The following is a 56973-nucleotide window of genomic DNA, read 5'->3' as shown; positions in this document are numbered from 1 at the left end:
GATGGCCGCCATCGGGCCGGCGTTCGGCGGCGACGCGCAGAAGGTGATGGAGGCGGTCCAGGACGCGACCCGCGCGGCGGTCGAGGGCGGCGAGGTGACCGTCGACGGCGAGCCGGTCGACCTCGACGACGGGATGGTCGAGTACGTCGCGGAGCCGCCGGCGAACGTCTCCGGCGCCGACTTCGAGGGCGGGACCGTCTACGTCGACACTTCCCTCACCCCCGATATCGAGTCCGAGGGCTACGCCCGCGACGTGATCCGCCGGATCCAGGAGATGCGGAAGGAACTCGACCTGGACGTCGAAGCGCGGATCCGCGTCGGCGTCGCGGTCGACGACGACCGCGTCGCCGGCTTCGTCGACGACCACGCCGACCTGATCGCCGGCGAGGTGCGCGCCGACGCGTGGCTCGACGACCCGAGCGACGCGGCGGACGCGGACGGCGGTCTCGTCGAGGAGTGGGAGGTAGAGGGTATCGCGGTCGCGATCGGCATCGAACCGGTGGAGTAGCGCTTCCGACGGTTCCCGCGCTCGCCTCCGTGCTCCCGGCCGTGTTGGTCGGCCGCCGCCGGCAGCGAATCGCGCCGCCGCCGAAACCTATAGGTGCGTTCTTTACTCACGGTTGACCATGAAGCTCCGGGCGGCTCGTCCCGACGACGCGGAGACGCTGCGGACCGCGGTGTCGCGAGCCCGCGAGGAGACGGTGTTCGACGACATCGGCGCGCCCTTGCTCGACGTGTCGGCTGCCGGCGTCCGCGAGGCCGCTGCCGAGGCGGAGTGGTCCTTCCTGATGGACAGCGATGAGGGGCCCGTCGGCCTGGCGATCGCACACCCGGATCTGGACGGGACGGAGGCGGAGCTGCTGGCGCTGTGGGTCCACCCGAACCGCGCGGGGGAGGGGGTCGCGGACGAGCTCCTCGCCCGCGTCGGGAACGCGCTCGCCGACCGCGGGGTCGAGACGCTGCGCGCGACGGTCCCGCCGGACCGCCCCAGTGCGGAGGAGTTTTTCAGCGCGCACGGGTTCGCGCGGCGCGGGACCCGCCGGAGCCCGGCGGGCGACGAGTCGGTCGTCGTCGCGGACCCGCGAGCGCTCGCCTGACGCGGGCGCGACGGCGGAAACCGGAGCGGCGGCCTACTTCAGCCGCTCCTGGAGGAACGACGGGTGCGCCGCGGTGACGCCGTCGACGCCGAGCAGCTTCTCGGAGATGACGTCGCCGAGTTCGTCGCCGTCGCCGGCGCGGACCTCGGCCATCAGCATGTGGTCGCCCGAGGAGGTGTACAGCGCCTGGACCTCGTCGAGCGACTTCAGCGCTCGGGTGGCCTCCACGTACTGGCCCGAATCGACGTCCATTCCCACCATGGCGATCGACTGCGAGGAGAGCTTCTTCGGGTCGACCTCCGCGGAGTAGCCGACGATCACGCCCCGGTCTTCGAGGCGGTCGATGTACTTCCGAACCGTCGGTTTCGAGACGTCCGCCCGCTCGGCGATCTCTCCGCAGGACGCCTGCGCGTCCTCTTCTAACACGGAGAGGATCCGCTCTTCCGTCGATACCGTACTCATATCACTTCGTTTGTCACCAATGAAAAAATACCTTCCGAATCAAAAAACGAACTCGCAGCGCCGTGAACGGTCGCCGGCCTCGATCAGGCGTGTTTGTCGAGGAACATGTCGTGGGAGCGCTCCCACTCGTAGTCGTCGTCCCAGTAGCGCTCGGCGAGCGGTTCGTCGGGCATCTCGCCGATGGCCTGCTTCTCCTCGCCGTACGAGGGGCGGTCCTCGTCGACGTAGAAGCGGCCGGTGAGGACTTCGCCCTCGTACAGCGACTCCTCGGTCTCGCGCATCATCTCGGCGGCCTCGACGCGGTCCGTCTTGTCGAACTCGTAGTCGTCGGACTCGTTGATGTCGATGTACGGGACGTACTGGCGCGCGTCCTTGTTCCAGGTCGGACACTGGGTGAGGAAGTCGACGTGCGCGAACCCGTCGTGTTCGATCGCCTCGGTGATGATCTCCTTCGCCTGGTTCGGGTTCACCGCGGCCGTCCGGGCGACGTAGGAGGCGCCGGCGTTCAAAGACATCGAGAGCGGCTTGATCGGCTCCTTTGCGCTGCCCGAGGGCTGCGTTTTCGACTTGTGGCCCTTCGGACTGGTCGGGGAGGTCTGCCCCTTCGTGAGCCCGAAGATCTCGTTGTTGAACACGATGTACGTCATGTCGTGGTTCTCCCGGGCCGTGTGGACGAAGTGGTTCCCGCCGATCCCGTAGCCGTCGCCGTCGCCGCCGGCGGCGATCACTTCGAGGTCGGGGTTCGCGAGCTTCGCGGCGCGGGCCACGGGCAGCGAGCGCCCGTGGATCGTGTGGAACCCGTACGTGTCGAGGTAGCTGTTCAGCTTACCCGAACAGCCGATCCCGGTACACAGCAGGGTCTCCTCGGGCGTGCGCCCGACCTCCGGCAGCGCCTGCTTCAGCGCCTTCAGGACGCTGAAGTCACCGCAGCCCGGACACCAGGTCGGCTGCGGCTCGACGCTAGGGGTGTACTCGTCGCGGTCGATCTCTCGCTCGTCGCCGATCGCTGAAAACGTGCTCATTGGTTAGTCACCTGCGGCTGGGACGAAGGTGGTCTGGTGGCCGGACGCGTCGCCGTCCCCCTCGACGATCGCGGCCTCGAACCCGTCGACGACCTCCGCCGGCTCGAACGGGTTCCCGTTGTACTTCAGCAGGCTCGACAGCTTCTCGCCGTAGCGGCCGAGGTTCTTCTGGACGAGCCCGCGGAACTGCCCCGACGCCGTCATCTCGACGACGAGGACCTCGTCGACGCTCTCGACGAACGCCTCGACCTGCTCGGTCGGGAACGGCGCCATGTCGGAGACGCCGTACGACTTCACCGAGACCCCGGCGTCGTTGAGGCGGCCGACCGCCTCCTCGACGGTGCCCTGCTGGCTACCGAACGTGAGGATGCCGTACTCGGCGTCCCCGGGACCGGCGTACGAGCCGGTGTCGACGGTGTCGAGGTCGTCGCGGATCGCCTCCAGCTTCTGGGTCCGGCGATCGATCTGCGCGACCCGGTTGTCCGGGGACTCGCTGATGTGGCCGGTCGGGTCGTGCTCGTTGCCGGTCGCGAGGAAGCGACCGCCCTTCTGGCCGGGGATCGACCGCGGCGAGACGCCGTCGTCGACGTCGTGCTGGAAGCGGTGGAACTTCCCGTCCCCGCTGTGCGGCTCGTCGACCAGCGCGTCCTCCGAGAGCGTCTTCCCGAGGGCCGGGTTCGGCTCGCGGTCGAAGTGGCTCTTCGGGACGTTCGTCATCTCGCCGCCGAGCTTCTGGTCGTACAGGAGGATCGACGGGATCTGGTACTCGTAGGCGAGCCGGAAGGCGAGCCGCGACTGCTCGTACGCCTCCTCGACGGTTCCCGGGGCGAGGACGACCCGCTGGGAGTCGCCCTGCGAGGTGTAGAGGACGTGTTCGAGGTCGGACTGCTCCGGCTTCGTCGGCATCCCGGTCGAGGGACCGGCGCGCATGGCCTCGACGAGGACGACCGGCGTCTCCGTCATCTCCGCGAGCCCGAGCGGCTCGGACATCAGCGCGAAGCCGCCGCCGGAGGAGCCGGACATCGCCTTGACGCCGGCGTGGGAGGCGCCCACCGCGAGCGCGGCAGCGGCGATCTCGTCTTCCACCTGCTCGGAGATCCCGCCGAGCTTCGGCAGGTTCTGCGTCATGATGGTGAACACCTCGGTCCACGGCGTCATCGGGTAACCGGCGATAAAGCGGCACCCCTCGTCGATGGCGCCGTAGGCGATGGCGTCCGAGCCGGACATGAGCAGCTGGGTCTCGCCGTGTTCGCCGGCCGGGACCGACACGTCCGACGCGTCGACGTCGTGCTCCTCGCTGACTTGGTCGTAGGCGGTCTCGAGGATCTCGATGTTCGGCTCGAGGATCTTCTCCGGCATGGCGTCGCGCATCAGGTCCTCGACGTGGTCGAGTTCCATGCCGGTCAGCGCGCAGGTCGCGCCGACGCCGGCGGTGTTGCGCATGACCTCGCGACCCATGTCGCGGGCGAGCCCGCGGAGGTCGAGGGGGTACACGTGCCAGTCGTTCTCCTCGACGCGCTCGTCGAAGTCCGGGATATCGGAGGCGTCCAAGAGCCCCTCGTCGTAGACGATGACGCCGCCCTCGCGGAGTTCGTCCAGGTTCTCCGAGAGCGGTTTGATCTCCTCGTTGCCGTAGACGGCCTCCTCCTGCGGATTGCGGGCGAACGAGTCGCCGAGCGCGAGCAGGAAGTTGTAGCCGTCGCCCCGGGATTCGACGGGGTCCGCCGACGCGCGGACCTCGGTGTAGGTGTGACCGCCGCGGATCCGCGACGGGTAGTGCCGATGCGTGAAGACGTTGAGCCCCGATCGCATCAAGGCCTTCGCGAAGTTCTGGCTGGTCGAAGCGATCCCGTCACCGGATCCCCCCGATATCCGCCAGATGAGTTCGTCGTCAGTCATAGTGGTGTGTGAGCCCGAGTGGGCCTCGTGGCCGGAAGTTGTGTTGGTTCCCTCTTATGGCTTGCTATGGAATCCCAAGGGACAATCATGAAGGTCTATTAGGGTGTCAAACGTTTCCACGATATCGGACGGGGTTTCCGCGCCCTTTTAGCCGGCGCGCGCCGAGCGCGGACATGCTCACGTTCATCGGACTCGGCCTCTACGACGAGCGCTCCGTCACCGTCGAGGGGCGAGCGGCGCTCCGCGAGGCCGACCGGGTCTTCGCGGAGTTCTACACCAGCCGGCTGGTCGGCGCCGACGTCTCCGCCCTCGAGGCGCACCACGGGGTCGACATCGAGGTGCGCGACCGCGCCGGCGTCGAGCGGGATCCGGAGCCGATCTTCGAGGCGGCCGCGTCCGGCGACGCCGCCTTCCTCACCGCCGGCGACACGATGATCTCGACCACTCACACCGACCTCCGCCTCCGCGCCGAGGAGCGGGGGATCGACACGCGGGTGGTCCACGGCGTGACCGCCCAGTCGGCGGCGTCGAGCCTCACCGGCCTCCAGAACTACCGGTTCGGCAAAGCGACGACGCTCCCGTTCCCGTACGCGCACGGCGGCGACGGCGTCCCCGCGAGCGTGGTCGAGACCATCGAAGCGAACCGAGAGCGCGGGCTGCACACCGTCGTCTACCTCGACATCAAGGTCGGAACGGGACCGACGGGACCCGACCCCGACCACGAGGAGTACATGACCGCGGACGTCGCCGCCGGGTTGCTCGCCGAGGAGTGGGGAGACGCGCTCGGCGTCGTCGTCGCCCGCGCGGGATCGCCGGACGCGGTCGTCGCCGCCGACCGACTGAGCGCGCTCGCCGACCGCGAGTTCGGCGACCCGCTCCACCTGCTCGTGATCCCCGGTGACCTCCACCACGTCGAGGCCGACGCGCTCGTCGGCCTCGCCGGCGCCCCCGAATCGCTCGTCGGTGAGTGAGGTAGCGCTCGTCGGTGAGTGAGTTGCCGCCCGCCGGCCGGCCGGCCCGCCGGACCGACCGGATGATTAATTATCATGGTTCGCGTTATCGCAACTCATGAACGACGTTCCCGTCGATCGGCTCATGTCGACCGACCTCACGACGATCGAACGCGGGGCCGCCGCGGCCGACGCGGCGTCGCAGATGCGTGAGACCGGCGTTAGCTCGATCCTCGTCGTCGAGGCGGACGGAACGCTGGCGGGGCTCATCACCGCGACGGACTTCGTCACGCTCGTCCGTGACAACGATCCGAACGACCGGACGCCGGTCGAGGCGTTCATGACGACCGACGTCGTCACGGTGGGGCGCGACGACACCGTCGCGGAGCTGGCGGAGCCGACCGCCCACGGCTACACGCACCTCCCGGTGACCGACGGCGACGGCAGGCCGATCGGAATGGTCTCGACGACGGACCTCACGGCACACCTCTCTCGGGCGAAGTGAGAGAGTGCCGAGGGGGACGTCGACCGAGCTGGAGTCCGGGCGGAGCCTCTCCGCGTTGTGCGTTCCGGAAGAGTAATGAGATACGGTAACACACATCTGGGTATGGATCTCGACGACAGGACCCGCGTCGCGGACGTGATGTCGACGCCGCTGGAGACGGTCGGAGCGGACGCGCCGCTCCGGGAGGCCGCCCGACGGATGCGTGACGACGAAATCAGCGCGCTCGTCGTGACGACGGGCGGCGGGTGTATCGTCACGCAGAGCGATGTCGTCGGGGCGGTCGCCGACGGGCTCGACCCGGCGGCGACGACGGTCCGCGACGTGATGACCGAGGACGTCGAGACGGTGACGCCGGACCTCATGATGCAGGAGGTCGCCGCGATGATGACGATGTACGGCGTGAAACACCTCCCGGTGGTCGACGACGACTACGTGGGGATGGTCTCCACGACGGACGTCGCCGAACACCTCTCTTGAGCGGGTTCCGGCGACGGTGTCCGATGGGCCGGGCGTCCTCGCCCTCAGACCAGCAACAGCGGCAGCCCGGCGATCACGCCCGCGCCGATCAGCAGGAGGTTCCAGAGGAACACCGGCCTGACCAGGTCGCGCGCGATGCTCGCCGCGAAGGCGGTCTTGACGACGATGCTGGCGGCGGTGCCGGCGACAACGCCCGCGACGGCGGTGTCGACGCCGATCTGTCCGGTGCCCAGAAGCGACACCGCCGTGGTCGTCGAGGTCCCCGACGACACCAGCCCGGCGAGGAAGGCGGTGGCGACGAATCCCCCCGCCCCGAACGTCTCCTCGGCGACCGCGGAGACGAACAGCACGACGAGGAAGAGGGCGCCGAAGGTGAGGGCGTTCCCGAGGCTGAACGGGGAGGTGAGCTCCGCCTCCATCGCCGTCCGCCAGTCGCTCCGCCACACGGCGACGCCGATCCCCGCGACGGTGATCGTGCCGAGCGGCACCCCGACGACGAGCGCCGCCTCGGGGGCGAAGACGGCCACCACCGCGGCGTTCCGGAACGCCATGGCCGCGTTCGCGAGCAGGATCGACCCCACCGCGATCTCGCGGAGGTCCGTCCGGCCTTTCGCGCGCTTCGCCATCTCCGCGACGACGGCGGTCGAGTTCACGAGCCCGCCGAAAAAGCCCGTGACCGCGTAGCCGCGCCCCTGATACCGCTTCACTAACACGTAGTTGACGAAGCCGATGGCGCTGACCGCGACCACGAGCGACCAGACCAGCCGCGGCTGGACCGCGCCCCACGGATCGATCGTCTCCGCGGGCAACAGCGGAAAGACGACGAACGCGAGGATGGTGAACTCCACCGCGCTGCGGACCTCCTCGCGGGAGAGTCCCCACGCGAACTCGTGAAGCTCTCGTTTCAACACGAGCAGGAGCGACGATAACACCGCCACCGTCACCGACTCGATGAACAGTCCCTCGGCGACGAGGACTCCCACCCCGTAGGCGACGAGCATCGACGCCGACGTCGTCAGGGAGAGCCCGTCGACGTCGGCCTCGACGAAGCTCCGAACCGCCAGAAGCACCGCGCTGGCGACCACTAACACCCCGCCGACGACGAGCAGTCCCGGCTCGTCGAGCAGCGAGAACACCGCCGCCGCGAGGCTGACCAGCGCGAACGTCCGGATCCCGGCCGACTTCTGTGACCACTCGCGCTCTAACCCGAGAAACATGCCGAGCGCGGTCGCCAAGGCCAGCTTGGCGACGTTCGTCTCGAGGTACACGAACGGGTCGACCGCGCTCAGCACCGCCGATCACCTCGCCGCGACCGGGCCCTCGGAGCGGCGTCCGGGACGCCGCTTCGCGTTCTCGCGGTCATGGTCGCCCGTACCCGCCCGCCACGTCTATAGCTTGCTATATATCGCTATATATCTCGGAGATACTTCGGGGACTCGACGCCGTTCCTATCGGTTCGTCGGCTCGCGCGGGAGGTCGAGCGCCTCCGTCAGGTCGTGTTCCTCGCCGGTGAGGAGGTAGAGGACGTCCTCTAAGATGACCGCCAGCTCGGGCAGCTCCCGCACCGCGAGGAAGGTGATCGCGATGAGCGCCACGACCGCCAACACCTGGCTCATGATGCGGTCGGAGATGAGGAAGGAGACCCGGTACGGGTCGCTCGCGCCGAACATCGTCAACACCAGGTCCGGGTACCAGTGCATGTACTGGTTCCCCGACACCACCGAGATGAACGTCGTCCGGAGGATGTTCAGGACGTAGATGAGCGGAATCGACACCGCGAGCGCGCGGAGCTTCCGGGAGATGGGGGCCTCGACGGCGGCCACGAGGCCGCCGAAGATGGCCATGCTCCCGAGCCCCGTACACGCCAACACGATGTGGATGACGACGGTGTGGCCGTCCTCCAGCGTCCACGAGTACGCCGCATCGTACCCCTCCCTGCTCGTCACCGCCTCCGGCGCGTATCCGAGGAGGTCGATGAGGGCTCCCGTCTGGGCCGCCACGACCTCGATGAGGATCCGACGGGGCTCCGGGACCGCGAACCCGGCGACCGTGAACGCCGGGATCGTCTCGAACGGGAGGTAGATGAACAGCATGAGCGCGATGGCCCGGGTGAGGGTGAAAAGCGACGCGCGCCCGTCGTACAGCAGGTACCCCGCGTACACGCTGGCGGGGAAGCCGACGAGCGCGAGGATCGACTCGACGTAGCTCTGGTGTTCGAACGCGAAGTACGGCACCGTCGACAGCCAGAAGAGCCCGAACAGCGCCCACGTCGCGGCCGCGAGCGCCCGACCCGCGGCCAGCCCGCGACTGTCCAGCAGCCACGCCGTCGCGAAGAGGATCGCGACGATCCACGCGAACGTGAACGTGTCGGGGATCACGCTCAACACCGCCGGCGCGCCGTGGCCGAACATGTCCGTACGGTCCGTCGTCGTCGAATAAAGCCCTTGTCGTTGCGTGCGAACCCGGCGTCAACGCGCCGAGGGCCGCTACCCTACCGCTCCTCCGGCTACCCTAACCGCTCCTCCGGCTACCCTACCGCTCTTCGCTGTCGAGCACGCGGATCTGGTCGCCGCGGACCGTCACCGGAATCGGCACGGTCGCCTCGTACAGCTCGACGGTCACCTGGTCTTTCCCCTCGTCGATCCGCTGGACCCGCGCCTTCTCGCCCTTGAACGGGCCGGCGATCAGCTCGACGATGTCGCCTTCGGCGATCCCCTCGACGTCCGGGGTCGGTGAGAGGAAATGTTCGACCTCGGAGAAGGGGCTCTCGGCGGGACCGTCGCCGCCCTGAATGACGCCGCGGGCGTGCGGGATCTCGTCGAGGATTCGCCCGAACGCGGTCCCGTCGGTCGCCTCGACCATCACGTAGCTCGTGAGCTGATCCGGGGCGATGACGGCCTGGATCTCGGGGGTCTCCTTCTCGGCGAGCATGTCGGCGACGGTGCGCTCCTGGCTCGCCGTCGTCTTGACCGAGTAGATCGGCATTACGCGCCGACCCCCGGGAGCAGGCTCATGATGGCGAACATCAGGAACCCGATAAACCCGATCAGCAGGATCCCGGCGCCGGCGATCTTCGACACCTGGAGGAACTCGTCGGTGCTTGGCGTGCTCGCCAGCTTCAGCACCCGAATGTAGCTGTTGAGATCGTACGGAACGTCCATGTTGCCAGTTGATTCGAGTCGAGACGGTTTTTACCTTTTGATGCGCCCCCGGCCTAGGCGATCACTCCACGTAGTCGATGTCTTCCATCTCCGGGTTCGTCCCCTCCGGCGGCTCGCCGTTGTTGCCGTAGATCTGCGGCGACTCGACGCCGGTCACGACGATCATGGTGCGCATCTCCCCCTCGAGCTCGTCGTCGACCGAGGTTCCCCAGATGATCCGCGCGTCGGGGTCGATCCGGTCGTAGATCTCCTCGACGACGCCCTCCGCCTCCTCGATGGACATGTCCGTGCCGCCGGTGACGTTCACCAGCGCGGAGTTCGCGCCGGAGATGTCGACGTCGAGCAGGGGCGAGCGCAGCGCCGACTTCACCGAGTCCTGGGCCTTCGAGTCGGAGTCCGACTCGCCGAGGCCGATCATCGCGACCCCGCCCTTCTCCATGACGGTCCGGACGTCGGCGAAGTCGAGGTTCACCAGTCCGGGCATCGTGATGAGCTCCGTGATCCCCTTCACCGAGCGCATCAGCACCTCGTCGGACACCTTGAACGCCTGCCGGACCGGGAGCTTCCCGACCGCGTCGAGCAGGCGGTCGTTGGGGACGACGATGACCGTGTCCGAGACGTCGCGGAGCCGCTCTAAGCCGGCCTCGGCGTTCGTTCGGCGGACCTCGCCCTCGGCCGTGAACGGCGTCGTGACGATGGCGATGGTGAGGGCGCCCGACTCGCGGGCGGCCTTCGCGACGACCGGCGCGGAGCCGGTCCCCGTGCCGCCGCCGAGCCCGGCGGTGACGAACACCATGTCGGAGCCGTCGATGGCGTCCTGGATCTCTTCTTGGGACTCGATGGCGGCCTCCTCGCCCACCTGCGGCAGCGAGCCGGCGCCGCGGCCCTGCGTCTTCTGCTGGCCCATGAGGATCTTCGTGTCGGCCTCGATGTTGACGAGGTGTTGAACGTCGGTGTTGGCGGCGACGAGCTTCGCGCCGTGGATCCCCTCCTGTTTCATGCGGTTGACCGTGTTCCCGCCGGCGCCCCCGCAGCCGACGACCGTGATGTTCGTCTGGAGGTCCTGGAGGACGTCCTGTAGCTCGTCGTCAGTCATGGTCCCGCTCTGTGGCGGCGCGCTGGCGCTCCCTCCGGCGGCGCCCTCGCCGGCTCCCCCGGCGTCCTCTGCGGGGGCCTCTTCGGCTTCGTCGATGGCGTCCTCAACGATGGAGTCCATTATATGGTGTGGTTGCGACCCGGACGTATTTATTTTTGCCCGTTCGTCTGACGCGAGTCGGACGCCGAAATCACCGGCGTTCACGGCCGATCGCCCCGAGTAGAGGCACTCCGTTCGCAATCCGAAAAAGCGCCGCTATTTATAAATCGATCAGTCGAACGCGCCCCCGTCGATCGGGAAGCGTTCCGTCCGCGCCCGCGACACGGCTTCCGGCTCGACGGTCTCGCCGTCGACGTCGACGGACTCGCCGTCGGCCAGTCGACCGAACGCCGGCCCCTCCGGGACGCCGCGCTCGGCCGCCAGCGACGGGTCGAACGCGGTCTCTCGGGCGACGACCGCGCTCACCTCCGGCGCCACCTCGACCGCGTCGTAGGCCGTCTCCAGCACCGCCGCCAGCCCCTCGACGAGGTCGGCGTACCCCGGCGCTCCGGAGGTCGTCGCGAACGCGACGCGTCCGGCCGCGCGGGTTCCTCCCTGCTCCGTGTCGAAGGCGACCGCGACGGACTCGACGGCCTCCCGCGCCCCCTCGGCGTCGAGCCCCTGCGCCCGAGCGAGCAGATCGGCCGGGAGGTCACGGACCCGGACCGCGTCTCCGACGTCGTCGGAGGCGTCCTGGTCGTCGGAGGCGTCCCGGTCGTCGACTTCGGCGGTCTCGACCGCCGCGGCAGCCTCGTCGACGACCGCGCCGAACCGCAACCCCTCGTCGACGGGACCGACCGCCGCCTCCAGGCCCTCGACGAGCGGGAGCGGGGCGTCGCCCACCTCACGGACCCACGTCTCGCTCACGACCCGGTAGCCGAGGTCCTCGACGACCGCGGCGAGGTCGGGGCGATCGCCGTCGATCACGGCGCGTTCGGCCCGACTCCGCGCGAACGCGGCGTCGATCACGGCGCGGTTCGCGTCCGGCGCGCCCAGGTCGGCGAGCGTCCAGTCGGCGCCGACGTGACCCACCGCCCACTCGGTCTCGCGGACGATCCGGGTGAACCGCGGCGCGTAGTGGCCGCCGCCGAAGCCGACGACGTGGCGGGGACGACTCTCGGCATCATCGGCGAGGTCCGCGCCCGTCCCGCGAAGGTCGAGGACCGCCCGCGCGACCGCCCGGGCCGCCTCGGAATCCGCCCACTGCGGCTCGTCAGAGCCGAGTTCGACGAACAGCGACGGGACGGAGACGTCGGTCGGGCCGTGGTGCGTACACTCGATGCCGACCTCGTACCCGTCCGGCGCGTGTCGCGCCAGCGCCTCGACGACGCGCTTCTCGGCGCCGGGCGCGGCCAGCGCCAGCGACTCGGGGTCGCCGCCGTGCTCGGCGCCGCCGAAGTTCCCGGTGGCGTGCGCGGTCAGGAGTTTGCCGGTCTCGCCCGAGTGTCTGGAGACGAACGCGAGGAACGCGGGGTCGCAGTCGAACGCGGCGGTCGGGTCCGACAGGCGGATGTGGAGGTCGTCGAACTCGCGGAGCTCGAACCCGTCCGTCCGGTAGTAGGTCCCGCCCCCGTCGGCGTCGGGACGCGAGTCGTCCTCGCGCGCCTCCCAGTCCTCGACCTCCAGGAGCCGCTCACCGATGTGCGCCGAGGCGCTGTCGGCCCGACTGACGACGATCGCTATCACGTCACCGGCTCCGCGGCCCGCGACCGAATACCCGTCGGTTCGGATTCGCTCCGCGATCCCGTCGCCCGCCCCGCCGGCCGGGTCAGGGGAGCAACAGGTAGACGAAGACCCCGTAGCCGACGGTGAGCACCGCGCCGTCGACGCGGGTCACGCGGTCGCCGTACAGCATCATCCCGACGGCGACGGCGGTGAACACGAGCAGGGCGGGGAACTCGAACCCGCGGACGCTCCGGGCGACGCCGATGGGAGTCACCACCGCGACGATGCCGATGACCGCGAGGATGTTGTAGATGTTCGACCCGACGACGTTGCCGACGCTGAACTCCGCCTCGCCGCGCACCGCGGCGACGACGCTGGCGGCCAGTTCGGGCAGCGACGTGCCGAGCGCCAGCACAGTGAGCCCGATGAAGAGATCCGAGAAGCCGGCGGCCGAGAGCAGCGACTCGCCGCCGTCGATCAGCCACCGCGAGCCGAGGACGAGCGCGGCGATGCCGACGGCGACGACCGCGACGTCGCGCGCACTCGCGTCGGGCATCTCGTCCCGTTCCGTTTCGGAAATCGCCGACTGGTTCTGCTGGACGCGACGGAGGACGGCGGCGGTGAACGCGACCAGCGCGGCCAACAGTACGAGGCCGTCGAGGAGCCCGACCCGGCCGTCCCAACCGAGGCCGACGAGCAGCAGCGCGGCGAGCACCATGAACGGGACGTGCCGGCGCAGCACGGTGTCGGAGATGTCGAGCGGACGGATGATCGCGGAGATCCCCAACACCAGCCCGATGTTGGCGACGTTCGATCCGACGATCGCGCCGAGCCCGATGTCGGTCGACACCGTGACCGCGCCGAGCAGCGAGACGAAGAGCTCCGGGGCGGTCGTCGCGAACGCGACGACGGTGACGCCGACGGTCGACGCCTTCAGTCCCACGGCGAGCGCGAGGTCGCTCGCGCCCGCGACGAGCAGTTCGGCGCCGGCGTACAGGAGGGCGACGCCGCCGGCGATCAACAGCAGTTCGACGAGTGGCGACCCGGGAAGCACGAATCCGGGTTCGCGGGCGTATTTCAAAAGGACCGTGATTCCGGATCGGACGCGTCGGCGCCGTTCCACTGACCGAGACGAGGCGCGGTTCGGGGACCGAGACGAGGCGCGGTTCGGGGACCGAGACGAGGCGTGTAACCCGCGGAATCCGCCGTGTTTCACGCCGATCGCGAACGCGAGCGCCCCGAAGACGAGCATCGGCGGGGCGACATCGTCGGCGTCGTCCGGAGGGGTGTCATCCCCGCAGCGACGAGGCCGCCGGCGCCGACCGCGACGATCGGTACGGGCACTGCTGCCGCGCGTGGGAGGTCGAGCTCCAGAGAGACGGGACGGGAGCGATCCCGGGCGTTCGATCCGCGGCGCCGGCTTCCGGGACCAGGTCGACGGGCGCGATCGAGCGACGAACGGCGACCGAACCGACGGCGTTCACGCCTCGATGATCGCGTCGTCCTCGTCGTCGGGGATCCGGACCTCTCCGTCGAGCGCGACCGTCGCGAGCCCGCCGACGCGGACTCCGTCCGCCTCCACGCGCACACGAACGTGACCCGGCCGGTCGACGAAGTGACCCTGTTCGAACCGGAGCTCGTCCGGGTCGTCCCCGTCGAACGCGTCGACGTGACGGAGGTACCCGCCGACGGCCCCGCTCGCGGTGCCCGTGACCGGGTCCTCGGAGACGCCGAGCGAGGGGACGAACGCCCGGCCGTGCAGCGTGGACTCGCCGTCGAGCGCGTCGAAGGTGAACGCGTACACGCCGGCGACGTCGAACTCCTCCGAGAGGCGCTCGACCGCCTCGTCGTCCGGGTCGGCCTGCCCGAGCCGCTCCAAGAAGTTCACGGGGACGACGAGGAACGGCAGCCCGGTCGACGCGACCGCGACGGGGAGGTCCGCGCCCACGTCGCGCATCGCGGCGGGGTCGATCCCGAGCGCGTCTCCCGTCCGGCCGAGGTCGACGTCGACGACCTCGACGCTCGGCGCCTGCTGTCGCATCCAGACGGTGCCGTCGTCGTCGACCGCGACGGTGAGGTCGCCGACGTTCGTCCGGAGCGTTCGCTCGCCGCCGTCGATCGCCCCCTCGGCGAAGCGGGCGCCGTAGGTCGCTATCGTGGCGTGTCCGCAGAGGTCGACCTCCGTCGTCGGCGAGAAGTAACGGAGCCGGTCGTCGGCCGCGCCGTCGCCCGCGGTCAGGAACGCGGTCTCGGAGGCGCCGAGCTCGGCGGCGACCGCGGCCATCTGATCGTCGCTCAGCCCCTCGGCGTCCGGCACGACGCCGGCGGCGTTCCCGGCCAGCGGCTCCCCGGCGAACGCGTCGACGAGCAGCGCGCGTCTGTGTTCCATATCGGACCCTCCGCGGGTCACGGACAAAAAGCCTCACGAGGGAGGCGGCCCGGGCCTCGCGCGCTGCCGAGCCGGACGTCACGCGCCGCCGACCCCTCCACTCCTCGAGGCGTCGAACCGCCGTTTCGCGAAGCGCCCGATGTCAATCCTTTTGCCTTCGACCGCGGATGGGTGTGTATGGGCCTCTTCGACCGGCTGCGAGGGAGCGATACCCCCCGGGTGGCGTTCATCGGCATCGACGGCCTCTCGTATCGGCTCGTCGCCGACAACCCGGAGACGTTCCCGACGCTGTCGGCGATCGCGGACGACGGTGAGGGGGGGCGGATCGACAGCATCGTCCCGGCGGAGTCGAGCGCGTGCTGGCCGAGCCTCACCACGGGGAAGAACCCCGGCGAGACGGGTGTGTACGGGTTCCAGGACCGCGAGGTCGGCTCCTACGACACGTACGTACCGATGGGGCGCGACGTCCAGACACCGCGGGTCTGGGACCGCGCGACCGACGCGGGGCTCGACGCGACGGTGCTGAACGTCCCCGTCACGTTCCCGCCGCAGCGGACCGTCCAGCGGATGGTCTCCGGGTACCTCTCGCCCGACCTCGACGCGGCCGCCACTCCCGAGGAGCTTCGCGCGTACCTCACCGAGAGCGACTACCGGCTCTCCGTCAACGCGAAGCTCGGCCACAGGGCGGACAAGACCGCGTTCCTGGAACACGCCCGCGAGACCCTCGACGCCCGCGTAGCGGCGTTCGAGCGGTACGTCGAGCGGGACGACTGGGACCTCTTCGTCGGCGTCTTCACCGCGCCCGATCGCGTCAATCACTTCCTGTGGGGCGACTACGAGGACGGCGGGACGTACCGCGAGGAGCTGCTCGCCTTCCACGCCGCGCTCGACGAGCACGTCGGCTCGGTCCGCGAGGCGCTCCCGAGCGACGTCACGCTCGTGGTCGGCTCGACGCACGGGTTCACTCGGCTGCGACACGACGTCTACTGCAACGAGTGGCTCGAACGCGAGGGGTGGCTCTCCTACGAGGGCGACGACCACGACTCGCTGGCCGACATCGACGACGACACCCGTGCGTACTCGCTCGTTCCCGGCCGCTTCTACCTCAACGTGGAGGACCGCGAGCCGAACGGCGTCGTCCCGGAGTCCGAGTACGAGGCGACGCGCGCGGAGCTTCGCGACGCGCTGGAGTCGTGGACCGGCCCCGACGGAACCCCCGTCGCCGACCGCGTGGTCGACCGCGAGACGGTGTTCCGAGGCGACCACGCCGCCATCGCGCCCGACCTCGTCGTCGTGCCGAACGACGGGTTCGACCTCAAATCCGGATTCCGGTCACACGACGGCGTGTTCGACGCCGACGGACCGCGAACCGGGATGCACGCGTTCGACGACGCCGCGCTGTTCGTCGACCACCCGGACGCGACGGTAGAGGACGCCGACCTCCTCGACGTCGCGCCGACCATCCTCCGCCTGCTGGATGTCGACTACGGCCGAACGGACTTCGACGGCGCGAGCCTCGTCTGACCGGCCGCGACCCCAGAACCCCTCTCGGCGTCCCGCTTCCGGCGACCGAATTGAAGTGAGTCCGCCCCCACCGACCGGTATGGAGCGCACTCCCGACGGGACCCCCGTCGGCGTCGACGACCCGTACGCGGCCGCCGGCGTCTGTGACCACCTCACCGACGACGGCCGATGCCGCTTCGCGCTGACCCGGGCCGGAGACGATCCGGAGTTCGCGGCCGACCGACGCGCCGACGGCTACGACTGTCACGTCGGCGCCGACGGCGAGTGGCGCGCGTGTCCCCACTACCGGTCGACGACCGACGCGAAAGAGTGCGTCCGGTGCGGGGTGGCGGACGTGCGACTGGCTCACGACGACTCTCGCCCGCTCGTGGAGGAACACCACCTCTCGTACGGCGGCGACGACTCCCACGAGATCACGGTCGGCCTGTGCCGCTGGTGTCACGCGAAGGTCCACGAGTCGATCGCCCGGATCGGGGACGACGCGAGTCCGGATCCGGAAGCGATCGCGGAGCGCGAGCGACGGCGCGAAACGCAGCGCTCGGCGTCCGCGTTCGAACCCGCGGGCGAGAACTACGACCCCGGGGAGTGAGCCGGCGGCACCGCTCCGACCGTGAGCGCGCCCGAATCAGCGTCCGACGTCGGCCGGATCAGGCGTCCGATGTCGGCCGGATCAGGTTCGCTAGCGCGACGAGCAGTCCGAGGAACCACCCCAGCGGCACCGAGATACCGATCCACATCAGGACGTACCCCAGCCCTGGGAGCCCCCACTGCTCGCCGAACGTCTCCAGGTTGAACGCGCCGCGGAGCGTCTCGTTGACCCCACCCACCGAGAGGAACGTGTCGAGGATCCACCGCGCGAGGTCGTAGCTCGGCGGGAGGATCAACTCCTCGAGCGTCGGCGTGACGAGCGCGGCGACGACCGGGGGTAAAAACAGCGCCGTCATCGCGAACGGGTACGCGAGCAGGACGCTGACGAACCGCCCGCCGACCTTCGAGAAGCCGGCGGCGAGGGCGGCCGAGACGACCGCCACCACGCTGGCGGCGCCGACCGCGATCACGGCGTCGAAGGGGAGCTGGAGGTGCGTGATCACCGTGAGCGCTCCCCAGACGACGGCGGCGACGAGGACGGCGCCGGCGACGCCGATACGCGTGACCGCCGAGTCGAGCTTCGCGGCGTAGTAGCGCGTGGCGAACCCGACGAGCAACAGCGGGTACGCGACCGCGACGAGGGGCACGCCGAGTACCGCCCAGAGGTAGTAGCCCACCGACTGGACGGCCGTTTCCGGTCTCCACTTTCCCAGGACCGCGCTCGGGTCGAGCTGTCGCGGGAAGACGACCTCCATCCACGTCTCGTGGAGGCGAATCACGTCTACGAAGAGCGCTTCCACCAGCCCGGTTTGTCCTCGGCGTTCCATTTGCCTCACGTCGCGCGCGGCCCGACGTGAACTTTGTGCCTTCGGCTGCGGCGTTCTCGCGACCGATACCCGCGCCGACAGTATTAAAGAACCGCGAAGACCTACCTGTCCACATGAAACGACGTGGGCTTCTCGCGGCGCTCGCCGCCTCGACGACGGTCGCTGTCGCCGGGTGCGCCGGCGGGGACGGAAACTACGAGTTCGACGCCGAACCGGCACGGATACCGGAGAGCGCGTACGCGGACACCGAGTTCACCGGCCAGGAGCCGGAGTCGTTCACCATCGAACAGGAGTTCAACGCCGCGGGCGTGAACGCGCAGGTGTCGGCGACGACGTGGATCGCCCGGTACATCAATTCGACGACGCAATCGGCGCTGTTCGTGGCGAGCACCCCGAACGCGTCCGTCGCCGGACAGTCCGTTAACCCGCTCGTCAGAGCGGAGGGCGCAGATCTTATTCGGCGGCTCCTTAATCAGGTCAATCAGCAGGGGATCGGCGGTGGCAGCGCCGACATCCAAACGGACGACATTCAGGACCGCGGCGAGGAGACCCGAACGATCCTCGACGAGGAGGCCACCGTCTCGATCTACGAGACGACGGTCAGCGCGGACGTCAACGGCCCGAACAACCAGAGCGGCTCCGTCGAGGACGTTCCCGTCCTCCTCTATATCGCGACCGTCCAACACCAGGCGGACGACGCGGACAGCGAGGACGTGATCGCGCTGGTGGGTCTCCATCCGGTAGGGGTCGACCAGTCCGAACAGCTGCTCTCGATGATGGAAGCCGTCGAACACTGACCGACTTCGGCCGCCGCCGCGCCCACTTCCAGCCTCGTACCCATTCGGACTTTTCCCGCGATACGCTCAAAAATCGCACTCGTTAGTCCGTACAGACAACACCGCAGTCTTGCGATTATTTCTCCCAGCGGAAGCTTTCACGTCCGTAAGTCATTTATAAGTGATCGGCCCGAGTGACACACCCCGCGGTGTGACAAGAGGCGCTTTACGGGCGTCGGGTCGGCTTTCGACGCCGCACTGCCCCGGAAGCGACCGCTCTCGCATCCGTGGCCCATTCGCTATGACCCGGATGCGATCGTCCCAATGGCTGTCTGTCGGTATCGCCCTCTGTTTGGTGATCGGTGTTATTGTGTTATTATTTGGAGCGAGTCTAGCCTCCGCTCAAAATTCTGATGACGTTCCCACGTTAAACAAAACAGGTGACCCAAACACGGTTCTCGTGGGTCAATCTGAGCAAAACATCACTAATATAGAGATCACACCGAACAATCAGATAAACGCTACAGACAAAATATCATTATATATTAATTTATCGAATGTCGAATTAAGGGGTGTTGATGTATCTTCAGCTTCGCTATCTGTTGATAGTATTCAACATGGAAATATAACTAACACGTCACAAATAAGATCAGAGGATAATACTTTATTAAGAGCTACAATACGCCCAGACGGTACAGGCCGCGCAATACTCGTTAACACTGCTCGGATCTCTGGGATTGATACGAGTGATGCTAAAAAGTCAACAGGAGTAGAGTACGACATCGCTGTTTCTAGTGGATCCACTTCTGTTCCCACGAAATTTACAAAGGAATTGACAACAAATCCGTTCAAAATTATTGATGGCACAATTGAAATCCATGATCAGGCTACTGCTTCACCTCAACTTCATCGGGATACTCGTACGACAGCAGGAATAACGATTGACAACATCAGCGGAAATACAAATTCAACCCTATTTATCACCAGAAATAATGACAACGAAATTATCGGAATTCGATATCTCTCTGAATATGTGCTCAGAACAAATCAGGCCATCTCTGTTAATACTCCCTATCTTGGTGGTGATGTCAAAGGATTCCTTGTTGCTAACTCTACTCTTGGCTCTACTGATTACGATATAAGAGATCACTTACCCTCTAACGTAACACACTCTGCTCTGTCAACGAGTGAGGGTCGAATTGTTACGGCTAGTGTGGATCTAGCCAATCGCTCGTATGCGTCATCACAGACAAACAAGATCACAATTCCTAATGCTAAAGTGTCAGATACTATTGAAGATAAAACTCCATTCTTTGTTTCGTTACATCCAGTCAACTCAAGCGGATATATACTACAAAACGTAACTGTTGCTAATTCTAAGGTGCTAACTGGATGGAATGAGAATGTCGATCTCTATTTTAATACTACAAATCCGAACTCGGGTATTTTCCGCAGTAACCGCTATGCTGCGGCAATCCAACTTTCACGTGGCCTAGATGCTGGTAACCGAGTTTCTCCCAAAAACTATGAGTTACTTCGGAATTCGGACTTGAACAACCAGTTTGTTTCTGATGGTGTCGCGGACGCTGGTACAATTTTAATAGAGGATTCTGTCCACACAAATGAATCCAATTCCACTGTTGCTGTCCAGATCAAGCATAACCAATCACTAGATAAACCAGTATATGCCGGACAGTACCTTCACTATAATTCTTCTCTATCAGATATAAATAATACGGAACTACACAGGATAGATAATAAAAACAGATCCCGTGTTGTATCTTTGGGAACTAGATTAAATAATTCCTCACAAATCAAGTACAATACGTCAATGCTCACTTCTGGTACTTATTACATTCATTCGAAGAGAGGGAATTCAGAACGTTTCAGGATCATCGGAAAAGAAAAACAGAATATTGATCTACAAAATGGTCCGAATCAAACTTCTAACGGTAATCTCATTCGATTTTCGGTGTCTCATAGTGTGCCATCTATGGAGATTATCCTAGATAAGACCACCAATAACACCACAACCACACTCGAACTCACAACCTCTGAGACGGGCCCAACACCCGTCACAATCAACGCGTACGCGTCGCCGGCATCTCCGTCGGACTTCGTCACGACCGGTCCCGGTATCAGCGTCGATTCGGTCACGGGGGATACCGATCCGCTCTCGCCCGGGTCGTACGACCTCACGCTCCGGTCGGAGTACGGAGCCGCGGTCGCCAACGACTCCGCCGCGATCACGGTGAATCCTCGTTCGACGACCGACCTGACCGCGTACACCACGCGCGAAGCCGCCCCGGGCGACTTCGAGGACGCGACCGCCATCCGGAACGCGATCGCCAATGGAACGCTCACCGACGCGACGAACGCCACCGCCAACGACACGGTCGTGTACGCCGTGAACGCGACCGGGCTGACCGGCCTCCCGGCGGCCGCGAACGCCTCGCTGGAGCGCGGTGCGGACCTCGCTCGCCTCGACGGCCTCTCGTTCGGAGTGACGCCTACAGACGCGAACGACACCGACGCCTCCGCCACCGGCGACACGCTCGGACCGACGCCGAACGAGTCTGCGGTCCACCTCGACCGCGACGGACTCTTCCTCGTCGCGGACGGCGAGACCGCGTTCGGAACCGAGACGCCACCGGCCGCCGGCGAGACGTTCGAGGCCGCCTTCAGGGTCGACGACGAACGACTGCGTCGGGCCGCGAACGGCGACCACCGGGTGACGACGCGACTGACGTACGCTGCCGACCCGACCGACGAGGGCGGAGCGAACCTCTCGGACGACGGGTCTACCGCGACACCGTCACCGAGTACCGAGCCGACCGAGTCGACCGGATTGAACGAATCGACCGAATCGACCGGACTGAACGAATCGACCGAGTCGAGCGAATCGAGTGAACCGACCGGGGCGGCCGGGACGAGTGCCCCCGCTGAATCGGGAAGCGCGGACCGATCTGATCCGCCGGCCGGTTCCGGCGGTTCCGCCGGTCCAGCTGATGTCGGTGGCTCTTCTAGCGCCACCGATCAGACCGATCCCCGCTCCGCTCGCGCCGGCAACGCCACCGAAGCGGCCGGTCCGGGCCGGTCCGGGGAACCGAACGGTTCCGACGTGGACCGCCCGACGCCTCGTCCCGGAGTCGGAACGACGGTCCCGCCCGGTGCGTCCGGGATTCCGCCCGCTACGGACCCGGCGAAACGCTTCGGTACCGGATCGACGGGACGTACCGCGGACGACGCCTCGGAGCGGGGATCCCGTCCGGGTGACGGGCGATCGGGCGGTGACGCCGGGAGCGAGGGATCCGCGGCGTCGGAGTCCGCCGACTCGTCCGAACCGGCCGGACCGGCCGACTCGAACGAGTCGAAGTCCGACGAGGCCGCCGCGAGGGACCTCGGATACGACGACGCGCCGATCCGATCGACCGTGTACGATCTCCCCGGATTCGGCTCCGTCGCGTCCCTCGCGGCGCTGACGATCGCGTCGCTGCTCGCCCGCCGTCGTGCGCCCGACCCGTGAGAGGAGCGGCGGCCGTCCGTCTCACACCGTCGAGTCGGGGTCACATCGTCGGCGCCTCGCCGCCGGTATCCTTTTGCTCGACGGCGCCGTTCGTCCGCGTATGAGCGTAACCATCACGCCGCCGAAAGAGCGCACGTGCGAACTGTGCGGGCGCGAGGAGCGATGGGACGACGAGGCCGACGGGTGGCGGATCGCGGACGAACCCGGAAACGTCTACTGTATCCACGACTGGGACATCAACGGCTCGTTCGTCCCCCTCAAGGAGTAGTAGACGACTGGACGTTCTGCCACTCTGACCGGAGTGTGTGAAACGGTCTGGTGGCTTTCGCAGAAACTTCGTCAATTTACTGCCCGTTACGGTACGACTACTGATCGATCCGACGGTGTGGTATCTGTTCACCTCCCGTGATGAATAATTACCTTATATTCCCTAATGTGTGTACGATGGATCCTACCCCTATCAGGGTCATACCTTTAAGTGTTCATTCGTGAAAACGCGTATGACCAAGTCACGTAGTACCACCCGGGGCGTACGCGACTCGGATTCCTCGGGTCAGGAAGGGGGGCTCGCGGCGCCGACGGACGACCGATCGAACTGCGGCATCGGCGGCGTCGTCGACCTCGACGGCGAGCCGACTCACGAGACCGTCGCGGACGCGGTCGAACTGCTCGAGAACCTCGAACACCGCGGGACGACCGGCGCGGAAGAGAACACCGGCGACGGCGCGGGGATCATGGTAGCCCGCCCCGACGGGTTCTTCCGCGAGGTCGTCGACGCCGACCTCCCGGACGAGTACGCGGTCGGCTCCGTCTTCATGCCGCCGGAACCGGGCGTTCAAGCGGAGATCCACGACGTCATTGCCGAGGTGTGTGCCGTCTACGGGCTGGAAGTGCTCGCGTGGCGCTCCGTCCCCACCGACAACGCCGACCTCGGCGCGACGGCGCTCGAGTCCGAACCGGAGGTGTCGCAGGTGTTCGTCGCCCCCGTCGAGGGCGCGGGCCTCGCCCAGCGGTTCACGAGCGAGGGGACTCGGCCGGACGACGCCGACCCCGACCTGCTCGGCTTCGACCGCGCGCTGTACGCCGCTCGCCGCGAGATCGAGAACGCGGTGTCCGACGTCGACGGCGCCGGCCGTTTCTACGTCTGCTCGCTCGACCGCCAGCGCGTCGTCTACAAGGGCCTGCTGAAGGGGTCGCAGCTCGTGGGCTACTACCCGGACCTGGTCGACGAGCGGTTCGCCAGCCACGTCGCCTTAGTCCACGCGCGGTTCTCGACGAACACGCTCGGCGCGTGGCACCTCGCACACCCGTACCGCAACATCGTCCACAACGGCGAGTTCAACACGATCCGCGGGAACGTCAACTGGATGCGGGCCCGCGAGAACGACCTCGAACACCCGGCGTTCGGCGCCGAGCTCGACACGATCAAGCCGGTGATCGACGACCCCAACCAGTCGGACACCGCCAGCGTCGACAACGCGCTCGAACTCCTCCTCCAGACCGACCGCGACCTCCCGCACGCGCTCCGGATGCTGATCCCGGAGGCGTTCCGCGGCGACGACCTGATGGGTGACGACCGCGCGGACTTCTACGACTACCACGCCTCGCTCGTCGAGCCGTGGGACGGGCCCGCCCTCGTCATCGGCTTCGACGGCGAGCGCGTCGCCGGCGTCCTCGACCGCAACGGGCTCCGCCCGTGCCGCTACGAGGTGACGACGGACGACCGCCTCGTCGTCGGCAGCGAGGTGGGGGCGCTCCCCACCGAGCCCGCCGACGTGCGCCGCCGCGGTCGGCTCCAGCCCGGGGAGATCTTCGTCGCGGACCCCGAGGCCGGTCGGATCGTCCCCGACGACGAGGTGTTCGAGGAGCTCACCGACGAGAAGTACGGCGAGTGGGTCGACCGCGGGCAGGTCGATCTCGACGCGCTCACCGACGAGGACGACGCGCTCACCGACGGGGACGGCGTCGCGGCCGGGATCGACGACGACTCGAACGAACGAGGAGGCGGGGCGGCCGGGGCTGACGAGGCGGACGAAACGGACGAGACGGAACCGACCGTCCGCGCCCACCAGGCCGCGTTCGGCTACACCACCGACTCGCTGAACCACCTCGTCGAGCCGATGGCGAGAGAGGGGAAAGATCCCGTCGGGTCGATGGGTGACGACACGCCGCTCTCGGTCCTCGCCGACGTCGACCGCCCGCTTTTCACCTACTTCAAGCAGCTGTTCGCGCAGGTGTCGAACCCGCCGATCGACTACATCCGCGAGGAGCTCGTCACCTCGCTGGAGACCCGGATCGGGAACCAGCGAAACCTGCTCGCGGAGACGCCGGAACACGCCGAGCAGATAGTCGCCGACACGCCGGTCCTGACGGACGCTGAGACGACCGCGCTTCGCGATCTCCCCGGACCCGGCGAGCGGACTCCCGGTGACCGCGGCGGAGCGGCGGCCGACGGTCCCGAGTTCGCCTCCGTCACCGTCGACGTCACCTACGACCGCGACGGCTCGCTCGTCGACGCCGTGAGTCGGGTCCGCGAGGACGCCGCGACGGCGATCGAAGACGGGGCCGACGCCGTCGTCCTCTCCGACCGCGCCGTCGGTCCGGACCGCCTCGCGGTGCCGAGCCTGCTCGCGACCGGCGCGGTCCACCACCACCTCGTCCGCGAGGGGCTGCGCAACCGCGCGGGCGTCGTCGTCGAGTCCGGTGAACCGCACGAGGTCCACCACCTCGCGACGCTGGTCGGCTACGGCGCGGACGCGGTCGACCCGTACCTCGCGTACGCCTCCATCGCCGACGTGGTCGCCGGCCCGGACGGCGCCGACGAGGACGAGGCGCTCGCCGCGTACCGTCACGCGCTGGAGGACGGCCTCCTGAAGACGATGGCGAAGATGGGCATCTCGACGATGGAGTCGTACCAGGGCGCCCAGATATTCGAGGCGGTCGGGCTCGACTCCGACTTCGTCGCCGAGTACTTCGAGGGCACCGAGATCCGGACCGAGGGGATCGGGATCGAACAGATCGAAGACGACCTCCGCACGCGCCACGCGATGGCGTTCGGCGCCGACCCCGAACTGGAGACCGTCGGCGAGTACGAACACCGCTCGTCGGGCGTGAAACACGGCTGGAACCCCCAGACGGTCGGCACGCTCCAGCAGGCGGTCCGCGGCGGCGACTACGAGCAGTACCGCGAGTTCGCGGAGCTGGTGAACGACCAGACGGAAGAGCTCCAGTCGCTCCGCGGCCTCCTGGAGTTCGACTCCGACCGCGACCCGGTGCCGGTCGAGGAGGTCGAGCCCGTCGAGTCGATCGTCGAGCGGTTCTCGACGGCCGCGATGAGCCTCGGGAGCATCTCGCCGGAGGCCCACGAGAACAACGCCATCGCGATGAACCGGCTGGGCGCGAAGTCGAACACCGGCGAGGGCGGCGAACCGCCCGAGCGGTTCGACACCGAGAAGGAGTGTACCGTCAAGCAGGTCGCCTCCGGCCGCTTCGGCGTCACCTCGGAGTACCTCGCGAACGCCGAGGAGCTCCAGATCAAGATGGCGCAGGGGTCGAAGCCCGGCGAGGGCGGGCACCTCCCCGGCAAGAAGGTCAACGAGATGATCGCGCACGTCCGGTGTTCCACGCCCGGCGTCGGGCTCATCTCGCCGCCGCCCCAGCACGACATCTACTCGATCGAGGACCTGAAGCAGCTCATCTTCGACCTGAAGGCCGCCAGCCCCGAGGCAGACGTCAACGTGAAGCTGGTCTCGGAGGCCGGGATCGGCACCATCGCGGCCGGCGTCGCGAAGGCGAACGCCGACGTCGTCCACATATCCGGTCACGACGGTGGCACCGGCGCCTCGCCGAAGACCTCGATCAAGAACGCCGGCCTGCCGTGGGAGCTCGGGCTCGCGGAGGCGAACCAGATGCTTCGCGCCACCGGCCTGCGCGACCGGATTCGCGTCTCTGCGGACGGTGGCCTGCGGACCGGCCGCGACGTGGCGGTCGCGGCCGCGCTCGGGGCCGAGGAGTACATCTTCGGGACCGCGTCGCTCGTCACGTCGGGCTGCGTGATGGCCCGGCAGTGCCACGAGAACACCTGTCCGGTCGGCGTCGCCACCCAGCGCGAGGACCTCCGCCAGCGGTTCCCGGGCCAGCCCGACCACGTCATCAACTACATGACGTTCATCGCGCAGGAGCTCCGGGAGATCATGGCCGAGCAGGGGTACACCGAGCTGGAGGCGTTCGTCGGCCGCCCCGAGCTGCTCACCCAGCGCGAGACGGACCACGAGAAGGCGAAGCACCTCGACCTGTCCGCGGTGATCGCCGAGCCCGCGGGCGAGTCCCGCACCAAGGTCCGCGAGCAGGCCCACGACGGCATCGACGACCTGCTCGACTGGGACCTCATCGACGAGGCGGCGCCCGCAATCGAGGACGGCGCGCCGGTCGCGCTCACCCGCGACGTGCGCAACGTCGACCGCGCGGTCGGCGCCACGCTCTCGAACCGCGTCGTCTCCGAACACGGCGGCGAGGGGCTCCCGGACGACACGATCTCCTGCCGGTTCGACGGCGAGGCGGGACAGAGCTTCGGCGCGTTCCTCGCGCCGGGGATCACGATGGAGCTCTCCGGCGCCGCCAACGACTACGTCGGCAAGGGGCTCTCCGGCGGGCGCCTCGTGATCGACACGCCGGCGGAGGCGGGGTACGACCCGACCGAGAACGTCGTCGCGGGCAACGTCTGCCTGTACGGCGCCACCTCGGGCGAGATGTACGTCAACGGCGTCGCCGGCGAGCGGTTCGGCGTCCGTAACTCCGGCGTGAAGGCCGTCGTCGAGGGCGTCGGCGACCACGGCTGCGAGTACATGACCGGCGGCGTCGTCGCCGTCCTCGGCGACACCGGGCGCAACTTCGCGGCCGGGATGTCCGGCGGCGTCGCGTACGTGTACGACCCCGACGACCGCCTCGACGACCGCGTCAACCGCGGGATGGTGTCGGTCTCCGAGACGCTCGAGGAGTCCGACGAGCGGATGCTCCGCCGCCTCGTCGAGAACCACCGCGCGTACACCGACAGCGAGCGCGCGGCGGACCTGCTCGACGACTGGGGGACCGCGCTCGACGACTTCGTCCGGGTCTTCCCCGACGCGTACGCCGATGTCATCGCGGAGGGCAAGGGCGCCGACGTGCGCGAGGACCCGCCCGCGCCCGCGGCCGCGGTTCCGGGTGCAGACGCCGACGCGGCCGGGCAGGTCTCCGGCGACGACTGAGGCTTCGAAAAGGGGCTCCTACTCCAGCGTCTCCGAGTCCACTTCGCTTTCCGTCGCCCGCTCGACCGCGCGGTCGACGTGGCGCTCGCGGGCGCGCTCGACGAACTCCTCCGGCAGTTCGTCTATCTCGCCGGCCTGAACGCCCCAGAGCTTCGCGTAGAGCCCGTCCGCCGCGAGCAGCTCGTCGTGGGTGCCGCGCTCGACGACCTCGCCGTCCTCCAACACGAGCGCGGTGTCGGCGTCGGTCACCGTCGAGAGGCGGTGCGCGATGACGAAGGTCGTCCGGTCGGCCGCGAGGCGGTCGAGCGAGCGCTGGATCAGCATCTCCGTCTCCGTGTCGACGGCCGAGGTCGCCTCGTCGAGGATGAGTATCGCGGGGTCCTGAAGCACGACTCGGGCGATGGCGAGCCGCTGGCGCTGGCCGCCGGAGAGCTTCACGCCGCGCTCGCCGATCCGCGTCTCGTAGCCGTTCGGCAGCGACGAGACGAACTCGTGGGCCTCCGCGGCCTTCGCGGCCTCGACCACGCGCTCCCGGACCGCCTCCTCGTCGAGGCCGTCGGCGCCCGCCTCCTCGATCCGCGTGAACCGCCCGTACCGGATGTTCTCGGCGATGGTGCCGTCGAACAGCGTCGTGTCCTGCGCGACGTAGCCGATCGACGAGCGGAGGCTCTCGACGGTGACGTCGCGGACGTCGTGCCCGTCGACGCGGACGGCGCCGTCGGTGACGTCGTACAGCCGGAGAAGCAGCTTGAGCAGCGTCGACTTGCCCGCGCCGGTCGGGCCGACGAGGGCGACCGTGTCGCCCGGGTCGGCGGTGAAGGAGACGCCGCTGAGGACTTCCTCGTCGGCGTCCTCGGGGTCGACGAGGGCGTTCTCGGGGTACGCGAAGGAGACGTCGTCGTACTCGACGGCGCCCGCGACGCCGCCGTGATCGGGGTCGTCGGCCGGCGTCACGCCGCCGTCGTTTCGGGCCCCGCCGTCGCCCTGCGCACCGCCGCCGAGTTCGATCGCGTCGTCGTCGTCCTCGATGCGGACCGGGATGTCCCGCAGGCCGAACACGCGCTCGCAGGAGGCCTTCGCGTTCTCGTACTGGTCGATGATGTTCGACACCTCGGCGAGCGGGGCGACGAACTGCTGGGTGAGGAGGACGAAGGTGACGAACGTGCCGACGGTCAGCTCGGTGGAGAACGGGCCCGGCGGGCCGTTCGCGAGCCAGAAGCCGCCGACCGCGAAGGTGGCGGCGAAGGCGAGCCCGGCGAGCAGCTCCATGCCGGGTCGGTAGACGTAGTTGAGCCGGAGGATCGACATCGTGCGCCGGAAGTACGAGTAGGATGCGTCCTCGACGCGCTCGCTCTCGTGGGCTTCGGTGTTGGAGGTCTTCACCAACTCGACGCCGGAGAGCGCGTTCTCGAGGGCGGTGTTGAGGTCGCCGACGACCGATCGCTGGGCGGTGTACCGCGGCTCCACGGCGCGCATGAACCAGAGCGTGAAGAGGAACATCAGCGGGATCGCGGCGAGCGTGACGATCGCGAGCTCGTAGTTGTAGTAGGCGAGGACGCCCGCGATCCCCACGAGCATCACGCCGAGGCGCGCGGAGTTCTGGAGGGCGTTGTCTAAGAAGACCTCCAGGTTCGAGGCGTCGTTGTTGAGGACGGACATGACCTCCCCGGTCTGCTTGTCGTCGAAGAAGGTCATGTCGAGCCGCTGCATCTGGTCGAAGGAGTCGGTCCGGACCGAGTGCATCACCCGGTGCGCGAAGTTGTTCGCGGCGATACCGTAGACGTAGGTGAACACGCCCGTCACGATGAACGACGCGAAGATGAGGATCACCGAGAGCCGGAACTGCGCGGGCTCGGCGGTCGGGAGCCACGCGTCCGGAACCAGCGGGAGCGTGTACGGACCGGTGCCGGTGAAGACGGCGTCGATGGCGACGCCGAGGACGACCGGCGGGACCAGTCCCGCGACGCGGGCGACGACGTTGGCGACCATCCCGATCACGAGCCAGTGGGCCTCGGCGGCGCCGTACTCGCGGAACAGCCGACCCAGGGGTCGATCCACCCGGTCGCGGTACACTTCGAATGCGTTGCGCTCGTCTGCGGCCATGGACGTACGAACGCGGCGACCCGCATGTATCCGGCGGCTTCGGCGGCTCGTTCCGGGTTCCGGCAACTGGCGATTACCTGACCGACTAGCAATAAATAGCTGATCGAGTGCGGCGGCGCGTGCCGACGAGCGGCCGACAGGCTGCGAGTCGCACGCGCGAGGGACGCCGTGAGTGACGGGCGACCGGAGGGAGCCCGGAGCGAACGGCGAGGCTGGGGAGGCGTGAGGCTGCGGTGCGGGGCGGTCGGGGTGGGACTCAAAAGGGCAGCCGCGAGGGCGGCGCAGGCGATGTAAGGACCACAGGGAGCGAGCGAAGCGAGCGACCGAGGACCGCAGCGAGCGTGCGCCGCCCTCGCGGCTGGGGCTTTGGAGGTGTTCGCAGTCGATCGCTCGTCGACTATTTATAAACGAAGATCTGGAGTTCTGACAGCGACCACGACAGAACCACTAAGCGAGTACCGTCGCCGGACGGTTTAATAAGCGCCGCTCGAACCCACGCACGTGGACGAACTCGTCGTGCGGACGGAGGTGTACGCCGACCCCGAGGAGGTGTACGCGTTCCTGCTCGATTTCCCGCGGTACGCGAACTACTCCGAGTACCTGCGGGAGGTCCGGACCGTCACCGGCGACGGCGGCCCCGGGACCCGGTACGCGCTCACGTTCGCGTGGTGGAAGATATCCTACACCGCCCGCTCGGAGGTGACCGGCGTCGAGCCGCCCGAGCGGATCGACTGGGAGATCACGAAGGACATCGACGCCGGCGGCTGCTGGCGGGTGACCCCGCCCGGGGGCGACGAGTCCGACGGGAACGGCGCCGACGGAACGGGCGACGGCGACGCGGACGCGACCGGCGACGACCCCTGTGAGGTCGCGCTCGAAGTCCAGTTCGACCCTGGGTCGGCCAGTCCCGACGCGCTCGACCTGCCGCGGCTCGTCTCGTTCGACTGGGTGTTGAAGAAGGCGATCCCGCTGATCAGAGACGAGGCCGAGCGCGTCGTCGAGCGCGCCGTCCAGGACTTAGAGGGGTCGACCCGGGACGTCGACCTCGACGTGTACGTGGACTCCGACCGGATCTGAGCGCGCGGCCCCGGGTCCGCGATTCGAAGCCCTTAAGATATTCACCGGGAAACCAACGAGTGCGTTCGCGGGCTCGTAGATCAGTGGTAGATCATCCCCCTGGCACGGGGAAGGCCCGGGGTTCAAATCCCCGCGAGTCCACTCGACTCACTTCGTTCGTCTCGTTCCCTCGCGTGGTCCCCCGCGAGCCCATTCGGCTCCCTCCGGTTGCCTCATCTCCTCGCTTTCTTACGGCGCTGAGATCGACACGGTCGCCGAGATAGGCAGTGAGCGACTAGAAGGGGTCGCGTGTGGCCGCGTCGGCGATGCTCGTCGATCCAGCGGCACCACGCGTCGAAGTCCTCCGCGCCGCACTGGTCCGCGATCGACTGGAGCGTCCCGATCTTCACCCGGTCGTGTAGCGGGACAGTGACGGTTCGGACCTCGCCGGTGTCGGGGTTCGTGTACTTCAGAATCGCGTGGCTTCCGCGCTGTCGGTCTTTGCGGTAATCGAAGGAAGTGAGCACGCTGACGATCTCTCGGCCGGAGATGTTTCGCGGCGGACCGCTCATTCCTCGAACCAGGGAGCGTCCGGCTCGGGTGCGTCCGTGTCCGCCTCACGGGCTTCCTTCGTCAGTTCGACCGCCTCGTCGAGGTTCGAAAGCGCCTCCTCGCGCGTCTCGCCTTGGCTGGCGACGTTCAGCTCCTGGTCGATCGCCGACCAACCGCCCTCGTCCTCCTCGATTAGGCGGATCTCTCGGCCAGTGCTCATGGGAGTCAGTAGTCATCAACGCGGAATAAGCGTTCTGTCGCTTCGAACACCGCTTTCGAACGCCCGGGCCGCGGACGGTTCGATCCTCGGGGCACAGAAATGGGCTCGGGGATCGAGATTCCCTCCCGGCGAGACGAGGCCACTCCGTTCGCCTCCCCGCACGAACGCTGGAGTGAAGCCGCGAGAGACGAACAGCCGACCGTGTTGACCGACGCCGAGGAACGGCTCGTCGAGGGGGTCTTGGAGGTGGGCGAGGTCATCGAGCGGGACACGTTCGAGTTCATGATCGAGGAGGGCCTGCCCGCGGAGGAGCTCCGAGTCCTCGGGGGCGACGGAACGGCCGAGGCGGCCATCGAGGGCCTCGAATCGAGGGGGCTCGTCACCACCGAGCGGATCGAGGAGACGGTGCGCGACAGCAGTTCCATAGACGATTCGCTCGCCATCCCCGGAACGGGGTTCGAACGCGTCGAACGCCGGTACGTCCGCTTCACCGAGGAACTCGAAGCGGAGTTCCGCGAATAGGGGATCGGTCGCGTCCGACCGACCCCGTCGCTCAGTACGGACGAATCAATTAGCGTCAGTTATCTCGGTGGCGCGCCGGTGAGCGGTCGCCGCAGGCGACCACGAACCGCCCGCGAGGGAGTCGGCCGACCGCAGGGAGGCCGACGAGGCAGGGACTCCGACCGTCCGCCGGATTCCCGACCGCAACGCGTCGCCCGACTCGTTCGCGAGGTATCACGTATGGAACGGGCGAACACCGGCGGCCGTATAGACTTTCCTTCGACGACCGCCCCCGAATCTCGGCGTTCCCGGACCACCGATCCTCCGAGCGCCCGACCCGCGCGATCGGCCGATCTCACCCGACGCCCGCCTCACTCCGGCCACGCCTCCCGCTCCCGCCGGTCCGCCTCGCCCGTGAGCTCCGGCGGCACCTCCTCCAACAGCACCGGCGCGAACGAGGCGCCGACGTGCCACGCGACGACCTCGTCGTCTAACGCCTCCAGCCGCACGTCCTGCTGGCCGTAGAATTCCCCCTCGACCGTACAGGAGCCGCCGCCGTCCGCGAAGCAGACGTCGCCGCGCTCGTCGAAGGTGACCTGGACGTGCGCGTCGCGCGCGTCCTCGACGAACTCCCAGGTGAACCGCTCGTTCCCGACGATGTCCTCGCGCGCCGCGAAGTAGTCGAGCGCCGCGGCCACCTCGCGTTCGACCCGGGTCGGCACGTCCCCGCTCTCGGCGCGCAGGTGGACCTTCACCGGCCGGTGGGTCGCGAGCGTGCTCGTCGCGTTCATCAGCCCCGCCGGCTCCTCGCCGTGTTCGAGCCCTTGGACGTGGCCGAGCTCGTGGATGACCGTCGCGTTCATGTCCGCGTCGGAGATCCGGGGGTCGACGGTCGCGGTCATCGGCGTGCGCGGCTCGTCGACGAGGAGGTCCGCGCAGCCGAAGTACCGCGCGTCGCCGTCCTCCACGCCGCACCGCTCCACGCGGTCGAACCGGAGGACGACGTCCGCCCGTTCCTCGTCCGCCACCCGCTCGTAGGCGACCGGGTAGCCGAGGTAGCGCCCGTCGTTCCGCTCCCAGTAGCCCGTCGCGGCCGCGACGACCGCGGAGACGTTCCGGTCGACCGCGCCGTCGTCGACGTAGAGACCGAGCGTCGTCTCCCCGTACGGACTCGGGTGGACCAGCGACACGGTCCGCTCCCGCGTTTGGTTCGCGGTCGTCACGACGACCGGGTGCTCGCCGCCGGCCAGTCGCACGTTCGCGAACGCGACCGACACCCGCTCCGCCGCGCCCCCGTCGAGCGCGACCGTCCGGTTCGCGCTCGCGCCGGCCCCGTACCGGATCCGGACGGTCTGGTTGCCCGCCAGATCGCCGGCGTTGGTCACGGTCGCCGTGACCGTGAGGTTCTCTCCGTACCCCACGCTGTCCGGCGCCTCGATCGCGGAGACCGCGAACGTCGCCGCGCGAGCCTCCTCGACGACCAGCGCTCGGGTCGCGGTCGCCTCACCGACGGACACCGTCAGCTCGTGTTCGCCCGGGGCGAGCGCCGCGGCGTCGACCTCGGCCGTCACCGTCAGCGTCCCGTTCGCCGGGACGGACCGGTTCTCCGAGCGCAGCGTTCGGTCACCGACCCGGACCGTCACCCGGACGGAATCGAGCGTCGCGTCCGAACCGCTCTCGCCCGCCGACCCGCCCGCGTCGCTCGCGAGGCCCTCCCACCGAGCGGTCGCCTCGATCGTCGCCCGTTCGTCGTGTTCGAGCGATTCGGGCGCGGAGACGGACTCGATCGACGGCGACGGGTCGGCCGGCCCGACGGCGTCGCCGCCGAGGCCGCCGCAGCCGGCGAGCGCGACGAGCAGTGCGAGGGCGACGGCGGCGCTTGCGGTACGCATCTCGTCTTCCCCTCGGGACCGGACACGGATAACGTTCGTTTCAACCAGGGGTCAGGTGCGGGGATGTCGGGCTCGCTCTCGCCTCGGCTCGGACCGACGCCGGACGCCAGGTTCGCGTCACCGAACGACACTGGCTTGTCGCCCACCCCCCAACCGGGAACGTGACGCTTCGACGCGACGTTCTCGCGGCGATCGACGCTGACCGCGGCTCGTTTCGGACCCGCCTCTCGGCGCTCGCCGACGAACGCGGGCTTGACCCGGACCTGGTTCCGGCCCGGTCCGGCGATCCCGACGACCGCGCGGAGCGCGAGGCGATGCTGGTCGACCGCGTCCGCGCGTTCGACGACGTCCCGCTCGGCCTCACCCTCACCGGACCGGCGTACCGCGATACGCCGATCGTTTACGTCAACCGGTGGTTCCGCGACTGGACCGGCTACGCGCTCGACGACCTCCGGGGCCGGAACCCCCGCCTGTTCCAGGCGGCGGACCCGGACGCCGATGTCCGCGCCGAGTTCCGCGACGCCCGCGCCGACTTCCGCGAGGCCCTCTCGACGTGGTCGCGGGTCACGGTCGAGGTCCGAAACCGCCGCCGGGACGGGACGCCGTTCGTCGCCCACGTCTCGCTGCGGCCGCTCTTCGGCGACGCGGGCACGGTCACGCACTGGGTCGCCGCGCAGGAGCCGGAGCCGATCGAGGGGTCGGAAGCGCGGTTCGAGTAAGGAAGCGACCGCCGCCGCCGATCGAACGGATCCGGCCGCTCACCACAGCGTCGACGTCGGGACGACCGACGGGAGCACGCCGCCGCCGGTCGCGTCCTCGACGACCGCCTCGGCGACGTGCTCGCCGCTGAGCAGGCACATCGGCATCCCGATGCCGGGGTTGGTGTACGCGCCGACGTAGTAGAGGCCGTCGACGCCGGGCGCGCGGTACGCGGGACGGAGCGGCCCGGTCTGTCCGAGCGTGTGCGACAGCGCCAGCGCGGTCCCTCGAGGCGCGTTGAACCGCTTTCGGAAGTCGGAGACGCAGGCGGTCTCCTCGAAGACGATCCGGTCGCGGAAGTCGACCCCGGCGTGTTCGGCCAGGTCGTCGAACACCCGCTCGCGGAACCGCTCGCGGGTCTCCGAGTCGTCGTCCAGCCCGGCGGCCAGCGGCACGAGCAGGAAGACGGCCTCGTGGCCGTCGGGCGCCGCCTCGGGGTCCGTCTTCGAGGGGACGTGGACGTAGTACGCGGGGTCCTCGGGCCATCCCGGCTCGTCGAAGATGGCGTCGAAGTGAGGCCGCCAGTCGGTCGGGAACACGAGCGTGTGGTGGTCCAGGTCGACCTCGCCCTCGACCCCGAGGTACGCGAGATACGCCGATGGCGCGTACGTCCGCGACTCCCAGTACGACTCGCGGTCGACGGTCCCGGCGGGGAGGAGGTCGCGCTCGACGTGCGGCGGGGCCGCGTTCGCCACGACGCGGTCGAAGCGGGCGCTCGACGGCGTCGCCGCGGCGTCGCCGCGCTCCGCACGACCCTCCGTCTCGACGGTGAACTTCGGGACCGACGCCGCGATCGACGGTTCGATCGCGGTCACCGGCTCGCTCGTCCGGATCGAGACGCCGAGTTCGCGCGCGAGGTCGGCCATCGCGTCGACGACGCTCGCGATCCCCCCGACCGGGTGATAGACGCCGAGGTTCATGTCGACGTGGCTCATCAGCGTGTAGATCGCGGGCGTGTTGTACGGGGAGCCGCCGAGGAAGACGAGCTTGTACTCCGCGATCTGGCGGAGCTTCTCGTGGTCGAAGTAGTCGCCGACGTAGTCGTCCATCTCGCGGAGCTTCGGGAGCGCGCGCCCCGACCGCAACACGTCGGCGTCGACCATGTCCCGCAGCCGCGACCGGCTCGGGTAGACGAACCGGTCCATACCGAGGTCGTACGCCTCGGCGGCGTCCGCGAGGTAGTCGTCGAGGACGTCGCCCGCGCCCGGCTCGTACGACTCGAACAGCGCCTTCTGTCCCGCGCGGTCGGCCGGCATCGACGCGCGGTCGCCGTCCTTCCAGATCACCTCGTACAGGGGGTCGAGCTCGATCAGGTCGTAGTAGTCGTCCGTCGAGCGCCCGAAGAACTCGAAGAAGCGGTCGAACACCTCCGGCATGAGGTACCACGAGGGGCCGGTGTCGATCCGGAACCCGTCGCGCTCGATCCGCCCGGCGTACCCGCCGGGGTGTTCGTTCCGCTCGAAGGCGGTCACGTCCGCCCCCGCGTCCGCGAGGTAACAGGCCGCGGAGAGCCCGCCGAAGCCGGCGCCGACGACCGCGATCGACTCCCCGGCCAGCGGCTCGGCCGCGTCCGACAGGTCCGCGTCCGGTTGGGTGGGCATCGCGTCACCCTACGCGTCCGGGAGCGTTTACCCTGCGGTCATACCATGTTAGGGGCGTCGCCGTCGCTCGATTCCCTCGCCCCCGTCAGCCGTCGTCTCCGACGCCGTCGCCCTGAAGCCGCCGGGCGCCGAGCGCGAACAGCCCCAGCCCGATCAGGTAGAGCCGCCAGCCCGCGTTCGCGACCGGGAACCGGCGGTCGACCGGCTCCTCGACGTCGAGATCGGGGTCGCGCGGCTGGACCGGGTTATTGACGTGGACCGACTCGCTGGTGCCGCCGGCGCCCGCGTCGATCGTCCGGCTCCCCGTCTCCGGGTCGATCCGCACGTCGACGAACGTCTGGACGAACCCGTCGGCAGTCGAGTACAGTATCTCCCCGTCGAGGCTGAAAAAGCGGTCGCGGAGCGGCCAGAACGCGTTCACCCCGTCGAGGTGGGTCCAGTCGAGCGCGACGTGCGCGAAGCCGTGGACGAAGAGGGCGACCCACGCGACCGCGACCCACCGCGGTGAGAGCCGCTCGCGGACCCACGACCGCTCCCGGACGCGGGTGTCGTAGTACAGCGCCAGGGCGGCGACCGCGGGGAACACGAAGTTGTGGCCGACGGTGCGGTGTGCGCCCTCCATGACCACCCCGAGGAAGCTGTCCGCCTCCGGGAGGACGAGGACGACCAGCAGGACGGCGAGCGCGCGCCGGTCGTAGTACGCCCCGAGCAGCCCGGCCGCGAGCAGCAGCGCGAACCCGGCGTGAACGACCGTCGAGGGCATCTAGCGGGCCACCTCCGAGCCGTCCGCCGCGTCCCCGCCGCGGCTGCCGAACCGGACCGCGAGCGTCGCGGCCGCGGCGGCGACGACGACCAGCTGCCACCCGCCGTCGACGAACCGGAACTCACGGTCGGCGCCCGGATCGAGGCCGGGACGGCCGTCGGGGTTCACCCACGAGGCGACCGGGTCGGCGACCGCGCCGCCGGCGGTCCGGAGCGGCAGGACTCCCGACCCGTCGCCGCCGAGCGCGAGGAACGTCTGGACGATTCCCTCCTGCGTCGAGAACACGAGCCGCCCGCGGACGACGTAGCGCGCGTCCTCCAGCGGGTACAAAAGCGCCGCGCCCTCGCCGGCGAACAGCGCCGCGCCGATCCCGGCGACGACGAACGACGCGAGCGCGACCCACGCGATCCTGACCGCGCGCCGGCCGCCTCGATCGCGGAGGGTCGACTCCGCGCGCAGCGCCGTGTCCCAGTGTAGCAGTCCGCCGACGAGAAGGGGTGGCCAGACGGCGTGGAGGAGGGCGTTCGTCGCGCCCGGCACGACGAGGCTCGCGGCCGCGTCGAGGGAGGGGAGGACCGCGGCCGAGACGACGACCGCCACCGCGCGCCGGTCGAACGCGTCCCCCAGCAGCGCGGCCGCGAGCAGCGCCCCCACGGCCGCGCTCACGGGCGTCGGCGCCATACCCCCACTGACGCTCGGAGCCGAATAAGCGCTCCGGGGAGCTTAGTTGCGGTCCTCCGGGTCCGCCTCGGGATCGCGGGGACTCGCGTCGGGGTCGGCGGGGTCCGCGTCGAACTCGAAGCTGTCGGCGGTCGAGTCGGGAGTCTCTCCGGACTCGTCGTCGCGGTCGCCGTCGGTGTTGCTGTTGTCGTTGCCGTCGCGGTCGCCGTCGCCGTCGGTGTTGCCGTCGCGGTCGCGGTCGACGGTTACGCGCTCACGGTCGGGTTCGCTTTCGCCCGCCCGGCCGCTCGCGTCGCTGTCACCGTCTCCTTTTCCGCCGCCGAGCAGCGAGACGGCCATCAGCCGAGCGCCGCCCGCGATCAGGTTCGCCAGGTGGAGCCCGACGAGCAGGCCGACGACCCCGAGCCCCGTCGCGAGGGCGGCCTCGGGCGCGGCGTCGACCGTCCACACCACCGGTTCGCCGTTCAGTTCACCGAACTCCGGGGAGTAGGGGTACCGGACCGGCGCGGCGACGAGGGACAGCGCGCTCGCGAGGACGGCGAGCGGCGCGAACGCCAGCAGCGTGACCCAGAACTTCAGCGAGAGGAACCCGAGCCCGCGCCACGTCGACGGCGCGGCGAGGTACGCGCGAACGGTCGCGATCGCGCCGGTCGAACCGTCGTTCGCGGCCGCGGGGATGTCGTCCGCCGCGACGAGGTCGGTGCCGAGCAGGCGGTTCGCCAACCACCGTTCGAGGCCCGCGACCGGCCGCGAGCCGACGACGGCGGCGGCCAGGACCCCGATCCCCACGAGGACGACCGAAAAGACGAGCCCGAACGCGAGCGCGAACGAGGCGACCCCCGAGTAGACGACCCACAGCGGGACCGCGACCAGGAGGTACAGGAGGCGGCGATACGTGCGGCCGTCGGCGACGACGCCGACGACGGGGAGGTTCGCGAGCGGTCGGCGGGAGACCATACCGCGACTGGTTCGCCGTCCGACAAAAATCGGTCGCTCCCCCGGCGACTCAGGCGAGGAAGAAGTCGATCGCGTTGCCGGACGACTGCCCCTTGTACAGCTCGGAGTAGCCGCACTCGGCGCAGGAGACCACCACGAACTTCCGGTTCTGGACGTCGAACATCTTCGTGAGCCCGGTGCCGCTGGTGGCGATCTCGTCGGTCTCCGTCTCGGTGCCGCCACACTTCGGGCAGCCGTCGTCGCCGTCGCCGCCGAGCGAGGCGGGACGGTCGTCGGCTCCGGCGTCGGGGTCGCCGTCTTCGACCGAGCCGTCGCCCGCGCCGTCCCGCTCGTCGCTCGATTCGTCGTCGAAGACCGAGTACTCGGTCTCGTCGTTCTCGGAGGGCATCGGCCGCGAGTCGTCGGTTGAGGGATAAACCTCTTGTGCCGTCGCCGGCCGCCCGTCGCCTACGCCGCCCACGCCGCCGCTCCCGCGCCGGCGCTACTCGTCGATCTCGTCGACGAGTTCGTCGGCGAAGCCGGTGTAGCCGGTCGGGCTCAGCGCCTTCAGCTCCGCGCGCACCGCGTCGTCGACGTCGAGGTCGTCGAACAGCTCCCGGAAGTCGTCGAGCGTCACCGACCGGCCGCGAGAGAGCGCCTTCACGCGCTCGTAGGCCTCCGTATCGCCCTCGCGGCGCAGGATCGTCTGGACCGCCTCGCCGATGACTTCGGGGGTCGCGTCCAGCTCCTCCCGCATGACGGTCTCGTTCGGGACGACCTTCCCGAGCCCGTCCGCGGCCTTCGAGTAGCCGATCAGGCAGTGCGCGAGGGCGGCGCCGACGTTGCGCTTGACGGTGGAGTCCGAGAGGTCGCGCTGGAGCCGGGAGGTCGTCACGTAGTCGGCGAGGAAGGTGAGATCGGAGTTCGCCTTCGAGAGGTTCCCCTCGCTGTTCTCGAAGTCGATCGGATTGACCTTATGCGGCATCGTCGACGAGCCGGTCTCGCCCTCGACGGCCTCCTGCCCGAGGTAACGGTCGGAGACGTACAGCCACGCGTCGAGGTCTAAATCGAGGAGGACGTCGTTGACCCCCCGCAGGGCGTCGAACAGCGCCGCGAGGTCGTCGCAGGGGTTGACCTGCGTCGCGAGCGCGGTGTGTTCTAAGCCGAGGCCGCGCACGAACGACGCGGAGAACCCCCGCCAGTCGACGTCGGGGTAGGCCGCGCGGTGGGCGGCGAAGGTGCCCGAGGCGCCCGCGAGCTTCCCCGAGAGGTCCTCGTTCGCGACGACGACCCGCCCCAGCGCGCGGCCGAGCCGCGCGGCGTAGACGGCCATCTCCTTCCCGAAGGTCGTCGGCGTCGCGGGCTGGCCGTGCGTGCGCGCCAGCATCGGCGCGTCGCGGTACTCGTGCGCCAGTTCGACGAGCGCGTCGCGTACCTCGCGGACCGCGGGGACGATCACCTCGCTCACCGCGCGCTTGACGAGGAGCCGGTGCGCGAGGTTGTTCACGTCCTCGCTGGTGAGCCCGAAGTGGATCCACGGGAACAGCGACTCGGCGTCGTCGAGCGGGGCGTCGCGCTCCCCGTCCGCTCCGTCCTCGGCGAACTCCGCCAGCCGGACGCGGAGGAAGTACTCGACCGCCTTCACGTCGTGGTTGGTCGCGTCGTACCCCGCGGCGCCCTCGGTCTCCAGCGCCTTGATCAGGCGCGCGTCCTCGGCGTCGAACGCCTCGTAAACCCCGCGGAGCGCCGCTTCGGTCGCCTCGTCGAACGCGATCGGCGTCACGTCGAGCGCTCCCAGCGCGAGCAGGTACTCGACCTCCACGCGGGTCCGCGCGCGCATCAGCGCGGCCTCGCTCGCGTACGGGGACAGCGGCGCCGTCCGACCGGCGTACCGGCCGTCGAGCGGCGAGACGGCCGCGAGCGGGTCCGACCGAGAGAGCCCCGGGATGGCGTCGTCCGCCGTCGGTTCGAAGTCGTCGGTCATGTCCGCGACTGCCCCCGGAGCCAGCAAAAGCGTGTCGATGGATCGACGCACGGACGTGGATCCGTGGCGTCCTCGCGCCGCGACGATACCCCGTTCCGATCCGTGAACGTGGACAGGAATGCGGCGCGGACCGCAATCGATATACCCGATCGGTCGGAGGGTTCGGACATGAAGATCGCGGGACTCGCGAGCAACCGGGGACGGAACCTCAGACACATCGCCGACGCCGCGCCGGGCGGCGCGGCGCTGTCGGTCGTCCTGACGAACCGCGAGCAGGCGCCCGTGTTGGGGGCCGCGACCGAGCGCCGGATCCCGACCGAGGTCGTCGAGCGCGACGAGGGCGAGTCGCGCGAGTCGCACGAGCGCCGGATCGTCGAGCGCCTGTCGGACTACGATGTCGACCTGGTCTGTCTGGACGGCTACATGCGGGTGCTGACCGACGAGTTCCTCGACGCCGTCCCGACGACGCTGAACGTCCACCCCTCGCTGCTCCCGTCGTTCCCCGGCACGGACGCCCACGAGCAGGTGCTCGACGCGGGCGTCCGGACGACCGGCTGTACGGTCCACGTCGTCACCGAGGAGGTCGACGCGGGGCCGGTCGTCACCCAGGAGCCGATCCCGGTGTACGAGGACGACGACGCCGACTCGCTGAAGGCGCGCGTCCTCCGCGAGGCGGAGTTCACGGCGTACCCGCGAGCGGTCCGCTGGTTCGCCGAGGACCGCGTGACGGTCGAGCGGAACGCCGACGGCGAGCCCGTCGACGTCGCGGTCGAGGGCGACGTGGGCGGCGACTTCCCCGAGCGGCGCTTCGTCTCGGAGGAGCGGACCGCCTCGCTGCGCTACGGCGAGAACCCGCATCAGGACGCCGCGCTGTACGTCGACGACGGCTGCGAGGAGGCGAGCGTCGTCGAGGCCGACCAGCGCAACCCCGGCGCGAAGGGGATGGGGTACAACAACTACAACGACGCCGACGCCGCCCTCGACCTCGTCAAGGAGTTCGACGACCCCGCGGCCGCGGTGATCAAGCACACGAACCCCGCGGGCTGCGCGGTCGGCTCGGACCTGGCGGACGCGTACGACCGCGCGCTGCGGACCGACGCGAAGTCGGCGTTTGGCGGCATCGTCGCCCTGAACCGGGAGTGCGACGCCGACACCGCCACCGCGGTCGCGGACTCGTTCAAAGAGGTCGTCGTCGCGCCCGGCTACACCGACAGCGCGCTCGACGTGCTCCGCGAGAAGAAGAACCTCCGCGTGCTCGACGTCGGGCCGCTCGGTGAGGGCCAGGACCGCTTCTCCGAGCGGTTCACCGAGAAACCCATCGTCGGCGGCCGCCTCGTCCAGGAGCGCGACCGGCAGTCACCGACCGCCGACGACCTCGAGTTCGTCACCGAGCGCGAGCCGACCGACGGGCAGGTCGAGACGATGCTGTTCGCGTGGCAGACGCTCAAACACGTGAAGTCGAACGGTATCCTCTTCGCGACCGGCACCGAGACGGTCGGCGTCGGGATGGGACAGGTGTCCCGCGTCGACGCCGTGACGCTCGCGGCGATGAAAGCCGAGAAGGACGCCGAGGGCAAGTCCGCCGAGGGCGCCGTGATGGCCTCGGACGCCTTCTTCCCCTTCCCGGACGCGATCGAGGAGGCGGCCGACGCCGGCATCGAGGCCGTGATCCAGCCCGGCGGCTCCGTCAACGACGAGGAGGTGATCGCCGCGGCCGACGAGCGCGACATGGCGATGGCGTTCACCGGGTCGCGCTGCTTCCGGCACGACTGATCTCGGCGGGCGGAAGCCCGCCGACCGTTCGGTGCGTCGTCGCGCTCGCGCCGCTACTCCCGCCAGTCGCTCGGCACGTACTGGTCGAACTCGGGGTCGGCCGAGCGGGCGAGCGGCCGGAACGCCCGCTCCCCGTCGACCCGGAACTCCTCGATCTCCGACTGTCCCGGGCCGGTGAGGTACCCGACGTAGGACATCGCGAGCGGGTACGAAACGTCGTGTCGGGCGGGGTTGACCGGAATGACCGCGTACTCGTTTCGGAGCAGCGGCGGCGGGTCGTCGATCCCGAAGTCGACGTGCCGCGTCAGGCCGCCGTCGCCGCCGACGGCGAGGAACGTGCCGCGGTCGACGAGGGTGTAGGCGTTCGACTGCCGGGCCGCGACGAGCGTATCACCCATCCCCTGGCCGGTTTCGAGGTACCACTCGCCGCCGGGACTGACGCCCGCCGCCTCCCATATCCGGAGCTCTCGAACGTGCGTCCCCGACCGGTCGCCCCGCGACAGGAACGTCGCTTCCGCCTCCGAAATCGCTCGAAACGCCGACACGGGGCCCCTTCCGGCGACGTCGGCCGGATCGTCGGGCGGACCGACGACGAGGAGGTCGTTGACCATCACGCTGCGCCGATTGATCCCGTACCCCTCCCTGAGGAACTCGTCTTCCAGCGGGCGGGCGTGGACGAGGACGACGTCGCAGTCGCCGTCCCGGGCGGTACGGAGCGACGCGCCCGTTCCGCGCGCCACCGCGTCGACCCCCGACCCGAACCGGCCGGTGTACGCTCGGTTGAGGACGGCTAGTACACCGCTGTCGTACGCGGTCGTGGCGGTGGCGAGCGTCAACGAGCCGAGGCGTGGTCGGGTCTCCTCGGTCCGATTCGCACAGCCGGCCACCGAGACGGCGCCACCGAGGCCGAGTGCCCGCAGATACTGTCGCCGACGCGTACCCACGATAGCCGAATATGGTTACATCTCGTGAAAAAAGTACGCATTTTTCGTTATCTCAGCCGGGGTTCGCGCGATACGCGTCGGATCCGCGCGGCGGATCGTCTCTTCGACCGCGACGCGAGTCTTCCCCGCGAGTTCTCGCCGCCGATCGGAGTCAGCAGCGGCGTCTCCGCCGTCGGTGGCTCACGCGGACAGTCCGACCCGAATATCGACCGCCTGAAACGATAACCCCACGCGGACCGCCGGATCGACGGCGCTTTTTTCTCGGGCCGTCGTTGCCCCGATCGGAGACGACCGTGGCCCAGTTCGGCAACTCGGTACGGCTGCTCGGGGACCGGGAGTTCGCGGCGCTCGCCGGGACCGCGTTCGCGCGCAGTCAGGCGTACTCGACGATCCTCATCGCCCTCGCGCTGTACGCGGACCTCTTCGGCACCACGGGGTTCATCGAGGGGCTGTTCGGCACCGCGTTCGCGGTCGTTCAACTGGTCATCGTCCTCCCGCTGGGGCGGAAGGTCGACACCGGCAACGCGAAGCGGTGGCTGCTCGGCGGCTTCCTGATCAACGTCGCCGTCTTCGTCGGCTTCGCCTTGGTCGACAGCTCGGTCCACGTCATCCTCGTGCGGATGGTTCAGGGGCTCGGCGCGAGCGTCCTCTGGATCACGGGCGCGACCGTGATCGGCGAGATCAGCCCGGACGACGAACAGGGGCGGTGGCTGGGCTCGTACAACCAGTTCGCCTCCGTCTCGTCGCTCGCGGGCGACCTCGTCGGCGGCTACCTCCTGTACGCCTACGGGTTCGCGGAGACGTACCTCGTCTTGACGCTCGTCACGCTCGCCGCGTTCGTCCTGGTGTTCGCGTTCCTCCGCGACAACCCCGGCGGCCGGAAGGACCCCGATGACGCGGGCGGCCTGGAGACGTTCCGGTCGCTGCTCGGGCTCCCGATGCTGCGCGCGCTGGTCTTCTTCCGGTTCACGTTCAGCGTCGGGAAGATGGCGGTGATCATCTTCCTCCCCATCTACGCGCGGACGTCGTTCGACATCTCCGCGTTCGCCATCGGCTGGATCATGGCCGGCGGGAAGGCGACGAAGGCGCTCACGCAGGGGTTCGTCGGCGACCTCACCGACCGCTACGAACGCACGTACCCGTTCGTCGCGGTCGGTGCGCTCCTCTACGGCGTCGGGACCGCGATCATCCCCCTCGCGGCGTACTTCGAGGGCACGCTCTCGCCGGTCACCGTCTCGTACCTCGGGGGCTTCCAGACGCTCGGCGGGGCCTTCTTCGCGCTGTTCGCCGCCTACTCGCTGCTCGGGATCGCCGACTCGATCCGGCTGCCGGCGAGCATGTCGCTGTTCGTCAGCGAGGGCGAGGCGTACGACTCCGTCGCCAGCGCGATGAGCCTGCGCTCCGTCTCGTGGAAGGTCGGCCAGGTCGTCGGTCCCGTGCTGGTCGGGACCACGATGGACGTGACGACCACCGAGACGGGGTTCCTGCTGGCGGCCGGGTTCATCGCGTTCGCGACCACCGGCTTCGCGTGGCAGGCGCGGCGGGCCCACCGCGCCGGCCGGGATCCGGGACCGACCGTCCCCGGCGACGACTGACACCGATCAGCGGGAAATCTCGTTCAGAGCGTGTAGTCGTGTTCGCCCGTTTCGGACTCCAAGAAGGCCGTCAGCAGGTCGATCGTCGCTTCGACGTCGCCGCCGTCGGCGGTCTCGGTGACGGTGTGGAGGTATCGCGTCGGGATCGAGATGGCCCCGACGGGCTTGGCGCCCGCCCCGGTCTGGAACCCCGCGGTGTCGGTGCCGCCCGCCGGCAACACCTCGTGTTGGTGGTCGATCCCCTCCTCCTCGGCCACCTCGGTGAGCCGACCGTGGACCTTCGGGCTGGTGATCACCGAGGAGTCCTTCAGCTTCACCGCGGTCCCCTCGCCCAGTTCGGTGACGGCGTCGGCCGGGCTGCCGATCTGCGGCACGTCGTTGGCGACGGTCACGTCCAAGGCGACGGCCAGGTCGGGGTCGACGTCGACGCCGAGCGCCCGCGCCCCCCGCAGGCCGACCTCCTCCTGGACCGTCGCCGCGAAGTGGACCGTCACGTCCGGATCCTCAATCCGGCGGGCGGCCTCCAGCATCGCGAACAGGCAGATCCGGTCGTCGAGCGCCTTCCCCGTGACGCGGTCGCCCATGCGCGTCGTGGTCTGGTCGAGGGTGACGAGGTCGCCGACGCTCACCAGGTCCGCGACCGTCTCCGCGTCGCGCCCGAGGTCGATGAAGACGTCTTTCACCTCGTCGGCTTTCTCCTGCTGTTCCTCCGTGAGCGTGTGCGGCGGGACCGAACCGATGACCCCGGTCAGGTCCTCGTCGCCGTGGACGGTGACGCGCTGCGCGCGAAGCACCCGGGCGTCGAAGCCGCCGAGGGGGTCGACCTGAACGAACCCCTCGTCGGTGACGTGGCGGACCATGAAGCCGATCTCGTCCATGTGGGCCGCGACGGCGACGGAGTAGTCGGAGTCGCCCTCGATCGTCCCGACGACGTTGCCCATCGCGTCGCTCCGGACGCGGTCGACGCGGTCTGCGAACTCGTGGCGGACGATCTCGCGGACGTCGTCCTCGTAGCCGGGGACACCGCGGGCCTCGGTCAGCTCTCGGAGCAGGTCGAACTCGAAGTCGAACTCGCGTGGCATACCACGTGGTGACCGCGCCACCGACTAAATTCCGCAGGATCCGGTACGCCGCTCGGATCGGGAGTTCGCGGGACGACTTTCGAGGACGCCGTCCGGCTACGGACGTTCCGTCGTCAGGCGATCCCGGGGACGAGGCGGAAGAACCCGTAGGCCAGAATCGTCGAGACGGACGGGCCGATGATCCACATCGAGACGTACTTCATTATCGCCCGGGGGTTGAACAGGTCTCCCGCTTCGAGCACCTCGTCGGGCTCATTTTCCCCGATCGGTGCGGCGGGTTTCCCCGCCATCTCTTCGGCGGTGATCGCGCCGGGAACGATCTCGGATTCCCCCGTGTCCCGAGTGACGGCCTCGCGGACGGTGACGGGACGGGTCGCGCGGCCCCAGCCGATCCCGACGATCGTCATGACCGTCGCCATCACGAGGCTGATCGGGATGCCGATCGCGGAAAGCGCCGTCGTGATCGTCGACGCGGTGAGCATAACGAACAGGGCCGCAAGCAGCGGAATGTCGCTCAGTTCCCCGCCGACCGATTCCATCGTCCGGCGAGCGATCGTGAAGCCGCCGACGCCGATAGCGAGCGTGGCGATGATAATCGCGGTGTCGTCGGGGAGTCCGCCGACGCCGCTGACCAGCGGTGCGGCGGCGTTCGGGACGTTGCTCGCCCCGGCGCTGAACGACATGTAACAGCCGATAAGGATCACGACCACCGTGCTGAGGAGCTCCGACCACGTCGTGTTCGGACCGAACTCCGGTTTCGGAACTCCTCCGCTCCGGTCGAAGACCAGTAGCGGACCGTCCGACTTGTCGATCTCCACCCGTCGGTTCACCTCGGGGTACAGGTAGCGTCCGACGACGCCGCCAACCCAGAATCCGATGATCGGCGTCACGATCCACCACGAAATGATGCCGGACATGGTCTCGTAGTTGAGCGTCTCAGTCGCCAGTCCGAGCCCGGCTATCGCGCCGACGGTCGTCATCGAGGTCGGCACGGGGACGCCGAAGATGTTGGCGACGAGGATACCCAGTCCGATGAAAAAGAGGATGGCGACGCCCGCCGAGAGCCCGAGTTCCGTGGTGATGATGCCCTCGCTCAGCGTGTCCATGACGTTCCGTCCCACCGTCCACCCGCCGAGGAACACGAAGAACGTCATGAGCCCCGCGGCGGTCGTCTTCCTGATGATGTCGGCCCCCACGGGCGGCCCCCACGCGATTCCCGTCGACGAGCCGCCGATATTGAATCCGACGAAGATAGCCGCGATAACGCCGACTACGAGAACGGTCTCGACCATTATCGATCGGTACACGCACCCCCGTAAAATAAGTAGCGTCATAGCCGAAGACGCGTCGTCGGAGCGGCGACGCGTCGGCGGGTTCCACCGAACCGGTCTCCGAACGCCGTATTCGTGTCATCGAGATCGGTGGTCCCGCGGCTCCGTTCAACGCTAAACGAGTTCAGCGTTGTTCCGGAACCCTTTTGCGGTCGCTCTCGGGATGAAACGTGTATGAGCGACGTGAGAGCGGAACTCCGCGAACAGTTCTTGGACGCGTTCGGCGGCGCAGATTTCCCCGTCGAGAACCAGATGGACCTCGTTCCGGCGCTGCCCGACGGTCCGGCGACGAAGTTCGAGGCCGGCGACGTGAGCCTCACCGCCATGGAGCTGGCGGCGAAGCTCGGCAGCGAACAGGAGTTCCCCTACGACTCCGCCGAGGCCCTCGTCGACGACATCCTCGACGGGCTCGAGGCGAAGGAGATGATCTGAGTCGCTCGGGACGAGCGGGACTGTCCCGCCGACGATCCGCAGCGCCCGGTGCCCCGTAGCCCACACGCCGGCGGGAGGTTGATTACCGCGGAGCCGTTACCGCGGGTGTGCCCGCCGACCTGATCGGACTGTTGCCGCCGTGGGTCCTTTGGGGGATCGCCCTCGGGACCGCCGCCACCGGGGTGGTCGCGCTCGCCTTTTACCTCGGGGACCGGTTCGCGCCGCCCCGCGCCGCGGAGACCGGCCGCCGCGGCGCCGCCGGCGACGAGCGTCGCCGTCGCGAGATCCGGTCGTACCTGAACGCCGCGGGCGAGCGCTTCGACGAGGACCACGCGTTCGACGACGTCGCCGTCCCGTTCTACCTCCCCGACCGCGGCGTCGCGATCACCTTCGACGCGCACGACTACTTCCGGCTGGAGGGCGAGGGCGTCTACACCGTCCTCTGTGAACACGAGATGCCGGGGCGCGGACTCGGTCGTCGCCTCCCCTTCGACGTCGACGAACCCGACTGGGCGAGCCCGAACGACTCGGGCGCCGATCGCTCAGATTCCGGCCCGTTCAACGGCGGTCGATTCGGGAGCGACCGGTTCGGCGGTGACCGATCCGTCGGGCGGTCGACGCCCCGCGGTCCCGGCGGCGGGGCCGACCCCGTGGGCGTCGCCTTCGACGAACTCGGCCTCGACCGCGACGCCGACCTCGACGCCGTGAAGGGCGCCTACCGCGAGCGCGCCAAGGAGACCCACCCGGACCAAGGCGGCGACGAGGAGTCGTTCCGACGCGTCCGAGAGGCGTACGCGACCGCCCGCAACCACGCCGACGGCGGAGCAAACGCCGGGGGGCGGGGCCGTTCCGGCGGCCGGGACGCGGACCGCACCGAGGGGCCCGGCGACCCCGACGCGGGCCGACGCGGGGAGCGGTCGCCCGGGTTCGGACGGTGACCGATCCCGACGTCGACCCCGCCCCCGACGGCGGCGTCGCGTTCGCGGAGCGCGCGATACACCTCGCCGGACCCGACGCGCTCGTCGTCGCCGACCTCCACGTCGGCCGCGACGAGGCCTCCGCCGTCTCCCTCCCGCTCGGCGAGCGCGCGGACCTCCGCGACCGCCTCGGCGCGCTCCTCGATCGGTTCGACCCGGCGACGGTCGTCGTCGCCGGCGACGCGATACACACCTTCGACCGAGTCACCGACCGGAGCCGCGAGACCCTGAACGCGCTCCGCGACGCCTGCGAGGCGAACGGCGCCGCCCTCGAACTCGTCGCCGGGAACCATGACGCCGCGCTCGCGAACGCGTGGGACGGGCCGATCCGCGACGAATTGGTCCTCGGCGCGGAACGCGATCGGGACACCGAGGGGACGCGGGTGGGTGACGACGCGACCGACGGCGACCCGGGCGCGCACCGCACCGTCGTCTGTCACGGTCACGAGGCGCCCGCGACGGCGGCGGACCGATACGTGATCGGTCACGTCCACCCGACGATCGAGATCGAGGGCGACAGGCGCCCCTGTTTCCTCCGCGGCGACGGGACGTACCGCGACGCCGACCTCCTCGTGCTCCCCGCGTTCACCCGACTCGCCCCGGGCGTGACCGTCAACGACGCGACGACGGCGGGACTCGACTCCCCGCTCCTCTCCGACGCCGCCGCCCTCGCCCCGGTGGTGTACGATCCCGACCGCGAGGAGTCGCTACGGTTCCCGCCGCTCGGACGGTTTCGCGAGCTGTTGTGAACGCTTTTGCCCTCTCGTGAGTACTGTGACCCATGAACACGGAAAACGCCTGTCTCGGCTGCGGCGAGCCGTTCGACTGGGGGGAAAGCGAGTGTCCGGCGTGCGGCTGGGACCGCGACGAGTGGGCCGCGAGCGGTCGACACGGACTGGAGAGGGAGGGGCACGGCGAGCCAGAGACGGACGGCCGGTCGGAAGGCGGCGGGGGGCTCGGCGGACTCGGACCGATCCGCTGAGGCGGGAAACCGCGACGGAGGGAGAGGAACGAGACCGAGGGCGCGGAACGCGACAGCGGACGAGGCGGGGGCCGACCGCGAGTCAGTCGTTGCTGCCGAGCGTCCACGTCGAGGTGAACTCGTCGACGTCGCCGTCGTACGCCGAGGGACCGTCGCCCGACTGGTCGACGTACGACGCGCCGGACCCGTCCGGGCCGTCGGGCCCGTGGCGCGCCCGGTGAAGCGCGTCGCAGACGGCGCCCTGTCCGCCCATGTTCACGCTCGCCAGCCGGGAGCGCTTCTGGACCACGTCGAGTCGCTCGGCCGGGATCGGGTCGCCCTCCGGCGTCAGGAACAGCGTGTCGTCGGGCTCCGTCACGTGGCCGCTCGTCTCGACGCGGTCGAGGTAGTCGGCGACCGGTTCGGCGTCGACGACGACCGCGAGGCCGTCGAGCGAGACGTGCGCCTCGTCGCCGGCGACCTCGACCTCCGAGCGTTCGAGGGCGACGACCTGTTCGGGGTCGACGCCGGCGTCGAGCAGCTCGCTGACCGCCTCGCGCTGCGTCGAGACCCGAGCCTTGTCGGCGATGGCCGCACGCACCGCCGCCACGCCGCCGTCCGCGTCCGGGAACGTCTCCCCGAAGGTGTCGCGCGCGTTCACGCCGGTCGTGATCTCCTCGCCGTGCATGTGGTCGCACAGCTCGATCCGGGCCTCCCGCACCCAGTCGAGCGCCTCGACCTCGTCGCGGGCGTCGGTGGCCATCATCCACGCGAACGCGGGCGAACACCACGCGGTCGGAAGCGTGAATCGGACCTCGACGCGGTCGCCGTCGACCTCGATCGCGTCGACGTAGTCGAGTTCGACGATCGAGCGGGCGAGCTCCGGGTCCTCGACGCGGTCCAATCGGTCCCTGACCGTCGACGTTCCGTCCGGATCTCCGCTCGGGTCGTCCGTCGAGTCGCCGGCGTCGCCGGTCATGTCGCTCGCGGCGTCGCCGCCGGGACCGCTCGTCGGGCCTGCGCTGCTCCCCGACATCAGTCCGCCGCGGCCCCCGCGTCGCCGCCGTAGTGGGACTCGAGATCGAACCGCTCGGTGACCTCGTCGTCGCGGAACTGGCGCTTCTTCTCCTCGATGTCGATGTCGTACAGCTCCGCGGCGTTCTCGCCCATGACCTTCTTCATGGTGTCGACGTCGAGTTCGACCCCGTACTCGTCTCGCTGCTCGTCCGTGAGCTCCGCGTTCAGCACCTGCTCGACGAGCCAGTCGGGGTTCCACAGCGCGTAGTCGGAGCCGAACAGGACGCGGTCCTCGCCGAGCCAGTAGAGCAGTTCGCCCATGATCTCGCCGAACTTCCGCGGGCGGTTCGTCGACATCGCGGAGGCGACCGCGAGCCCGCCGTACACGTTCGGCTCCTGGGCGGCGATCCAGCAGAAGTCGTCGAGCCGCGGGAGCCCGACGTGGTTGACGATGAAGTTGAGCTCCGGGAACGACGAGGCGGCGTCGTCGATGTCCTTCACGTCGAACGCGTCGCGGTTGAGCGGGCGGATCGTCGGCCCCTTGTGGGCGTTGATGTTCTCGATGCCGAGGTCGGCGCACTTCTCGAGGAACTCGAAGGCCTCGTCGCTGTCGAGGCGCCACCCCTTCGACTCGCCGCGCCACTCGGCGGTGTACAGCTTCACGCCGGGGATGTCGTACTCCGCTTTGAGGTGTTCGAGGTAGCGCAGACCCTCCTCCCCGTCGCGCGGGTCGAAGCTCCCGTTCAAGACGAACCGCTCCGGATACTCCTCGGCGAGCTCGGCGTTCTGCTCTGTCGTGTTGAACCCCTCGTCGTAGAAGTCGTCGAGGTACGTGGGCTGGAAGATCGCCATGTCGGCGGCCGCGTTGCCGAACAGGTCCTCGGTCATCTTGTCGGCGCCGTAGTGCCGATAGGTGTCGATGTCCCACTGCTCCTCCTCCGGGGTGAACCCGGTGTGGTAGTCGTAGAAGCACTGGAGGAACTGTTCGCCCCCCTCGTGGATGATGTTCTCCTCCCGCGCGTCCCACAGGTGAACGTGGCCGTCGATGACGAAGATCTCCTCGCCGTCCATCTCGTACATACGAGTCACTCTGTGACGTGTTTACATATAACTATAAGGATCGTTCAGGTAAATTACCTGTTCGTTTCCCGTTTACCTCGCTACTGACAACAGAACGAACGTTTATGACATAGGCCGCGAGAGAGTACGTCACATGCGAGCTGCCAGACTCCACGAGTACACCGACGACATGAGCGAGGGGCTCAGCATCGACGAGGTCGACCGACCGGCGGCGACGGGGCCGGACGACGTGATCGTCGAGGTCGAGGGCGCGGGGTGGTGCCAGACGGACAACCACATCATCGAGGGGATGTGGACCGAGTACGTCCCGCAGGAGCTCCCCTTGACCTTGGGCCACGAGAACGCCGGTACCGTCGTCGAGACGGGGGATAACGTCGACCTGGTCTCGCCGGGCGACCCGGTGATCTGCCACCCGGTCCAGACCTGCGGGACGTGTCGCCCGTGCCGGCTCGGCGAGACGATGTACTGCGAGAACGACGCGTTCAACGGGCTCACCACCGACGGCGGCTTCGCCGAGTACCTCCACACCAGCGAGCGCTCGGTGATCCCGCTCCCGTCGGGCGTCGAGCCGATCGACATCGCGCCTCACGCCGACGCCGGGATCACCGCGTACCACGCCGCGAAGAAGGCGGTCGCCGACCTGAACCCGGGCGACCACGCCGTCGTCATCGGCGTCGGCGGCCTCGGCCACATCGGCCTCCAGTGCCTCGACGCGATGAGCGCGGCCCGGATCACCGCGGTCGATCTGAAGGACTCGGCGCTCAACCTGGCGGAGGGGTACGGCGCCGACCACCTGATAAATCCGGGCGAGGAGGACGTCGCGGCCGAGATCGAGGGGATAACGGACGGCACCGGCGCGGCGCAGGTGCTCGACTTCGTCGGCGAGGACGTGACGACCTCGTACGCCCCCGAGATCACCGCCGCCGGCGGCGACCACCACATCATCGGCTACGGCGGCCACGTCCACGAGCCGTCGCAGGCGCTGGTGAACGGCGAGTTCTCCTTCGTCGGCAACATCGTCGGCCGGTACGCCGAGCTCCAGGAGCTCGTCGCGCTCGTCGAGCAGGGCGACGTCGACCTCCACACCAGCCGGTACGACCTCGGCGAGATCAACACGGTCGCCGAGAAGCTCGAACACCGCGAGATCGACGGGCGCGCCGTCATCACGCCCTGACGGGTCTCCACCCCCCTGACGGGCCTCCGACCGACGAACCGTGGCCCGGCTCACGGGAGGGTTTCGGTGTTCGTCCCGAATCAGCGGACCGCGGACCGCAGAGCCCGCTTCACAACGATCCGAGGGTCCGTCACCGGCGGATCCGCCGTCGCGCGTTCCGGGTGGTCGGTGAGTGATCGGAGACGCAAAACGGCGTTTCATTCACGGGAAAGCCTTTATCCCGCGTTCGTGACCTCCGGGTATGGATCGATACCTCCCGCCCGAGTTGGGGCTCTCGTCCCCGGAGCGGTGGGCGCTGTTCGCCGGCGGCTACGCGTTCGCCTGCGGCGCGGTCACCGCCGGCCTGCTCTCGACCGTCCTCGGCCTCTTCGCCGAGGTTGTCGGCCTCTCGCCGTCGTTCCCGGTCCCGCTCCTCGCGGCGCCGGCGCTCCTCGTCGGCACCGCGGTCTGGTGGCTGCTCGTCGAGCGCCGCGCGACGTACACGTACCCGGCCGGCGTCGCGTTCGGAGCGCTCACGGCGCTCGGCACCGGCCTCTGCTGGATCGCGTGGTTCCTCGTCGTCTGGAGCGTCGACCTGCTCGTCGCGGGGCCCACCCCGATCCTCGTCGGCCTCGTGATCGGACTGACGACGGCCGCCGGCGCGCTGATCGGCCCCCCGATAACCTTCCTCCGCCGCCGGAGCCGAGCGGGCTCGGACGCCGGCGCGACCGCTAACTCCTTGTGACCGCGGCCCACACCAATCGCTCATGAACGAGAACGGCGGCGACGCGGGCGCGCCCGGCCGCGACGACGCGACCGACCCCCTCGCCGGCGAGGACCTCTACCGCGTGCTCGGGCCGGACGGCAGCCCCCTGCCGGACGCGACGGTCCCGGACCTCTCCGACGAGGAGTTCCGCGCGATCTACCGGGACCTCGTCGTCACGCGCCGGTTCGACGAACGCGCGGTGAGCCTCCAGCGGCAGGGACGGATCGGGACGTACGCGCCCTGCGCGGGCCAGGAGGGGTCCGCGGTCGGCTCGACGCACGCGCTCGCGGACCGGGACCTGATCAGCTACCAGTACCGCGAACACGGCGCGGTCGTCGTCCGCGACCTCCTCTCGGAGTACCTCCCGTACTGGATGGGTCACGAGTCCGGGACCGAGGCGATCGCCGACGGCAACGTCTTCCCGCTCAACATCGGGATCGCGGCGCACCTCCCGCACGCGGTCGGCGCCGCGTGGGCGTTCGACTACCGCGACGAGGACCGCGTCGTCGCCGCGCACTTCGGCGACGGCGCGACCAGCGAGGGCGACTTCCACGAGGCGATGAACTTCGCGGGCGTGTTCGACACGCCGACGCTGTTCTGCTGTCACAACAACGGCTGGGCCATCTCGATCCCCGAGTCCCGCCAGACCGCGAGCGACACGTTCGCGCGGAAGGCGACCGCCTACGGCTTCGACGGCGTCCGCGTCGACGGGATGGACCCGCTCGCGAGCTACGCGGTCACGCGGGAGGCCGCCGAGCGCGCTCGCGGGGGCGGGGACAGTTCGGGGGACGACCCCGACACCCTCCGACCGACTCTCATCGAGTTCGTCGAGTACCGGTTCGGCGCGCACACGACCGCCGACGACCCGACCGCCTACCGCGACCCCGACGACGTGGAGCCGTGGCGCGCACTCGACCCGCTCGACCGGATGGAGGCGTTCCTCCGCGAGACCGGTCGGATCGACGACGCGGGCGTCGCGGCGATTCGCGACGAGGCGGACGACGTCGTCGCCGACGCGATCGACTTCGCGGAGTCCGTCGCGGCCGACCCCGCCGACATGTTCGACAGCGCGTACGCCGAACTCCCGCCGGAAGTCCGCCGCCAGCGCGACGAGCTGCTCGCGGCCGTCGAGGAGCACGGGAAGGAGGCGTTTCTGCGGGAAGAATAACTAACTGGAAACGAGTAGACGTACTTAGACGATGGATCCGATGGACCGCCTCCGTGCGATCAAGCGAGTTCTTCGCGACCGAGACGTCGACCTCGATCGCATGCGACGCGAGTCGAAGTCGGACTGGGAGTCTGGGCGCGACGACGATCGGTTATAAATACTCCGCCGCCGCCGCGGCCGCCTTCCGCCCGCTCTCTAACGCGCCCTGGATCGACGACCACTCCGTGTAGTCGCCGGCGAGCGCCACTGGTCCCTCCGGGTCGTCGGGATCCGGGAGGTCGGCGTGGACGCCCGGCGGCTGTGCGAACTGCGCGAACCGGATCCGGTGGACGTTGAGCGTCTCCAGCCCGGAGAAGTCGCGTTCGGGGAACCACGCGTTGAGCGCGTCGCGGACGTCGTCGCGGAGGTCTTCGTCGGGCCGGTCCAGCGCGTCCTCGCCGAGGAACGTCGCCGCGAGCAGCGCGCGGCCGTCCGGCGCGTACTCGGGCGCGACCTCGGACATCGGCACGACGGCGCTCGGGGGCTCGCTCGCGGCGTTGAGCAGGATGCGCTCGCCGGTCTCGAACGACTCCCCCGCGGGGAGCGCGTACCAGCCGGTGACGTTCGGGACGCCCTCCGTGGGAACCGACTCGACGCCCGTGAGCCGCCGGGCCTCGGGCGCCGAGGTCGCGACGACGACCGCGTCCGCCTCGCGGGTCGCGCCATCCGCGAGTTCGACGGTCGCGCCGTCGGCGTCGGCGGAGCCGGACCGGAAGGGGATCCGCCCGCCGCCCGCGATCCGGACCGATTCGACGTCCTCGCCGGTCTCGATCGTCACGCCCGCCTCGCGGGCGCGGTCGGCGAGCGCGGCGGGGAGCGCGGCCATCCCCGCGGCGGGGAAGCCGATGGAGCCGCGCCCCATCGCGCGGAACGTGTACTCGAAGACGTGCTTCGAGGTCGAGAGGGTGCGGTCGAGGGTGATCCCGCCGTAAAAGGGCTCCACGAAGTTCTCGACGTAGTCCTCGGCGAATCCCCAGTCGCGAAGGTACTCGCGGATCGGCGCGTCCGGGCCGGCGAAGAACTCGTCCGCGTCGCGGTTCGCGAGGTCGTACCGGAGCGCGAGCGTCCGGAGCTTGTCAGAGAGGGAGACCTCGTCGTTCAGGAGCGAGGGGAGCGCGGCGCGCGGGTCCCGGAGCGGGTCACCGAGGGTCGAGCGCGAGCCCGGTCGGCAGATCGTCGCGCCGGGCGCGAACGTCCGCAGGTCGAGGTCGTCGAGCCCGTCGGCGCCCAGTTCGCGCTCGACGGCGGGGTAGCCCGAGAAGAGGACCTGGAAGCCGCGGTCGAGGGTGAACCCGTCGACCGTCTCCGTGCGTACCCGGCCGCCGACCTCGGGCCGTCGCTCGTACAGCGTCACGTCCGCGCCCGCCTCGGCGAGCCGCGTCGCCGCGACGAGCCCCGCCAGCCCGCCGCCGACGACCGTGGCGTCTCCGTTCATAGGTGCGGTTTCGGGTCGCGGGATTATAAGCGGCGGCGAGTCGATACGAGTCGCTTTCGCTCTCGTGAACACCTGCGCCCGCCTCCCGGCTGCCCCTTCGAGTCCCGCCCCGCACGGCACCGCAGCCTCACGCCTCCCCAGCCTCGTCGGCGGTCCTCCGCGTTGCTCCGGACCACCGACTCCCTCGCACGCGCTGTCTCGCGGCCGCCGAGGGCGGCCGCTCGAAGGCGCGCGCCGCCGCACCGCCGGCGGTCCATCCTCCCGCGACTCGCGTCCGAGTGCGAAGCGATTAGTCGCCGCCGCCACACGGTTCGGTATGGAGACGACCGAGACCACGCCGGCGTTTCGCGGGCTGAAGAGTCGGGCGTCGGGACGCGTTCACGAGACCGCCGACGCGGCGGCGATCGACGACGACGAGCGGGCGCGGGGGCTCGACCCGACCTACGACTACGACGCGGTCGACCCGGACGACCTGTTCGACCCGGCGGCTCGCGGCGGGAGCGGGGACGCTCGCGCGGCGCCCGCGACCGCCCGCGGCCACTGGCGCTTCGACGCGCTGCTCCCGTTCCCGGCCGCGGACGCGCTCACCGCCGGCGAGGGCGGGACGCCGCTCGTGGCCACCGACCGCCTCGCCGACGAGCTCGACGTGGCATCGGTGTACGTCAAAGACGAGGGCCGGAACCCCACCGGGACCGTCCTCGACCGCGGTCTCTCGCTCGCGATGACCGCGGTGGCGGGACGGGTCGCGGACGGCGCCGACGTCGAGCCGCTCGTCTGCGCGAGCCCCGGAAACGCCGGCCAGTCGATGGCGGCGTACGCGGGCCGGGCGGACCTGCGCTCGTACGCGTTCGTCCCCTCGCGGTGCGCGTTCTCGAACAAGGCGATGACGAACGTCCACGGCGGCGAGATGCGCGTGGTCGGCG

At 69.1% G+C, this 56973-nt stretch carries 52 protein-coding genes, 1 tRNA gene and 1 pseudogene (2 of these 54 cut by a window edge); 25 read left to right on the top strand and 29 right to left on the bottom strand.

Annotation, left to right across the window (positions count from 1 at the left end; genetic code table 11):
• Positions 1–508: the 3' portion of an isoleucine--tRNA ligase gene (gene ileS / locus EXE42_RS05085; protein WP_137706013.1), read on the top strand. The gene continues 2645 nt to the left of window position 1, outside the view; 508 of the gene's 3153 nt are visible here — the last part of the coding sequence; the start codon falls outside the window, past its left edge; the stop codon is at positions 506–508.
• A gap of 118 nt (positions 509–626) precedes the next feature.
• The gene (locus EXE42_RS05080) at positions 627–1097 is read left to right on the top strand and encodes an N-acetyltransferase (RefSeq protein WP_092921203.1); all 471 of its coding nucleotides are present in this window, start codon (positions 627–629) and stop codon (positions 1095–1097) included.
• A 33-nt stretch (positions 1098–1130) separates the two neighbouring features.
• On the opposite strand, the gene lrpA1 is transcribed toward EXE42_RS05080, so the two are convergent.
• From lrpA1 to EXE42_RS05065, 3 genes are all read right to left on the bottom strand, one after another.
• Positions 1131–1559, bottom strand: a complete 429-nt coding sequence (gene lrpA1 / locus EXE42_RS05075) for an HTH-type transcriptional regulator LrpA1 (RefSeq protein WP_092921204.1) — start codon at positions 1557–1559, stop codon at positions 1131–1133.
• An 83-nt stretch (positions 1560–1642) separates the two neighbouring features.
• The gene (locus EXE42_RS05070; protein WP_137706012.1) at positions 1643–2581 is read right to left on the bottom strand and encodes a thiamine pyrophosphate-dependent enzyme; all 939 of its coding nucleotides are present in this window, start codon (positions 2579–2581) and stop codon (positions 1643–1645) included.
• A 3-nt stretch (positions 2582–2584) separates the two neighbouring features.
• Entirely contained in the window at positions 2585–4480 is a 1896-nt protein-coding gene (locus EXE42_RS05065) for a 2-oxoacid:acceptor oxidoreductase subunit alpha (protein ID WP_092921206.1), read from the bottom strand.
• Between the two features lie 173 nt (positions 4481–4653).
• Between EXE42_RS05065 and dph5 the strand changes: the two genes are divergently transcribed.
• The 3 genes from dph5 to EXE42_RS05050 all read left to right on the top strand — a co-directional run bounded on the left by dph5 (position 4654) and on the right by EXE42_RS05050 (position 6412).
• Positions 4654–5451, top strand: coding sequence for a diphthine synthase (gene dph5, locus EXE42_RS05060; protein WP_092921207.1), 798 nt, complete (start codon positions 4654–4656; stop codon positions 5449–5451).
• 97 nt (positions 5452–5548) lie between these two features.
• Complete coding sequence (locus EXE42_RS05055; RefSeq protein WP_092921208.1) at positions 5549–5935, top strand: CBS domain-containing protein; 387 nt, start codon at positions 5549–5551, stop codon at positions 5933–5935.
• A gap of 102 nt (positions 5936–6037) precedes the next feature.
• On the top strand, positions 6038–6412 hold the full coding sequence (locus EXE42_RS05050) for a cyclic nucleotide-binding/CBS domain-containing protein (RefSeq protein WP_092921209.1): 375 nt from the start codon (positions 6038–6040) through the stop codon (positions 6410–6412).
• A gap of 44 nt (positions 6413–6456) precedes the next feature.
• On the opposite strand, the gene EXE42_RS05045 is transcribed toward EXE42_RS05050, so the two are convergent.
• From EXE42_RS05045 to EXE42_RS05005, 8 genes are all read right to left on the bottom strand, one after another.
• Positions 6457–7704: an MgtC/SapB family protein gene (locus EXE42_RS05045; protein WP_137694306.1), complete on the bottom strand. Its 1248-nt coding sequence runs from the start codon at positions 7702–7704 to the stop codon at positions 6457–6459.
• A 156-nt stretch (positions 7705–7860) separates the two neighbouring features.
• Entirely contained in the window at positions 7861–8823 is a 963-nt protein-coding gene (gene artA / locus EXE42_RS05040) for an archaeosortase A (RefSeq protein ID WP_092921211.1), read from the bottom strand.
• Positions 8824–8944: 121 nt separating this feature from the next.
• Positions 8945–9397 (bottom strand): transcription elongation factor Spt5, encoded by a 453-nt coding sequence (locus EXE42_RS05035; RefSeq protein ID WP_092921212.1) that lies wholly within the window; start codon positions 9395–9397, stop codon positions 8945–8947.
• Positions 9397–9573 (bottom strand): protein translocase SEC61 complex subunit gamma, encoded by a 177-nt coding sequence (locus EXE42_RS05030; RefSeq protein ID WP_006628863.1) that lies wholly within the window; start codon positions 9571–9573, stop codon positions 9397–9399. The genes EXE42_RS05035 and EXE42_RS05030 overlap by 1 nt, the downstream gene beginning before the upstream one ends.
• 61 nt (positions 9574–9634) lie before the next feature.
• The gene (ftsZ, locus tag EXE42_RS05025) at positions 9635–10789 is read right to left on the bottom strand and encodes a cell division protein FtsZ (RefSeq protein ID WP_137706011.1); all 1155 of its coding nucleotides are present in this window, start codon (positions 10787–10789) and stop codon (positions 9635–9637) included.
• A 150-nt stretch (positions 10790–10939) separates the two neighbouring features.
• Positions 10940–12394 (bottom strand): D-aminoacyl-tRNA deacylase, encoded by a 1455-nt coding sequence (locus EXE42_RS05020; protein WP_137706010.1) that lies wholly within the window; start codon positions 12392–12394, stop codon positions 10940–10942.
• A gap of 82 nt (positions 12395–12476) precedes the next feature.
• Positions 12477–13427 (bottom strand): calcium/sodium antiporter, encoded by a 951-nt coding sequence (locus EXE42_RS05015; protein WP_137706023.1) that lies wholly within the window; start codon positions 13425–13427, stop codon positions 12477–12479.
• 426 nt (positions 13428–13853) lie between these two features.
• Positions 13854–14762, bottom strand: a complete 909-nt coding sequence (locus EXE42_RS05005) for a PhzF family phenazine biosynthesis protein (RefSeq protein ID WP_092921215.1) — start codon at positions 14760–14762, stop codon at positions 13854–13856.
• Positions 14763–14939: 177 nt separating this feature from the next.
• Between EXE42_RS05005 and EXE42_RS05000 the strand changes: the two genes are divergently transcribed.
• Together EXE42_RS05000 and EXE42_RS04995 are read left to right on the top strand one after the other, a co-directional pair.
• Positions 14940–16286 carry an alkaline phosphatase family protein gene (locus EXE42_RS05000; RefSeq protein WP_092921216.1) on the top strand — a complete coding sequence of 449 codons (1347 nt, stop codon included), beginning with the start codon at positions 14940–14942 and terminating at the stop codon, positions 16284–16286.
• Positions 16287–16365: 79 nt separating this feature from the next.
• On the top strand, positions 16366–16875 hold the full coding sequence (locus EXE42_RS04995; RefSeq protein ID WP_137706009.1) for a hypothetical protein: 510 nt from the start codon (positions 16366–16368) through the stop codon (positions 16873–16875).
• A 58-nt stretch (positions 16876–16933) separates the two neighbouring features.
• Here EXE42_RS04995 and EXE42_RS04990 read toward each other — a convergent pair whose 3' ends face one another.
• Complete coding sequence (locus EXE42_RS04990; RefSeq protein ID WP_137706008.1) at positions 16934–17674, bottom strand: hypothetical protein; 741 nt, start codon at positions 17672–17674, stop codon at positions 16934–16936.
• 140 nt (positions 17675–17814) lie between these two features.
• On the opposite strand from EXE42_RS04990, the gene EXE42_RS04985 reads away from it, so the two are divergent.
• Entirely contained in the window at positions 17815–18498 is a 684-nt protein-coding gene (locus EXE42_RS04985; protein WP_092921219.1) for a DUF6517 family protein, read from the top strand.
• 1956 nt (positions 18499–20454) lie between these two features.
• Here EXE42_RS04985 and EXE42_RS20170 read toward each other — a convergent pair.
• Positions 20455–20727, bottom strand: coding sequence for a hypothetical protein (locus EXE42_RS20170; RefSeq protein ID WP_241988333.1), 273 nt, complete (start codon positions 20725–20727; stop codon positions 20455–20457).
• A gap of 1 nt (position 20728) precedes the next feature.
• Between EXE42_RS20170 and EXE42_RS18505 the strand changes: the two genes are divergently transcribed.
• The 3 genes from EXE42_RS18505 (at position 20729) to gltB (ending at position 27249) form a co-directional block, all read left to right on the top strand.
• Positions 20729–22003 carry a PGF-CTERM sorting domain-containing protein gene (locus tag EXE42_RS18505; protein ID WP_158293693.1) on the top strand — a complete coding sequence of 425 codons (1275 nt, stop codon included), beginning with the start codon at positions 20729–20731 and terminating at the stop codon, positions 22001–22003.
• A 100-nt stretch (positions 22004–22103) separates the two neighbouring features.
• Positions 22104–22271 (top strand): HEWD family protein, encoded by a 168-nt coding sequence (locus EXE42_RS19230; RefSeq protein ID WP_167603374.1) that lies wholly within the window; start codon positions 22104–22106, stop codon positions 22269–22271.
• Positions 22272–22503: 232 nt separating this feature from the next.
• On the top strand, positions 22504–27249 hold the full coding sequence (gene gltB, locus EXE42_RS04970; RefSeq protein WP_092921220.1) for a glutamate synthase large subunit: 4746 nt from the start codon (positions 22504–22506) through the stop codon (positions 27247–27249).
• 18 nt (positions 27250–27267) lie between these two features.
• Here the strand turns inward: gltB and EXE42_RS04965 are convergent, their stop codons facing one another.
• Positions 27268–29352, bottom strand: a complete 2085-nt coding sequence (locus EXE42_RS04965) for an ABC transporter ATP-binding protein (protein WP_137706006.1) — start codon at positions 29350–29352, stop codon at positions 27268–27270.
• Positions 29353–29853: 501 nt separating this feature from the next.
• Here EXE42_RS04965 and EXE42_RS04960 point away from each other — a divergent pair.
• A complete protein-coding gene (locus tag EXE42_RS04960; protein WP_137706005.1) occupies positions 29854–30429 on the top strand; it encodes an SRPBCC family protein in 576 nt (191 codons plus the stop codon).
• A gap of 69 nt (positions 30430–30498) precedes the next feature.
• Positions 30499–30570, top strand: a tRNA-Ala gene (locus EXE42_RS04955).
• A 161-nt stretch (positions 30571–30731) separates the two neighbouring features.
• Here the strand turns inward: EXE42_RS04955 and EXE42_RS04950 are convergent.
• A pseudogene (locus EXE42_RS04950) lies at positions 30732–30980 on the bottom strand (type II toxin-antitoxin system HicA family toxin); the annotation flags it as partial.
• Complete coding sequence (locus EXE42_RS04945) at positions 30977–31180, bottom strand: type II toxin-antitoxin system HicB family antitoxin (protein ID WP_092921224.1); 204 nt, start codon at positions 31178–31180, stop codon at positions 30977–30979. The gene EXE42_RS04945 and the pseudogene EXE42_RS04950, both read right to left, overlap by 4 nt.
• A 99-nt stretch (positions 31181–31279) precedes the next feature.
• Here EXE42_RS04945 and EXE42_RS04940 point away from each other — a divergent pair, with 99 nt between their 5' ends.
• Positions 31280–31702 (top strand): hypothetical protein, encoded by a 423-nt coding sequence (locus EXE42_RS04940; protein ID WP_241988332.1) that lies wholly within the window; start codon positions 31280–31282, stop codon positions 31700–31702.
• 350 nt (positions 31703–32052) lie between these two features.
• Here EXE42_RS04940 and EXE42_RS04935 read toward each other — a convergent pair whose 3' ends face one another.
• Positions 32053–33573 carry an Ig-like domain repeat protein gene (locus tag EXE42_RS04935; RefSeq protein WP_137706004.1) on the bottom strand — a complete coding sequence of 507 codons (1521 nt, stop codon included), beginning with the start codon at positions 33571–33573 and terminating at the stop codon, positions 32053–32055.
• 161 nt (positions 33574–33734) lie between these two features.
• On the opposite strand from EXE42_RS04935, the gene EXE42_RS04930 reads away from it, so the two are divergent.
• Positions 33735–34292, top strand: coding sequence for a PAS domain-containing protein (locus EXE42_RS04930; protein ID WP_137694316.1), 558 nt, complete (start codon positions 33735–33737; stop codon positions 34290–34292).
• 39 nt (positions 34293–34331) lie between these two features.
• Here EXE42_RS04930 and EXE42_RS04925 read toward each other — a convergent pair whose 3' ends face one another.
• From EXE42_RS04925 to purB, 6 genes are all read right to left on the bottom strand, one after another.
• Entirely contained in the window at positions 34332–35933 is a 1602-nt protein-coding gene (locus tag EXE42_RS04925) for an NAD(P)/FAD-dependent oxidoreductase (protein ID WP_137706003.1), read from the bottom strand.
• Positions 35934–36018: 85 nt separating this feature from the next.
• A complete protein-coding gene (locus EXE42_RS04920; RefSeq protein WP_137706002.1) occupies positions 36019–36696 on the bottom strand; it encodes a metal-dependent hydrolase in 678 nt (225 codons plus the stop codon).
• Positions 36697–37377 carry a hypothetical protein gene (locus EXE42_RS04915; protein WP_137706001.1) on the bottom strand — a complete coding sequence of 227 codons (681 nt, stop codon included), beginning with the start codon at positions 37375–37377 and terminating at the stop codon, positions 36697–36699.
• 42 nt (positions 37378–37419) lie between these two features.
• Positions 37420–38334 carry a sensor domain-containing protein gene (locus EXE42_RS04910; RefSeq protein ID WP_137694319.1) on the bottom strand — a complete coding sequence of 305 codons (915 nt, stop codon included), beginning with the start codon at positions 38332–38334 and terminating at the stop codon, positions 37420–37422.
• Positions 38335–38383: 49 nt separating this feature from the next.
• Positions 38384–38722, bottom strand: coding sequence for a zinc ribbon domain-containing protein (locus EXE42_RS04905; RefSeq protein ID WP_092921230.1), 339 nt, complete (start codon positions 38720–38722; stop codon positions 38384–38386).
• Between the two features lie 93 nt (positions 38723–38815).
• Positions 38816–40297: an adenylosuccinate lyase gene (gene purB, locus EXE42_RS04900; protein WP_137706000.1), complete on the bottom strand. Its 1482-nt coding sequence runs from the start codon at positions 40295–40297 to the stop codon at positions 38816–38818.
• Positions 40298–40465: 168 nt separating this feature from the next.
• On the opposite strand from purB, the gene purN reads away from it, so the two are divergent.
• Positions 40466–42070 (top strand): phosphoribosylglycinamide formyltransferase, encoded by a 1605-nt coding sequence (purN, locus tag EXE42_RS04895; RefSeq protein WP_137705999.1) that lies wholly within the window; start codon positions 40466–40468, stop codon positions 42068–42070.
• Positions 42071–42123: 53 nt separating this feature from the next.
• Here the strand turns inward: purN and EXE42_RS04890 are convergent, their stop codons facing one another.
• The gene (locus EXE42_RS04890) at positions 42124–43014 is read right to left on the bottom strand and encodes a substrate-binding domain-containing protein (protein ID WP_137705998.1); all 891 of its coding nucleotides are present in this window, start codon (positions 43012–43014) and stop codon (positions 42124–42126) included.
• A gap of 293 nt (positions 43015–43307) precedes the next feature.
• On the opposite strand from EXE42_RS04890, the gene EXE42_RS04885 reads away from it, so the two are divergent.
• Positions 43308–44609 carry an MFS transporter gene (locus tag EXE42_RS04885; RefSeq protein ID WP_137694323.1) on the top strand — a complete coding sequence of 434 codons (1302 nt, stop codon included), beginning with the start codon at positions 43308–43310 and terminating at the stop codon, positions 44607–44609.
• Between the two features lie 23 nt (positions 44610–44632).
• On the opposite strand, the gene EXE42_RS04880 is transcribed toward EXE42_RS04885, so the two are convergent.
• Entirely contained in the window at positions 44633–45691 is a 1059-nt protein-coding gene (locus EXE42_RS04880) for a M42 family metallopeptidase (protein WP_137694324.1), read from the bottom strand.
• A 113-nt stretch (positions 45692–45804) separates the two neighbouring features.
• Positions 45805–46983, bottom strand: a complete 1179-nt coding sequence (locus tag EXE42_RS04875; RefSeq protein WP_092921236.1) for an inorganic phosphate transporter — start codon at positions 46981–46983, stop codon at positions 45805–45807.
• Between the two features lie 213 nt (positions 46984–47196).
• On the opposite strand from EXE42_RS04875, the gene EXE42_RS04870 reads away from it, so the two are divergent.
• The 4 genes from EXE42_RS04870 to EXE42_RS04855 all read left to right on the top strand — a co-directional run bounded on the left by EXE42_RS04870 (position 47197) and on the right by EXE42_RS04855 (position 49413).
• Positions 47197–47454, top strand: coding sequence for an MTH865 family protein (locus EXE42_RS04870; protein ID WP_092921237.1), 258 nt, complete (start codon positions 47197–47199; stop codon positions 47452–47454).
• Between the two features lie 107 nt (positions 47455–47561).
• Entirely contained in the window at positions 47562–48392 is an 831-nt protein-coding gene (locus EXE42_RS04865; RefSeq protein WP_137705997.1) for a J domain-containing protein, read from the top strand.
• Positions 48389–49180 carry a metallophosphoesterase gene (locus EXE42_RS04860; RefSeq protein WP_137705996.1) on the top strand — a complete coding sequence of 264 codons (792 nt, stop codon included), beginning with the start codon at positions 48389–48391 and terminating at the stop codon, positions 49178–49180. Before EXE42_RS04865 ends, EXE42_RS04860 begins: the two co-directional genes overlap by 4 nt.
• Before the next feature lie 32 nt (positions 49181–49212).
• Positions 49213–49413, top strand: coding sequence for a hypothetical protein (locus EXE42_RS04855; RefSeq protein ID WP_092921240.1), 201 nt, complete (start codon positions 49213–49215; stop codon positions 49411–49413).
• Between the two features lie 82 nt (positions 49414–49495).
• Here EXE42_RS04855 and EXE42_RS04850 read toward each other — a convergent pair whose 3' ends face one another.
• Both EXE42_RS04850 and EXE42_RS04845 read right to left on the bottom strand, forming a co-directional pair.
• Positions 49496–50428: an iron-sulfur cluster assembly protein gene (locus tag EXE42_RS04850; protein ID WP_092921241.1), complete on the bottom strand. Its 933-nt coding sequence runs from the start codon at positions 50426–50428 to the stop codon at positions 49496–49498.
• A complete protein-coding gene (locus EXE42_RS04845) occupies positions 50428–51489 on the bottom strand; it encodes an amidohydrolase family protein (RefSeq protein WP_092921242.1) in 1062 nt (353 codons plus the stop codon). The genes EXE42_RS04850 and EXE42_RS04845 overlap by 1 nt, the downstream gene beginning before the upstream one ends.
• Before the next feature lie 133 nt (positions 51490–51622).
• Here EXE42_RS04845 and EXE42_RS04840 point away from each other — a divergent pair, with 133 nt between their 5' ends.
• From EXE42_RS04840 to EXE42_RS04830, 3 genes are all read left to right on the top strand, one after another.
• Positions 51623–52663, top strand: a complete 1041-nt coding sequence (locus tag EXE42_RS04840; protein WP_092921243.1) for an NAD(P)-dependent alcohol dehydrogenase — start codon at positions 51623–51625, stop codon at positions 52661–52663.
• Between the two features lie 241 nt (positions 52664–52904).
• Complete coding sequence (locus EXE42_RS04835; protein ID WP_092921244.1) at positions 52905–53387, top strand: hypothetical protein; 483 nt, start codon at positions 52905–52907, stop codon at positions 53385–53387.
• Between the two features lie 22 nt (positions 53388–53409).
• Positions 53410–54576 carry a thiamine pyrophosphate-dependent dehydrogenase E1 component subunit alpha gene (locus tag EXE42_RS04830; protein ID WP_137705995.1) on the top strand — a complete coding sequence of 389 codons (1167 nt, stop codon included), beginning with the start codon at positions 53410–53412 and terminating at the stop codon, positions 54574–54576.
• A gap of 151 nt (positions 54577–54727) precedes the next feature.
• Here EXE42_RS04830 and EXE42_RS04825 read toward each other — a convergent pair whose 3' ends face one another.
• The gene (locus EXE42_RS04825) at positions 54728–56050 is read right to left on the bottom strand and encodes an NAD(P)/FAD-dependent oxidoreductase (protein WP_137705994.1); all 1323 of its coding nucleotides are present in this window, start codon (positions 56048–56050) and stop codon (positions 54728–54730) included.
• 316 nt (positions 56051–56366) lie between these two features.
• Between EXE42_RS04825 and EXE42_RS04820 the strand changes: the two genes are divergently transcribed.
• Positions 56367–56973, top strand: partial view of a pyridoxal-phosphate dependent enzyme gene (locus tag EXE42_RS04820; protein ID WP_137705993.1) — the beginning only. 641 nt of this gene lie beyond the right edge of the window; only the first 607 of its 1248 coding nucleotides appear in the window; it begins with the start codon at positions 56367–56369; its stop codon lies off the right edge, out of view.

This window comes from Halorubrum sp. SP3, assembly GCF_005435195.1.
Taxonomy (GTDB): Archaea; Halobacteriota; Halobacteria; order Halobacteriales; family Haloferacaceae; genus Halorubrum; species Halorubrum sodomense.
This window is presented reverse-complemented; position numbering and strand designations above follow the sequence as displayed.

Excerpts from the sequence above, each read along its gene's own strand:
- dph5 (WP_092921207.1), top strand. The coding sequence starts at position 4,654 with ATGCTCACGTTCATCGGACTCGGCCTCTACGACGAGCGCTCCGTCACC.
- purB (WP_137706000.1), bottom strand. The coding sequence starts at position 40,297 with ATGACCGACGACTTCGAACCGACGGCGGACGACGCCATCCCGGGGCTC.
- EXE42_RS04925 (WP_137706003.1), bottom strand. The coding sequence starts at position 35,933 with ATGCCCACCCAACCGGACGCGGACCTGTCGGACGCGGCCGAGCCGCTG.
- EXE42_RS05005 (WP_092921215.1), bottom strand. The coding sequence starts at position 14,762 with ATGGAACACAGACGCGCGCTGCTCGTCGACGCGTTCGCCGGGGAGCCG.
- EXE42_RS04880 (WP_137694324.1), bottom strand. The coding sequence starts at position 45,691 with ATGCCACGCGAGTTCGACTTCGAGTTCGACCTGCTCCGAGAGCTGACC.
- gltB (WP_092921220.1), top strand. The coding sequence starts at position 22,504 with ATGACCAAGTCACGTAGTACCACCCGGGGCGTACGCGACTCGGATTCC.
- artA (WP_092921211.1), bottom strand. The coding sequence starts at position 8,823 with ATGTTCGGCCACGGCGCGCCGGCGGTGTTGAGCGTGATCCCCGACACG.
- EXE42_RS04945 (WP_092921224.1), bottom strand. The coding sequence starts at position 31,180 with ATGAGCACTGGCCGAGAGATCCGCCTAATCGAGGAGGACGAGGGCGGT.
- EXE42_RS04825 (WP_137705994.1), bottom strand. The coding sequence starts at position 56,050 with ATGAACGGAGACGCCACGGTCGTCGGCGGCGGGCTGGCGGGGCTCGTC.
- EXE42_RS19230 (WP_167603374.1), top strand. The coding sequence starts at position 22,104 with ATGAGCGTAACCATCACGCCGCCGAAAGAGCGCACGTGCGAACTGTGC.
- EXE42_RS04985 (WP_092921219.1), top strand. The coding sequence starts at position 17,815 with ATGAAACGACGTGGGCTTCTCGCGGCGCTCGCCGCCTCGACGACGGTC.
- EXE42_RS04835 (WP_092921244.1), top strand. The coding sequence starts at position 52,905 with ATGGATCGATACCTCCCGCCCGAGTTGGGGCTCTCGTCCCCGGAGCGG.
- EXE42_RS05000 (WP_092921216.1), top strand. The coding sequence starts at position 14,940 with ATGGGCCTCTTCGACCGGCTGCGAGGGAGCGATACCCCCCGGGTGGCG.
- EXE42_RS04855 (WP_092921240.1), top strand. The coding sequence starts at position 49,213 with ATGAACACGGAAAACGCCTGTCTCGGCTGCGGCGAGCCGTTCGACTGG.
- EXE42_RS05065 (WP_092921206.1), bottom strand. The coding sequence starts at position 4,480 with ATGACTGACGACGAACTCATCTGGCGGATATCGGGGGGATCCGGTGAC.
- EXE42_RS04845 (WP_092921242.1), bottom strand. The coding sequence starts at position 51,489 with ATGTACGAGATGGACGGCGAGGAGATCTTCGTCATCGACGGCCACGTT.
- EXE42_RS04905 (WP_092921230.1), bottom strand. The coding sequence starts at position 38,722 with ATGCCCTCCGAGAACGACGAGACCGAGTACTCGGTCTTCGACGACGAA.
- EXE42_RS04850 (WP_092921241.1), bottom strand. The coding sequence starts at position 50,428 with ATGTCGGGGAGCAGCGCAGGCCCGACGAGCGGTCCCGGCGGCGACGCC.
- EXE42_RS04840 (WP_092921243.1), top strand. The coding sequence starts at position 51,623 with ATGCGAGCTGCCAGACTCCACGAGTACACCGACGACATGAGCGAGGGG.
- ftsZ (WP_137706011.1), bottom strand. The coding sequence starts at position 10,789 with ATGGACTCCATCGTTGAGGACGCCATCGACGAAGCCGAAGAGGCCCCC.
- EXE42_RS05030 (WP_006628863.1), bottom strand. The coding sequence starts at position 9,573 with ATGGACGTTCCGTACGATCTCAACAGCTACATTCGGGTGCTGAAGCTG.
- EXE42_RS04940 (WP_241988332.1), top strand. The coding sequence starts at position 31,280 with ATGGGCTCGGGGATCGAGATTCCCTCCCGGCGAGACGAGGCCACTCCG.
- EXE42_RS04935 (WP_137706004.1), bottom strand. The coding sequence starts at position 33,573 with ATGCGTACCGCAAGCGCCGCCGTCGCCCTCGCACTGCTCGTCGCGCTC.
- EXE42_RS04995 (WP_137706009.1), top strand. The coding sequence starts at position 16,366 with ATGGAGCGCACTCCCGACGGGACCCCCGTCGGCGTCGACGACCCGTAC.
- EXE42_RS04875 (WP_092921236.1), bottom strand. The coding sequence starts at position 46,983 with ATGGTCGAGACCGTTCTCGTAGTCGGCGTTATCGCGGCTATCTTCGTC.
- EXE42_RS04830 (WP_137705995.1), top strand. The coding sequence starts at position 53,410 with ATGAACGAGAACGGCGGCGACGCGGGCGCGCCCGGCCGCGACGACGCG.
- EXE42_RS05055 (WP_092921208.1), top strand. The coding sequence starts at position 5,549 with ATGAACGACGTTCCCGTCGATCGGCTCATGTCGACCGACCTCACGACG.
- purN (WP_137705999.1), top strand. The coding sequence starts at position 40,466 with ATGAAGATCGCGGGACTCGCGAGCAACCGGGGACGGAACCTCAGACAC.
- EXE42_RS05035 (WP_092921212.1), bottom strand. The coding sequence starts at position 9,397 with ATGCCGATCTACTCGGTCAAGACGACGGCGAGCCAGGAGCGCACCGTC.
- EXE42_RS04915 (WP_137706001.1), bottom strand. The coding sequence starts at position 37,377 with ATGGCGCCGACGCCCGTGAGCGCGGCCGTGGGGGCGCTGCTCGCGGCC.
- lrpA1 (WP_092921204.1), bottom strand. The coding sequence starts at position 1,559 with ATGAGTACGGTATCGACGGAAGAGCGGATCCTCTCCGTGTTAGAAGAG.
- EXE42_RS05070 (WP_137706012.1), bottom strand. The coding sequence starts at position 2,581 with ATGAGCACGTTTTCAGCGATCGGCGACGAGCGAGAGATCGACCGCGAC.
- EXE42_RS04870 (WP_092921237.1), top strand. The coding sequence starts at position 47,197 with ATGAGCGACGTGAGAGCGGAACTCCGCGAACAGTTCTTGGACGCGTTC.
- EXE42_RS04910 (WP_137694319.1), bottom strand. The coding sequence starts at position 38,334 with ATGGTCTCCCGCCGACCGCTCGCGAACCTCCCCGTCGTCGGCGTCGTC.
- EXE42_RS04965 (WP_137706006.1), bottom strand. The coding sequence starts at position 29,352 with ATGGCCGCAGACGAGCGCAACGCATTCGAAGTGTACCGCGACCGGGTG.
- EXE42_RS04920 (WP_137706002.1), bottom strand. The coding sequence starts at position 36,696 with ATGCCCTCGACGGTCGTTCACGCCGGGTTCGCGCTGCTGCTCGCGGCC.
- EXE42_RS05050 (WP_092921209.1), top strand. The coding sequence starts at position 6,038 with ATGGATCTCGACGACAGGACCCGCGTCGCGGACGTGATGTCGACGCCG.
- EXE42_RS05080 (WP_092921203.1), top strand. The coding sequence starts at position 627 with ATGAAGCTCCGGGCGGCTCGTCCCGACGACGCGGAGACGCTGCGGACC.